Origin of the sequence: Modestobacter sp. VKM Ac-2982 (genome assembly GCF_026967935.1) — a bacterium.
Taxonomy (GTDB): domain Bacteria; phylum Actinomycetota; class Actinomycetes; order Mycobacteriales; family Geodermatophilaceae; genus Modestobacter.
In genome coordinates, this window is sequence record NZ_JAPVBL010000003.1 from 569686 (window position 1) to 626762 (window position 57077).

At 74.8% G+C, this 57077-nt stretch carries 52 protein-coding genes (2 of these 52 only partly in view); 27 read left to right on the forward strand and 25 right to left on the reverse strand.

Features of this window, described 5'->3' with window-relative positions; all coding sequences use genetic code 11:
- Positions 1–508, forward strand: the 3' portion of a protein-coding gene (locus O2W20_RS13335; RefSeq protein WP_269172144.1) for a DUF72 domain-containing protein. 338 nt of this gene lie to the left of the window's left edge; 508 of the gene's 846 nt are visible here — the last part of the coding sequence; the start codon falls outside the window, past its left edge; the stop codon is at positions 506–508.
- On the opposite strand, the gene O2W20_RS13340 is transcribed toward O2W20_RS13335, so the two are convergent.
- The gene (locus O2W20_RS13340) at positions 466–1461 is read right to left on the reverse strand and encodes a Gfo/Idh/MocA family protein (RefSeq protein ID WP_269172143.1); all 996 of its coding nucleotides are present in this window, start codon (positions 1459–1461) and stop codon (positions 466–468) included. The genes O2W20_RS13335 and O2W20_RS13340 overlap by 43 nt on opposite strands.
- A gap of 31 nt (positions 1462–1492) precedes the next feature.
- Here O2W20_RS13340 and O2W20_RS13345 point away from each other — a divergent pair, with 31 nt between their 5' ends.
- On the forward strand, positions 1493–1768 hold the full coding sequence (locus O2W20_RS13345) for a DUF4031 domain-containing protein (protein ID WP_269159821.1): 276 nt from the start codon (positions 1493–1495) through the stop codon (positions 1766–1768).
- On the opposite strand, the gene O2W20_RS13350 is transcribed toward O2W20_RS13345, so the two are convergent.
- Positions 1740–2366, reverse strand: coding sequence for an HD domain-containing protein (locus O2W20_RS13350; protein WP_269172142.1), 627 nt, complete (start codon positions 2364–2366; stop codon positions 1740–1742). The genes O2W20_RS13345 and O2W20_RS13350 overlap by 29 nt on opposite strands.
- A gap of 393 nt (positions 2367–2759) precedes the next feature.
- Positions 2760–4181: a glucose-6-phosphate dehydrogenase gene (locus O2W20_RS13355; protein ID WP_269172141.1), complete on the reverse strand. Its 1422-nt coding sequence runs from the start codon at positions 4179–4181 to the stop codon at positions 2760–2762.
- 133 nt (positions 4182–4314) lie between these two features.
- Between O2W20_RS13355 and O2W20_RS13360 the strand changes: the two genes are divergently transcribed.
- From O2W20_RS13360 to O2W20_RS13375, 4 genes are all read left to right on the forward strand, one after another.
- The gene (locus O2W20_RS13360) at positions 4315–4821 is read left to right on the forward strand and encodes a DUF7282 domain-containing protein (RefSeq protein WP_269172140.1); all 507 of its coding nucleotides are present in this window, start codon (positions 4315–4317) and stop codon (positions 4819–4821) included.
- Positions 4822–4871: 50 nt separating this feature from the next.
- Positions 4872–5378, forward strand: a complete 507-nt coding sequence (locus tag O2W20_RS13365) for a DUF7282 domain-containing protein (protein WP_269172139.1) — start codon at positions 4872–4874, stop codon at positions 5376–5378.
- 144 nt (positions 5379–5522) lie between these two features.
- On the forward strand, positions 5523–5654 hold the full coding sequence (locus tag O2W20_RS13370) for a hypothetical protein (protein ID WP_269172138.1): 132 nt from the start codon (positions 5523–5525) through the stop codon (positions 5652–5654).
- Between the two features lie 44 nt (positions 5655–5698).
- A complete protein-coding gene (locus tag O2W20_RS13375) occupies positions 5699–8671 on the forward strand; it encodes a helix-turn-helix transcriptional regulator (RefSeq protein WP_269172137.1) in 2973 nt (990 codons plus the stop codon).
- A gap of 18 nt (positions 8672–8689) precedes the next feature.
- Here the strand turns inward: O2W20_RS13375 and O2W20_RS13380 are convergent, their stop codons facing one another.
- Both O2W20_RS13380 and O2W20_RS13385 read right to left on the reverse strand, forming a co-directional pair.
- On the reverse strand, positions 8690–9046 hold the full coding sequence (locus O2W20_RS13380; RefSeq protein ID WP_269172136.1) for a PspC domain-containing protein: 357 nt from the start codon (positions 9044–9046) through the stop codon (positions 8690–8692).
- Between the two features lie 182 nt (positions 9047–9228).
- A complete protein-coding gene (locus O2W20_RS13385; protein WP_269172135.1) occupies positions 9229–11004 on the reverse strand; it encodes a DEAD/DEAH box helicase in 1776 nt (591 codons plus the stop codon).
- A gap of 365 nt (positions 11005–11369) precedes the next feature.
- On the opposite strand from O2W20_RS13385, the gene O2W20_RS13390 reads away from it, so the two are divergent.
- Entirely contained in the window at positions 11370–12575 is a 1206-nt protein-coding gene (locus O2W20_RS13390; protein ID WP_269172134.1) for an aminotransferase-like domain-containing protein, read from the forward strand.
- A gap of 136 nt (positions 12576–12711) precedes the next feature.
- Here O2W20_RS13390 and O2W20_RS13395 read toward each other — a convergent pair whose 3' ends face one another.
- The 3 genes from O2W20_RS13395 to O2W20_RS13405 all read right to left on the reverse strand — a co-directional run bounded on the left by O2W20_RS13395 (position 12712) and on the right by O2W20_RS13405 (position 18387).
- Complete coding sequence (locus tag O2W20_RS13395; protein WP_269172133.1) at positions 12712–14397, reverse strand: DNA repair helicase XPB; 1686 nt, start codon at positions 14395–14397, stop codon at positions 12712–12714.
- A 306-nt stretch (positions 14398–14703) separates the two neighbouring features.
- A complete protein-coding gene (locus tag O2W20_RS13400) occupies positions 14704–15987 on the reverse strand; it encodes an SAM-dependent methyltransferase (RefSeq protein WP_269172132.1) in 1284 nt (427 codons plus the stop codon).
- Between the two features lie 141 nt (positions 15988–16128).
- A complete protein-coding gene (locus tag O2W20_RS13405; RefSeq protein WP_269172131.1) occupies positions 16129–18387 on the reverse strand; it encodes a helicase C-terminal domain-containing protein in 2259 nt (752 codons plus the stop codon).
- Between the two features lie 66 nt (positions 18388–18453).
- On the opposite strand from O2W20_RS13405, the gene O2W20_RS13410 reads away from it, so the two are divergent.
- The 4 genes from O2W20_RS13410 to O2W20_RS22805 all read left to right on the forward strand — a co-directional run bounded on the left by O2W20_RS13410 (position 18454) and on the right by O2W20_RS22805 (position 21479).
- Positions 18454–18972 carry a hypothetical protein gene (locus O2W20_RS13410; protein WP_269172130.1) on the forward strand — a complete coding sequence of 173 codons (519 nt, stop codon included), beginning with the start codon at positions 18454–18456 and terminating at the stop codon, positions 18970–18972.
- Positions 18973–19088: 116 nt separating this feature from the next.
- A complete protein-coding gene (locus O2W20_RS13415) occupies positions 19089–19310 on the forward strand; it encodes a hypothetical protein (RefSeq protein ID WP_036334673.1) in 222 nt (73 codons plus the stop codon).
- Positions 19307–20962: an AMP-binding protein gene (locus tag O2W20_RS13420; RefSeq protein WP_269172129.1), complete on the forward strand. Its 1656-nt coding sequence runs from the start codon at positions 19307–19309 to the stop codon at positions 20960–20962. Before O2W20_RS13415 ends, O2W20_RS13420 begins: the two co-directional genes overlap by 4 nt.
- A 133-nt stretch (positions 20963–21095) precedes the next feature.
- On the forward strand, positions 21096–21479 hold the full coding sequence (locus tag O2W20_RS22805; RefSeq protein WP_269172128.1) for a cold-shock protein: 384 nt from the start codon (positions 21096–21098) through the stop codon (positions 21477–21479).
- Positions 21480–21510: 31 nt separating this feature from the next.
- On the opposite strand, the gene O2W20_RS13430 is transcribed toward O2W20_RS22805, so the two are convergent.
- A complete protein-coding gene (locus O2W20_RS13430) occupies positions 21511–22020 on the reverse strand; it encodes a DUF2771 family protein (RefSeq protein WP_269172127.1) in 510 nt (169 codons plus the stop codon).
- A gap of 205 nt (positions 22021–22225) precedes the next feature.
- Between O2W20_RS13430 and O2W20_RS13435 the strand changes: the two genes are divergently transcribed.
- Positions 22226–23050: a DUF3027 domain-containing protein gene (locus O2W20_RS13435; RefSeq protein ID WP_269172126.1), complete on the forward strand. Its 825-nt coding sequence runs from the start codon at positions 22226–22228 to the stop codon at positions 23048–23050.
- A 96-nt stretch (positions 23051–23146) separates the two neighbouring features.
- On the opposite strand, the gene O2W20_RS13440 is transcribed toward O2W20_RS13435, so the two are convergent.
- A complete protein-coding gene (locus tag O2W20_RS13440) occupies positions 23147–23356 on the reverse strand; it encodes a DUF2530 domain-containing protein (RefSeq protein WP_269172125.1) in 210 nt (69 codons plus the stop codon).
- 163 nt (positions 23357–23519) lie between these two features.
- Between O2W20_RS13440 and O2W20_RS13445 the strand changes: the two genes are divergently transcribed.
- From O2W20_RS13445 to O2W20_RS13470, 6 genes are all read left to right on the forward strand, one after another.
- Positions 23520–25067: an NCS2 family permease gene (locus O2W20_RS13445; RefSeq protein ID WP_269172124.1), complete on the forward strand. Its 1548-nt coding sequence runs from the start codon at positions 23520–23522 to the stop codon at positions 25065–25067.
- Positions 25068–25124: 57 nt separating this feature from the next.
- Complete coding sequence (locus tag O2W20_RS13450) at positions 25125–25559, forward strand: MarR family winged helix-turn-helix transcriptional regulator (protein WP_269172123.1); 435 nt, start codon at positions 25125–25127, stop codon at positions 25557–25559.
- The gene (locus O2W20_RS13455) at positions 25556–26935 is read left to right on the forward strand and encodes an MFS transporter (RefSeq protein WP_269172122.1); all 1380 of its coding nucleotides are present in this window, start codon (positions 25556–25558) and stop codon (positions 26933–26935) included. Before O2W20_RS13450 ends, O2W20_RS13455 begins: the two co-directional genes overlap by 4 nt.
- 102 nt (positions 26936–27037) lie before the next feature.
- On the forward strand, positions 27038–27586 hold the full coding sequence (locus tag O2W20_RS13460) for a hypothetical protein (RefSeq protein ID WP_269172121.1): 549 nt from the start codon (positions 27038–27040) through the stop codon (positions 27584–27586).
- A complete protein-coding gene (gene thpR, locus O2W20_RS13465) occupies positions 27583–28164 on the forward strand; it encodes an RNA 2',3'-cyclic phosphodiesterase (RefSeq protein ID WP_269172638.1) in 582 nt (193 codons plus the stop codon). The genes O2W20_RS13460 and thpR overlap by 4 nt, the downstream gene beginning before the upstream one ends.
- Before the next feature lie 55 nt (positions 28165–28219).
- Positions 28220–29041 (forward strand): acyl-CoA thioesterase, encoded by an 822-nt coding sequence (locus tag O2W20_RS13470; protein WP_269172120.1) that lies wholly within the window; start codon positions 28220–28222, stop codon positions 29039–29041.
- Between the two features lie 113 nt (positions 29042–29154).
- Here O2W20_RS13470 and O2W20_RS13475 read toward each other — a convergent pair whose 3' ends face one another.
- The 8 genes from O2W20_RS13475 to O2W20_RS13510 all read right to left on the reverse strand — a co-directional run bounded on the left by O2W20_RS13475 (position 29155) and on the right by O2W20_RS13510 (position 38024).
- Positions 29155–31842 carry an FtsX-like permease family protein gene (locus tag O2W20_RS13475; protein ID WP_269172119.1) on the reverse strand — a complete coding sequence of 896 codons (2688 nt, stop codon included), beginning with the start codon at positions 31840–31842 and terminating at the stop codon, positions 29155–29157.
- Positions 31839–32525, reverse strand: a complete 687-nt coding sequence (locus tag O2W20_RS13480) for an ABC transporter ATP-binding protein (protein WP_269172118.1) — start codon at positions 32523–32525, stop codon at positions 31839–31841. Before O2W20_RS13480 ends, O2W20_RS13475 begins: the two co-directional genes overlap by 4 nt.
- Positions 32522–33253 (reverse strand): ABC transporter ATP-binding protein, encoded by a 732-nt coding sequence (locus tag O2W20_RS13485; protein WP_269172117.1) that lies wholly within the window; start codon positions 33251–33253, stop codon positions 32522–32524. Before O2W20_RS13485 ends, O2W20_RS13480 begins: the two co-directional genes overlap by 4 nt.
- A gap of 12 nt (positions 33254–33265) precedes the next feature.
- The gene (locus O2W20_RS13490) at positions 33266–33835 is read right to left on the reverse strand and encodes a TetR/AcrR family transcriptional regulator (RefSeq protein ID WP_269172116.1); all 570 of its coding nucleotides are present in this window, start codon (positions 33833–33835) and stop codon (positions 33266–33268) included.
- Positions 33836–33909: 74 nt separating this feature from the next.
- Positions 33910–34677, reverse strand: coding sequence for an ABC transporter permease (locus O2W20_RS13495; protein ID WP_269172115.1), 768 nt, complete (start codon positions 34675–34677; stop codon positions 33910–33912).
- Complete coding sequence (locus tag O2W20_RS13500) at positions 34674–35393, reverse strand: ABC transporter ATP-binding protein (RefSeq protein WP_269172114.1); 720 nt, start codon at positions 35391–35393, stop codon at positions 34674–34676. Before O2W20_RS13500 ends, O2W20_RS13495 begins: the two co-directional genes overlap by 4 nt.
- Before the next feature lie 89 nt (positions 35394–35482).
- Positions 35483–36736, reverse strand: a complete 1254-nt coding sequence (locus O2W20_RS13505) for a sensor domain-containing diguanylate cyclase (RefSeq protein WP_269172113.1) — start codon at positions 36734–36736, stop codon at positions 35483–35485.
- A 322-nt stretch (positions 36737–37058) separates the two neighbouring features.
- Positions 37059–38024, reverse strand: coding sequence for an NAD(P)/FAD-dependent oxidoreductase (locus O2W20_RS13510; RefSeq protein ID WP_269172112.1), 966 nt, complete (start codon positions 38022–38024; stop codon positions 37059–37061).
- Between the two features lie 65 nt (positions 38025–38089).
- Here O2W20_RS13510 and O2W20_RS13515 point away from each other — a divergent pair, with 65 nt between their 5' ends.
- Complete coding sequence (locus O2W20_RS13515) at positions 38090–38899, forward strand: TrmH family RNA methyltransferase (protein ID WP_269172111.1); 810 nt, start codon at positions 38090–38092, stop codon at positions 38897–38899.
- Between the two features lie 53 nt (positions 38900–38952).
- A complete protein-coding gene (locus tag O2W20_RS13520; RefSeq protein ID WP_269172110.1) occupies positions 38953–39150 on the forward strand; it encodes a hypothetical protein in 198 nt (65 codons plus the stop codon).
- Positions 39151–39172: 22 nt separating this feature from the next.
- Here the strand turns inward: O2W20_RS13520 and O2W20_RS13525 are convergent, their stop codons facing one another.
- From O2W20_RS13525 to sepH, 4 genes are all read right to left on the reverse strand, one after another.
- Positions 39173–39646, reverse strand: coding sequence for a general stress protein (locus O2W20_RS13525; protein WP_269161514.1), 474 nt, complete (start codon positions 39644–39646; stop codon positions 39173–39175).
- A 230-nt stretch (positions 39647–39876) separates the two neighbouring features.
- On the reverse strand, positions 39877–41745 hold the full coding sequence (locus O2W20_RS13530) for an ABC transporter ATP-binding protein (protein ID WP_269172109.1): 1869 nt from the start codon (positions 41743–41745) through the stop codon (positions 39877–39879).
- Positions 41742–43565, reverse strand: a complete 1824-nt coding sequence (locus O2W20_RS13535) for an ABC transporter ATP-binding protein (RefSeq protein WP_269172108.1) — start codon at positions 43563–43565, stop codon at positions 41742–41744. The genes O2W20_RS13530 and O2W20_RS13535 overlap by 4 nt, the downstream gene beginning before the upstream one ends.
- 69 nt (positions 43566–43634) lie before the next feature.
- Positions 43635–44612, reverse strand: a complete 978-nt coding sequence (gene sepH, locus O2W20_RS13540; protein WP_269172107.1) for a septation protein SepH — start codon at positions 44610–44612, stop codon at positions 43635–43637.
- A gap of 287 nt (positions 44613–44899) precedes the next feature.
- Here sepH and O2W20_RS13545 point away from each other — a divergent pair, with 287 nt between their 5' ends.
- The 3 genes from O2W20_RS13545 (at position 44900) to O2W20_RS13555 (ending at position 50163) form a co-directional block, all read left to right on the forward strand.
- Entirely contained in the window at positions 44900–46684 is a 1785-nt protein-coding gene (locus O2W20_RS13545; RefSeq protein WP_269172106.1) for an N-acetylglutaminylglutamine amidotransferase, read from the forward strand.
- A 139-nt stretch (positions 46685–46823) separates the two neighbouring features.
- Positions 46824–48680 (forward strand): S9 family peptidase, encoded by a 1857-nt coding sequence (locus O2W20_RS13550; protein WP_269172105.1) that lies wholly within the window; start codon positions 46824–46826, stop codon positions 48678–48680.
- A gap of 7 nt (positions 48681–48687) precedes the next feature.
- Positions 48688–50163, forward strand: a complete 1476-nt coding sequence (locus tag O2W20_RS13555; protein ID WP_269172104.1) for a circularly permuted type 2 ATP-grasp protein — start codon at positions 48688–48690, stop codon at positions 50161–50163.
- A 54-nt stretch (positions 50164–50217) separates the two neighbouring features.
- Here O2W20_RS13555 and serC read toward each other — a convergent pair whose 3' ends face one another.
- Together serC and O2W20_RS13565 are read right to left on the reverse strand one after the other, a co-directional pair.
- On the reverse strand, positions 50218–51333 hold the full coding sequence (gene serC / locus O2W20_RS13560; RefSeq protein WP_269172103.1) for a phosphoserine transaminase: 1116 nt from the start codon (positions 51331–51333) through the stop codon (positions 50218–50220).
- 29 nt (positions 51334–51362) lie between these two features.
- Entirely contained in the window at positions 51363–52493 is a 1131-nt protein-coding gene (locus O2W20_RS13565) for a citrate synthase 2 (protein ID WP_269172102.1), read from the reverse strand.
- Positions 52494–52636: 143 nt separating this feature from the next.
- Here O2W20_RS13565 and pdxH point away from each other — a divergent pair, with 143 nt between their 5' ends.
- From pdxH to O2W20_RS13580, 3 genes are all read left to right on the forward strand, one after another.
- Positions 52637–53284, forward strand: coding sequence for a pyridoxamine 5'-phosphate oxidase (gene pdxH, locus O2W20_RS13570; RefSeq protein ID WP_269172101.1), 648 nt, complete (start codon positions 52637–52639; stop codon positions 53282–53284).
- 125 nt (positions 53285–53409) lie between these two features.
- Positions 53410–54717, forward strand: coding sequence for an MFS transporter (locus tag O2W20_RS13575; protein ID WP_269185506.1), 1308 nt, complete (start codon positions 53410–53412; stop codon positions 54715–54717).
- Positions 54718–54828: 111 nt separating this feature from the next.
- Positions 54829–56010 carry a glucose-1-phosphate adenylyltransferase family protein gene (locus O2W20_RS13580; protein ID WP_269172099.1) on the forward strand — a complete coding sequence of 394 codons (1182 nt, stop codon included), beginning with the start codon at positions 54829–54831 and terminating at the stop codon, positions 56008–56010.
- A gap of 44 nt (positions 56011–56054) precedes the next feature.
- Here the strand turns inward: O2W20_RS13580 and O2W20_RS13585 are convergent, their stop codons facing one another.
- On the reverse strand, positions 56055–56738 hold the full coding sequence (locus tag O2W20_RS13585) for a UdgX family uracil-DNA binding protein (protein WP_269172098.1): 684 nt from the start codon (positions 56736–56738) through the stop codon (positions 56055–56057).
- A gap of 139 nt (positions 56739–56877) precedes the next feature.
- On the opposite strand from O2W20_RS13585, the gene O2W20_RS13590 reads away from it, so the two are divergent.
- A protein-coding gene (locus tag O2W20_RS13590; RefSeq protein ID WP_269172097.1) for an ABC transporter ATP-binding protein crosses the window boundary here: on the forward strand, positions 56878–57077 show its 5' portion. Its footprint extends 709 nt past the window's final position; the window shows 200 of its 909 coding nt (coding positions 1–200); the start codon lies at positions 56878–56880; the stop codon falls past the right edge of the window.

Genomic DNA, 57077 nt, shown 5'->3' on the forward strand with positions numbered 1-57077 from the left:
CCTGCAGGCCGACGTCGACCTGCTCAGCGAGTGCCTGGGCCAGTTCCCGGCCGGCACCCGGGTCGCGGTGGAGCCGCGGCACGAGAGCTGGTGGACCGACGAGGTGCGCGGCCTGCTCGAGCGGTACCAGGCGGCGCTGTGCTGGGCCGACCGCGCCGAGCAGCCGATCGCACCGCTGTGGCGGACCGCCGAGTGGGGCTACCTGCGGCTGCACACCGGCGCCGACGGCTGGGACTACCGCCCGGAGACGCTGCAGCTGTGGGCCGAGCGGATCCGGGACACCTACGGCGACGACGACGTCCTGACGTACTTCAACAACGACCCCGGCGGCGCCGCCACCCGCGACGCGGTCACCTTCGCCGACGCCGTCCGGAGCGCCGGCGGCACGCACACCCGGGTGCCCACGGCGGCCCAGGCCAGCGGCGCGGCCTGGCCGCCGAAGCCGCCACCCAGGACGCCGGCCCGTCAGAGGGCGGCGGGGTCCTCGACGAACGTCACGCCCAGCTGACCGGCGGCCTGCTCGAGCACCGACTGCACGGCCAGGGTGTCGGCCAGCGGCATCACCGCGCTCTCGGTCCGCCCGGCCCGCAGGCACTCGGTGACCTCGATGAGCTCGTGGGAGTAGCCGCCGCCGAGCTGGGGGAGGGTGATCTCCTCCGCGTCCGCCCCGGTCCGGTGCAGCACGATCGTCTGCGGGTGGTGGAAGCGCGGGAGGACGTCGATCCAGCCCGCCGTCCCGAAGACCCGCGCCTGCCCGGGCAGGGCGTTGCGCAGCGAGGTCATCAGGGTCGCCGACCGGCCGTCGGCGTACCCGAGCAGCAGCGAGGCCTCGGCGTCCACGCCGGTCTCGAACAGCGAGCCGGTGGCGGTCACGGTGTCCGGGTCACCGAGCAGCATCTGGGCGAAGGAGACGACGTAGACGCCGAGGTCCAGCAGCGCGCCGCCCCCGAGCTCCTTGGCGAACAGCCGGTCGGTGGGGTCGAAGGCACGGGACACGCCCAGGTCGGCCTGCACGGAGCGCACCTCACCGATGGCGCCCTCGGCGATCAGCTCCCGCGCCCGGACGACGGCCGGCTGGAACCGTGTCCACATCGCCTCCATCGCGAAGACGCCGGACGCGCGTGCTGCGTCGACCACCTCGGTGGCCCCGGCGACGGTCGCGGTGAACGACTTCTCCACCAGCAGTGCCTTGCCGGCCTTGAGGGCGCCGAGGCAGACGGCGTGGTGCTGCGGGTGCGGGGTGGCGATGTACAGGACGTCGACGTCCGGGTCGGCCAGGACCTCGGCGTAGGACCCGTGCGCCCGGTCGATGCCGTGCCGGCCGGCGAAGGCCTGCGCGCGGTCGAGCGAGCGGGAGGCGACGGCGACCGCCCGCGCGCCCTCCACGTGGGCGAAGTCCTTCACCACCTGCTCGGCGATGCGGCCCGGCCCGACGACTCCCCAGCGGATCTCCTCAGTCACGCACTGACCGTAGCCGGGGCACACTGTCCGGGTGGCACTGCTGATCGACACCCCCGTCTGGCCGTGGCGGGGACGGCGGTGGTCGCACCTGGTCAGCGACACCGGATACGACGAGCTGCACGCCTTCGTGGCCGAGCACCTGGGCATCCCGCGCCGGGCGTTCCAGGGCGACCACTACGACGTCCCCGAGGAGCTGTACGCCGAGGCCGTCGCCGCGGGCGCCGAACCGGTCGGCTCCCGCGAGCTGCTGCAGCGGCTGCTCGCCGCCGGCCTGCGGATCAGGAAGAACGCGCGCGCAGCAGGGTGAGCTCGGCGGTGAGGTTCGCCCGCGCGCGGGCGGTCCACCGCTCGGCCGCCACCGGCACCCGGAACAGCTCCGGCAGCGCGAGCAGCTGCTCGAGCACGGCGATCCGTCCGGCGGTGAAGTCGGCGTCGGAGAGGTGGCCGTACTCGGCGCGCACCGCCGACGCGTAGCCGGCGTAGGCCGCCGGGGGGCTGGCCAGCACCGCGAGGTCGGCGTCGCAGAGCACGGCACCGTTGGTGTCGTCCGGCTCGGGGCCGTGGCCGACGGTCAGCAGCACCAGCCGCTCGACCTCGGTGACCGTGTCGTCGTCCACCAGCCCGAGCAGGCCGATCCGCGCCCGCGCGGCGCTGACCTCCTCGTTGTCGCTGCGCTGCGGGTCGTAGGCGACGTCGTGGTACCAGGCGGCCAGCCGGACGGCGACCGGGTCGGCGGCGTGCTCGGCCAGCTCGTCGACGATGCCGAGCACCGCCGCCAGGTGGGCGAGGTCGTGGTAGCTGCGGTGCGGCTCGGCCCAGGCGCCGACGACGGCGGCCCACTCGGTGCGCGAGGTGGGGGTGTCACCGGCCAGCGCCGTCCACGCGTCGAAGTCCACCCCGCTCATGCGCCGGATTCTGGCACGCGGTGCGGCCGGTCTGGCCGGGCGTTCGGACTGAGGTCCTCGCCACGTGTGTCGGGCCGGACTGCACGGGTACGGTGGACGACGTCCGGGCCGGGCGACCTGTGTCCCCGGGCTCCACTAGATAACTGCCGCCGTGGACTACCGCCCCGACCTCGGTCGGGGGCTGGAGCCGCGGATGTGCAAACCGCCGCGAGGCGACCAGCGTCCGGTCCGGACCTCAACGCAGAACGGCCCCTCTCCGCAGGAGAGGGGCCGTTCTGCGCTCAGGCCCCCGTGCAGGGGCCCGCCGCGAGCCTGCGAGCGGTGGGGTCAGGCCCCGTCCCGAGGCTCGCCCCGAGCGTGCGAGGGGTGAGGAGGACGGGGTCCTTCGACCTTCTACTCGGTCTCGCCCAGCAGCCAGCCGTGCTCGCCGGCCAGCGCGTTGGCCGCCGCCGGACCCCAGGAACCCGGGGCGTAGGGGTGCACCTCGGGGCGGTGGTCCAGCACCGGCTGCAGCGCCCGCCAGGTCTGGGCCAGACCCTCGCTGGTGGTGAACAGCGACCGGTCACCGACCAGCACGTCATGGATCAGGGAGACGTAGGGCGCCAGTGGGCGGCCCCCGGGCACCTTCGACAGGTCCAGCGACACCCGCGCCGGGGCCATCGCCAGGTCCGGGCCGGGGCGCTTGGCCATGATGTCCACGTCGAGCTGACCGGCACCGGCCAGGGACAGCGAGATGACGTTCCCGTTCGGCGGCACGTCGTGCACCGGGCCCTTCGGGCGGTGCAGCACCAGGCTCACCCGCTGCTGCTTGTCCGCCAGCCGCTTGCCGGTGCGCAGCAGGAACGGCACGCCGCGCCACCGGCCGGAGTCGATGAACAACCGGGCCGCCACGAACGTGTCGGTCTCGCTGTCGTCGGGCACACCGTCCAGCTCCCGGTAGCCGTCGAACTGGCCCAGGACGACGTCCTCCGGCGCGAGCGGGCGGAAGTGCTTCAGCACCGACTCGCGCGCGGAGAGGATGTCGTCGGCGGAGAAGCTGACCGGCGGCTCCATGGCCACCTCGGCGGCGACCTGGAACAGGTGGGTGACCAGCATGTCCAGGGTCGCGCCGGTGGCGTCGTAGAAGTCGGCGCGGTCGGCCACGTCGAGGTCCTCGGGGACGTCGATCTGCACCTGGGCCACGTGCTCGCGGCTCCAGATGTGCTCGAACAGCCCGTTGGCGAACCGCGCCACGTGCAGGTCCTGGGTGCCCTCCTTGCCCAGGAAGTGGTCGATCCGGAAGACCTGCTCCTCGTCGAACACCGAGTGGACGACGGCGTCCAGCTCACGGAAGCCCTCGGGGGAGTCCCCGAAGGGCTTCTCGTAGACGACGCGGGAGCCCTCGGCCAGCCCGTGTGCGCCGACGGCGTGGGTGTAGTCGGTGAAGGCCTTGGGCGGCAGGGAGAGGTAGTGCACCAGCTGGGCGTCCTCGCCGAGCTCCTTGCGGGCGTCGGCGACCGCGTCGACCAGCTCCCCGGGGTCGTCGGCGGTGAAGCCGCCACCGGCGAACCGCAGCCGGCCGCAGAACTCCTCCCACGGACCCTGGTCCGGGTCCGGCCCGAACTCCTCGAGGGCGCCGCGGACGTGCTCGACGAACTCCTCGTCGGAGCGCTCGCCGCGGCCGCTGCCGATCAGCCGCCAGTCGTCGGGCAGCAGCCCGTGCTGGGCGAGCTCGAAGAAGGCCGGCAGCACCATCCGGCGGGCCAGGTCGCCGGTCGCGCCGTAGAGCACGAACACGGTCGGGGTCAGGTCGTTCGTCGTCCCGTCGTCGGGCACGGGGGCTCCTCTCGGGCACGGGCCGGGCCACGCGGTGGTCCGGTCCTCGTCGGCCCGTGCGCCGGTGCACGGTCTCCTGGTGATGTGCCCACGGTGCGTGTACGTGCACCTGCACCGTGGGCATGTGTCCTGCATGAGACCACGCGCAGCGCTGCTTTGTTCCGCTGGTGCGGCCGCCCTCGTGCTGACCGGCTGTGGCCAGGAGGAGGCCGAGCCCATCCCCGCGGTCGGGACCACGTTCGCCGAGACCCCGGTCGACCCCGGAGACGAGGAGACGACGAGCCCGGCGATCACCAGCGAGGTGGCCGAGGTGGAGTTCGAGGACCAGTCCGGTGCCGGTGACGTGGTCACCGTCGCCCGGGTGGTGGCGCCGGTCGACGGGTTCGTGGCGGTGACCGTGGACGACGGCGACGACGACGAGGACGCCCCGTTGCTCGGGTACACCGCGGTCCCGGCCGGTGAGGCCACCGACGTGTCGGTGGTGCTGTCCCCGCCGCTGGCCCAGGACACCGAGCTCGAGGCCACCCTCTACGGCGACACCGATGAGGACGGCCTCCTGGACCGGTCGCTGGACCAGCGCACCCCGGACTCGGACGGCGACGACTTCGTCTCCGAGGACGCCGAGTACGTCGTGCAGTGAACCGGCGCACGCCGCGTGTCGTCCGGCGTGCTGCGGGGCAGGACGCCAGCATGACCACGTCCCGCCGGGCCCTGTGGGCCCTCCCCGCCGCCCTCGTCCTGTCCGCCTGTGCCGGCGGCGAGGGTGCGCCCGCCGGTGACGCGCCGCCGTCGTCGCCGGCCACCTCGGGGGCGACGACGATCGCGCCGGGCGGGGAGTCGGGCAGCGGCACCATGGCCGGTCTGGAGTTCCTGGACCAGACCGGCCCGGGGGACAACGTGGTCGTCTCGACGGTCAACGCACCCGGCGGCGGGTTCGTCGTCATCAGCGCCGAGGACGAGGTGCTCGGCGCCGCGCAGCTGCAGGTGGGCACGACCCCGGACGTCGCGGTGGAGCTGGACCCGGCGCTGACCGAGGACACCGAGCTGACCGCCACCCTCTACGCGGACACCGACGCCGACGGCGAGTTCGACCCGGCCGTCGACGAGCCGGTGCCCGCACCGGTGGACGCCACCGACGACGAGGTCGAGGAGCCGGGCGACGTCGTCGAGGAGGACGCCACCTACACCGTGGGCTGACCCGAGGCCCAGGCGCGGGCTGAGGGGCCTCAGACGCCGGCCGGCCTCGGACCGCCCCAGGACTGCGTGGTCGCCCGATGTGCCCGGCACCCCCTCAGGACGACCGTTCTCCTCGTTCGACCAGGACGACACGAGGAGACGGTCATGGCGCTGCACTACCCGAACCCGGCACTGGAAGCAGAGCTCGCCTACCGGCAGGAGCTGGTCCGGGCGGCGGCCCGGCGGGACGGGAGTCGCCGCGGCTCCTGGCTCGGCACCCGGCGGCGGCCCCGCTGACCGGCCCGGCGCCGCTGTCGGTGGGCTCTGCCACCATCGGCGCCGTGCCGCGCTGGGAGGACCCCCCGCTCATCGGCCGGGCCGCGGAACTGGCCCGGCTGATGACGCACGTCGACCAGGCGGTCGAGGGGCGCCCGTCCGCCGTCCTGGTGGCCGGTGACGCCGGGGTCGGCAAGACCCGGCTGCTGGACGAGCTGAGCCGCCAGGCCACCGGGCGCGGTGCACGGGTGCTCACCGGGCACTGCGTGGACCTCGGCGACGTCGGCCTGCCGTACCTGCCCTTCGTCGACCTGCTGCGGCCGGTCGTCGCCGACCCGGAGCTGGCGCCGGTGCTGGCCCGGCACCCGGTGCTGGCCGGCCCGCTAACCGGTGGCCCGGGTGCCGTGGCACCCGACAGCGCCGCGGCCGAGCTGGGCCGGTCCCTGCCCCCGTCGGTGCTCCGCCCGCCGGACGACGACGGCCGGCTCCAGCTGTTCGAGTCGGTGGCCGCCCTGCTCGGTGAGCTGGCCACCCAGCAGCCACTGCTCGTGGTGCTGGAGGACCTGCACTGGGCCGACCGGTCCAGCCGTGACCTGTTGCGCTACCTGCTGGCCCGGCTGGTCGACCGGCAGGTCGGCGAGCCGGTCACCGTCGTCGCCTCCTACCGTGCCGACGACCTGCACCGCCGGCACCCGCTGCGTCCGCTGCTCGCCGAGCTGGTCCGGCTCCCCGGCGTCGAGCGGCTGCAGCTCGACCCGCTGCCGGATCCCGACGTGGAGCAGCTGGTCCGCCGGCTGGCCGCCGACTCCGGGGGGACGTCCGCGGCGACGGTCGAGGACGTCGTCGCCCGGGCCGAGGGCAACGCCTTCTACGCCGAGGAGCTGGTCGCCGCGGGGCGGACCGGTGAGGTCCTCCCGGGTGGGCTGTCCGACGTCCTGCTGGCCCGGGTCGAGCAGGTGAGCCCGGCCGCTCAGCAGGTGCTGCGGGTGGCCGCCGTCGCCGGTCGCCAGGTGCGGCACGAGCTGGTCGCCGCCGTCTCCTGGAAGAGCCCGGAGGAGACGGAGCAGGCGCTGACCGAGGCGGTGCACCACCACCTGCTGGTGGTCTCCGACGACGGCCGTTACCGGTTCCGGCACGCCCTGCTGCGGGAGGCGGTGCTGGCCGACCTGCTGCCCGGGGAGCGGGTGCGGCTGCACGCCGCCGTCGCTGCGCACCTGGCCACCCAGCCGGAGGCGGGGACGGCCGCCGAACGGGCCCACCACCTGCGGGAGAGCAACGACCTCCCCGGTGCGCTCGGCGCGTCCCTGGAGGCGGCGGACGCCGCCCGCCGGGTGGGCGCACCGGCCGAGCAGCTGCAGCACCTGGAGGCGGTGCTCGCGCTGTGGACGGCGGTGCCCGAGGCGGCCGAGCGCGCCGGGCGCCCGCAGTGGGCGGTGCTGCTGGACACCGCGGCGGCGGCCCGCGCGGTCGGGGACCTCCACCGGGCCGTGGCGCTGCTGCGCTCGGCCCAGGAGCTGTTGGGCACCGACGGCGACCCCGAGGCGCGGGCCCGGGTGCACTACACCCTGGCCCAGGTGCTGGGCCGGATCGAGGAGGCGACGGACGCCCACCGGGAGAGCAGTGCGGCGATGCGGCTGGTGCCGGTCCAACCGCCCTCGGTGGTGCGCACCTGGGCGGCGGCGACCCATGCCCGCACCAGCTACAGCCTGGGGCTGGTGGCCGAGGCGGACGCGGCCGCGGAGGAGGCGCTGGCCGCGGCCGACGCCCTCGGCCTGGACAGCGCGTGGGCCGACACCGCCGTCTCGCTGGCCCGGGGGTCGGGCACCGGTGACCGGGCCGCGGTGCGGGCCCGGTTCGCGGAGGCCCGGGCGCGGGCGCAGCGGTCCGGCGACGCCGACGTCGAGATGCGGGTGTGGTTCAGCCAGGCGATCACCGCGCACGACGCCGGGGAGGTCGGGGAGGCGCTGCAGCTCGCCACCGCCGGGCTGGCCCGGGCCCGGGCGCTGGGCGTCGAGTGGTCGTTCTACGGCGCCGAGCTGCGGCACCTGGAGGTGCTGGCCCGGTACGTCCTCGGTGACTGGGACGGCAGCCTGGCCGCCGCCGACGCGCTGGCCCGGGTGCCCGACATGGCCGCCCACGTGCGCGCCGACGGGCTCCTCGTGCTGGTCGGGCGGGGTGACCCGCGGGCCGGAGAGCGGCTGGGCTGGGCGCAGGGTCCGGCCGCCCGCTGGGACAACCACGTGCTGCTGATGCTGGCCACGGTCGCGGCGGAGATCGAGCTGGCCGGCCAGGCCGGGGACGCGGCGACGGCGGGGGAGCGCGCCCGCTGGGCCGATCGCCGGCTGCGGGAGCTGTGGGGGGAGGAGCGGCTCGCCTCGGTGCGGCTGGTGGCCACCGCACTGGCCGCGGTCGCCGACGCGGCCACCTCGGCCCGCCGGGCCGGGGACGAGGCGTCCGTGGCCCGCTGGGGAGCGGAGGCGTCGGAGCTCGCCGAGCTCGGCCGGTCGGCGGCCGGGGTGCCGTACCCGACCGGGATCGAGGCGCGCGCCTGGGGCACGCGGCTGGCGGCCGAACTGGCCCGGGTGCGCGGCGACACCGCGGTGGAGCTCTGGCGGCAGGCGGTCGGGGAGTTCGGCTACGGGCACGTGTACGAGCAAGCCCGCTCCCGGTTCCGGCTGGCCGAGGCACTGCTCGCCCTCGATGACCGGCCTGCCGCGGCGGCCGAGCTGGCGGCCGCGCACGAGGTGGCCGTCCAGCTGGCGGCGGTGCCGTTGCGGACGGCGATCGAGGCGCTGGCCCGCCGGGGGCGGCTGGAGCTCCCCGGGGTGCCGACGGCGGCGACCACCGTCTTCACCCCGCGTGAGACGGAGGTGCTGGCGCTGGTCGCGCGGGGCCGCACCAACCGGCAGATCGGCGCGGAGCTCTTCATCAGCGAGAAGACCGCCAGCGTGCACGTCAGCAACATCCTGGCCAAGCTCGGCGCCTCCGGCCGCACCGAGGCGGTCGCCCTCGCCGCCGCCCGCGGCCTGCTCACCTGACCGGGGCGGCCGTGTCGCTCAGCGAGGCACTGCCGCCGAGGACGTCGTCCTGCCGGTGAAGCGGGCGCGGAGCCGCTCGACCCACTCGTCGAGCACGTTCGTGCGGTCGGCGGGACCCGCGGGCGCGGCCGGCATCAGCAGCCAGAGCACCAGGTAGAGCGCCACCCCCGAGCCACCGGCCAGCGTGAGCGCGGCGAAGCCCGCCCGCCACAGCAGCACGTCGATCCCGGTGTGCCGGGCCAGCCCGCCGGAGACGCCGCCGAGCCAGAGGTCGGTGCGGCTGCGCCGCAACGGCGGGCGGACGGTCTCGGTCCGCGGGGTCTCGGTGTGCGGGGTCTCGGTCTGGACGGTCTCGGTGTGCACGGTCTCGGTCATGACACGAGCCTGCGCCCAGCGGCGTCCCGGCGGCATCGGGGAAGACCCGGATCCGTCCCTGGTCTTGCGCTGAGCCGTCAGTCGGGGTGCCGGCCGGTTGAGTGTGCAGTTGTGGTCGTCGACACGGGTCGACACGCCGGGCCGAGCGACCACAACTGCTCAGTCGAGCGGGGGAGCGCCCCTCAGAGCATGGTGCGGAGGCGCTCGCGGCGGGCGCGGAGGACGTCGACCGACGCCGAGGCCGAGGGCGGGCCGGGCACCGACTGGCGCAGCTGGGTGTGCACCACGGCCTGCGGCTGCGACGTCTTCGCGGCGATGCGGTTGACCAGCCGGTTGATCTCCCGGCGCAGCTCGGCCACGTCGCGCCAGGAGCGGCCGACCTCCTCCTCCTCGGGGTGGTCCTCGACGACCATGAAGTCGTCGTCCCCCCGGGCGTGCGAGGCGGCGATCCGGATCCGCAGCTCGTCGTCCCGCTTGGCCAGCAGCTCGGCGGTCTGGGCGGGGGTCAGCAGCCCGGGGATGCCCAGGAAGTCCTCCGCGTCGGCCTCCAGCGGCACCACCGCGGGGGAGCCCTCGCCGGTGTGCGCCGTCCCGCTGGACAGCAGGTGCGCGAACCGGGCGTCGGCCTCCAGCGCCTCCCACTGCTTCATCTCGCCCTCGCGAGGCTCCCGCGGCGGCAGGTCGAGCGCCTCCAGCTCCTCGTCGGGCTGGCTCTTCGGCGGCGGCATGACGTGGTTGCGCTGCTCCTCCATCGACGCGGCCAGCGACAGCAGTGGGCGCACGGCGGGGAGGAAGACGGTCGCCGACTCGTGCGGCGCCCGGGCGCGCACGACGCGGCCGACGGCCTGGGCGAAGAACAGCGGCGTCCGGTAGGAGGTCATCCAGGCCAGGACGGCGGCGCGCGGGACGTCGACGCCCTCGGAGACCATCCGCACACAGACCGCGATCCGGGCGCCGCCCTTGTTGAACTTCTCGATCTTCTTCGACGCCTTGGGGTCGTCGGAGAGGATGAGCTCCGGCGCCTTGCCGGTCACCCGGCGGACGATCTTGGCGTACTCGCGGGCGTCGTCCTGGTCGCTGGCCAGCACCAGCCCGGCGGCGTCGGGCATGCCGCCCTCCTCGCGGAGGTGGGTGATCCGGTCGTCCATCGCGGCGATCACGTGCGGCACCCACTGGCCCTTGGGGTCCAGCGCGGTGCGCCACGCCTGCATCTCCACCGAGCGGGTGCCGGCCTCGCTCAGCGACGCGGCGACGACCTCGCCGGCGGAGTTCCGCCACCTGGACGTGCCCGTGTAGGCGGCGAAGACGACGGGGCGGACGACGCTGTCGGCCAGCGCCTCCTTGTAGCCGTAGGTGAAGTCGGCCGTCGACATCAGGCCGCCCTGGCCCTCGAACCCGTCCTCCACGTACTTCACGAAGGGGATGCGCTCATCGGCCTTGGTGCGGAACGGCGTCCCGGTCAGGCACAGCCGGCGGGCCGCGCGGCCGTAGGCCTCCTCGACCGCCTCGCCCCAGGACAGGCCGTCACCGGCGTGGTGCACCTCGTCCAGGATCACCAGCGTCTTGACCGTGGTGGCCCGCGCCGCGTGCAGCATCGGCTTGCCGGCCACCTGGGCGTAGGTGGTCACGTAGCCCTGCGTGCCGGCGCGCACCGGGCCGACGGCGTTGGTCAGGTTCGGGTCGAGGGCGATGCCCATCGCGTCGGCGGCGTCGGCCCACTGCATGCGCAGGTGGTCGGTCGGGCAGACCACGATCACCCGGGCGACCTCGCGCTTGGCGAGCAGCCGGGCGGCCAGGGTCAGCGCGAAGGTGGTCTTCCCGGCACCCGGGGTCGCGGTGACCAGGAAGTCCTTCGGGGACTCCTCCTCGTACTTGCCGAGGGCCGCCTGCTGCCAGGCCCGGAGCGGTCGGCTGTTCGTCTGCGGGGCCCGGGCCGCCGCCTGTGTCGCAGTCGCCATGTCGGGGTCCATTCTGGTCGGCGGGGGAGCAACACGCCCAACCGGGTGCCTCCAGCGCGCCCCTTCCGGCAGGGCGTATGGGGCCGGGTCGTCACGCCGCTGAGCTGGCCGTTCGCCGTCCGGCCGCGCTGACTGTGGGCCTCGTCATGCTCGGGTCGGACCGGCCCGTCACGCCCCACCGGTCCCGCCGCTCCCCACCGTCCCGGCGGGCGCTGGCGGGCGCCGGCAGTGACGTCGGCGCGCGGGGCGTCGTAAGGTGGAGGTGGCCCCTTGACCAGGAGGCCCCTCGGCGCGGACCCGGGCGGGACACCCCCCGCCCCCCAGCGCCGCCTTCCGCTCACTGCGCCGTGCCTCCTGGAGCCCTCGTGTCTGCTGCCGTCCTCGCCCCGCCCACCCCCGCGCTCGCCCAGCGGCTGACCGGGGTCGCCAGTTCCCCGGTCCGCGAGCTGCTGGCCCTGCTCGACCGCCCGCAGGTCATCTCCTTCGCCGGTGGTCTGCCCGCCCCCGAGCTGTTCGACCTGGACGGCGTCCGCGCCGCCTACGACGCCGTGCTCTGGAGCCCGAACGCCCGCCGCGCCCTGCAGTACGCCCCGACCGAGGGCGACCGCGGCCTGCGGGCCCGGGTCGCCGGCCGGCTGACCGCGCGCGGCATGTTCAGCTCCGTCGACGACCTGCTGGTCACCTCGGGCTCGCAGCAGGCCCTCACCCTGTTGGCGACCGCACTGGTCGACCCGGGGGCGGTCGTGCTGGTCGAGGACCCGACGTACCTGGCCGCCCTGCAGTGCTTCCAGCTGGCCGGCGCCCGCGTCGTCCCGGTGGCCACCGACGGGGACGGCATGGACCCGGAGGCGCTGGAGGAAGCGATCCGGCGGGAACGGCCGGCGCTGGTCTACCTGGTCCCGACGTTCGCCAACCCGACCGGCCGGACCATGCCCGCCGACCGTCGCGCCGAGGTCGTGGCGCTCACTGAGCGCCACGGGGTCTGGCTGGTCGAGGACGACCCCTACGGGGACCTGCGGTACCGGGGCGCCGACGTCGCGCCGCTGGCCGCCCAGCCGGGTGCCGACGGCCACGTCGTCCATGTCGGGAGCTTCTCCAAGATCGCCGCCCCCGGGCTGCGGCTGGGCTGGCTGCGTGCGCCGTCCCGGCTGCTGCCGGCGCTGACCGTCGCCAAGCAGGCGGCCGACCTGCACACCTCGACGATCGACCAGGCGGCCGCGGCGGCGTGGTTCGGCGCGGCCGACGTCGAGACCCACCTCGCCCGGCTTCGGACGGCCTACCGGCGGCGGCGGGACGCGATGGTCGACGCGCTGCCGGCGGCCCTGCCGGCCGGCAGCACCTGGACCGAGCCGGACGGCGGCATGTTCGTCTGGGTCCGGCTGCCCCGTGGCGTGGACACCGCCGAGCTGCTGCCCCGGGCGCTCGCCGCCGACGTCGCGTTCGTGCCGGGGGCCGCGTTCTACGCCGGCGTCCCCGACCGAGCCACGCTGCGGCTGTCGTTCACCACGCACACCCCCGAGCGGATCGCCGAGGGCATGACCCGGCTGGGCACCGTCCTGCGCGGCTGCTGAGGCTCGCGGCCAACGAGGAACGCCCCGTTGCTGGGTCCCGTGGCGGGGTCCCGGCAACGGGGCGTTCCTCGATGCGGCCCCCTCGCAAGGGCCCGGTCCGAGCGGAGCGAGGGCTGGGGGGCGAGGGGGTCCTTCCTCAGTCGGCGGGCTCGTCGACCCAGTCGGGGCCGTTGACCTCGCCCGGGCCGGCCAGGTCGGCGGCGTCCACGATCGTGTACGCGTAGCCCTGCTCGGCCAGGAAGCGCTGCCGGTGGGCGGCGTACTCGCTGTCCAGGGTGTCCCGGCTGACCACGGTGTAGAAGTGCGCCTGCCGGCCGTCGGCCTTGGGACGCAGCACCCGGCCGAGCCGCTGGGCCTCCTCCTGCCGGGAGCCGAACGTCCCCGACACCTGCACCGCGACCGCGGCCTCGGGCAGGTCGATGGAGAAGTTCGCCACCTTGGAGACGACGAGGGTGCGGATCTCGCCGGTGCGGAAGGCCTGGAACAGCCGCTCCCGCTCCTTGTTCGTCGTCGACCCCTGGATCACCGGGGCGTCGAGGGCAGCGCCCAGCTCCTCCAGCTGGTCCAGGTAGGCGCCGATCACCAGGGACGGCTCGTCGGGGTGTCGCTCCAGCACCCGGCGGATCACCGGCAGCTTCGACTGGGCGGTCGCCGCGATCCGGTAGCGCTCCTCCGGCTCGGCGACCGCGTAGGTCATCCGCTCCTCGTCGTCCAGGCTGACCCGCACCTCGACGCACTCGGCCGGCGCGATGTGCCCCTGCGCCTCGATGTCCCGCCACGGGGCGTCGTAGCGCTTCGGCCCGATCAGGGAGAAGACGTCGTCCTCCCGCCCGTCCTCGCGCACCAGCGTCGCGGTGAGCCCCAGCCGGCGACGCGACTGCAGGTCGGCGGTGAGCCGGAAGATCGGCGCCGGGAGCAGGTGCACCTCGTCGTAGATGATCAGGCCCCAGTCCTGGGCGTCGAAGAGGTCAAGGTGCCGGTACTCGCCCTTCCGGCGGGTGGTGATCACCTGGTAGGTCGCGATGGTGACCGGCCGGATCTCCTTGCGCTCCCCGGAGTACTCGCCGATCTCCTCCTCGGTCAGCGTGGTGCGGGCGATGAGCTCGCGCTTCCACTGCCGCCCGGAGACGGTGTTGGTGACCAGGATCAGCGTGGTCGCCTTGGCCTCGGCCATCGCCGCGGCGCCGACCAGCGTCTTCCCGGCACCACAGGGCAGCACGACGACACCCGAGCCGCCGGCCCAGAAGCCGTCCACGGCCTGCTGCTGGTAGTCGCGCAGGTGCCAGTCGGACTGGTCGAGCTCGATCGGGTGGGCCTGCCCGTCGACGTAGCCGGCGAGGTCCTCGGCCGGCCAGCCGATCTTCAGCAGCGCCTGCTTGAGCCGACCGCGCTCGGAGGGGTGGACGACGACCGAGTCGGCGTCGATGCGCGCGCCGAGCATCGGGGCCACCCGCTTGCTGCGGACGACCTCCTCCAGCACGGCCTTGTCGGTGGTGGTCAGCGTCAGCCCGTGCACCGGGTGGTTGGCCAGGGTCAGCCGGCCGTAGCGGTCCATCGTGTCGGCGATGTCGACCAGCAGGGCGTGCGGCACCGGGTAGCGCGAGTACCGGACGAGCGCGTCGACGACCTGCTCGGCGTCGTGGCCGGCGGCGCGCGCGTTCCACAGCGCCAGCGGGGTGACCCGGTAGGTGTGCACGTGCTCGGGGGAGCGCTCCAGCTCGGCGAACGGGGCGATCGCGGCCCGGCACTCCTTGGACGACGGGTGGTCGACCTCGAGCAGCAGGGTCTTGTCCGACTGGACGATCAGGGGGCCGTCACTCACTTGAGCTCCTCGCTGGCGCTCGTCGTCCGCGTTCGCGGCACTGCTGTGCTTGTCGCTGAGCTCGCGAGCTCGCTCACGGGTGCGCATCCTCTGTTCGGGGCTCCGGCGCAGACGGGCGCGCCGGACTGTCCACGGTAACGCCGCAGGACGACGTCCCCTTCCGGACGGCGGTGTGCAGCCGACCTCAGGGCGTCGGCAGCGGGGCCGCGAGCCGGAGGTTGAGCCGCCGGCCCGACCGTCGAGCCGCGGCTCGGCGTGGCTCAACGGTCGGTGGCGCGGCTCAACCGCCGGCAAGGAGGAGCCGGGTCAGGTCCAGGCGGTGCGGCGAAGCGGCGGCTGCTCGCCGCCGGTCTTCTGCAGCAGCACCTGGTTGACGCCCATGTCGCCGGCCTCGAAGGCGAGCGCGCAGGCGGCCATGTAGAGCCGCCACACCCGCGCTCGGCCCTCGCTGGAGGCGGCGACGGCGGCGTGCCAGTTCTGCTCCAGCAGCTGCACCCAGGCGCGGAGGGTGAGCGCGTAGTGCTGGCGCAGCGCCTCGACGTCGAGCACCTCGAGGTCGGCGGACTCCAGCAGGCCGACCGTCTCGCCCAGCCCCAGCAGCTCCCCGTCGGGGAAGACGTACCGGGAGATGAAGCTGTCCGGGTCCGTGGTGGCGGTGCCGTCGTTCCAGTTGATCGCGTGGTTGAGCAGCCGGCCGCCGGGGCGCAGCAGGGCGCGCAGCTGGGCGGCGTACTCGGGCATCTGCGCCCGGCCCACGTGCTCGGCCATGCCGATCGAGCTGATCGCGTCGAACGGCTCGTCGTCCACGGCCCGGTAGTCCTGCACCCGGATGTCGATCCGGTCGGTCAGGCCGGCCTCGGCGACCCGCTTGCGGGCCATCCGGGCCTGTTCCTCCGACAGCGTGATCCCCACGACCTCGGCGCCGTACCGCTGGGCGGCGTGGATGGCCATCGAGCCCCAGCCGCAGCCGATGTCCAGCAGGCGTGCGCCCTCGGTGAGGCCCAGCTTGCGGCAGACCAGGTCGAGCTTGGCCTCCTGAGCGGCGTCCAGGCCGGTCTCCGGGGTCTCCCAGACGGCGCAGGAGTAGACCATCGAGGGGCCCAGGACGAGGGAGTAGAAGTCGTTGCCCACGTCGTAGTGGTGGGAGATCGCCGCCGCGTCGCGGGACCGGGAGTGCCGCCGGCCGGCCCGACCAAGGTCGATCTCCTCGGCCGGCGGGGCCGGCTCGGGGCCGATGGCCCCCAACTGTAGCGCGGTGCCGAGCAGTCCGAGCCGCTCGCGCCAGGTGGGCGGGGCCATCGGACCGGTCTCGGCCAGCCGGCCGGCCGAGCGCAGGGCGGCGAAGGTGGCGAAGACGTCGCCCTCGATGTCGATGTCCCCGGCGACGTAGCCACGCGCCAGGCCCAGCTGGCCGGGCGACCAGACCAGCCGGCGCAGCGCCCGCCGGGAGCGGATCGCCAGCACCGGTGCGCCGGGCGGCCCGGCCAGGGAACCGTCCCAGCCGCGCAGGCGCAGGGGCGGCTGCGCCGTCCCCAGCACCGCCCCCAGTGCCGCTGCCAGCCGATCGGCCACCGTTCGCTGCCTCGTCATCTCCACGCTCCTCGACCCTGGCGGCAACCAGCGGAGGTCCGGGATCTGCTGCCCGGCCGCTGGTTGCACACGCCAACCGATCCGCGCAACGCCGGGCGGATGCTTGATCATCCCGGACTCACCCGATCAAGGGAACAGAGATCAGGACGGCGCGGCGGCGTCCTCGGCATCGGCCAGGGCGACCGAGGTGATCCGGTGGACGGCGAAGGTGCGGCTCTCCCCGCGCCCCTCGTCGAACCCCTGCAGGAAGCCACCGGCCAGCGAGACCGGCTGGACGATCCGCTGGCTGCCGCTGCCCTGGGCGTCGACGTAGCCGAGCCAGACCGGCACGCCCTGGCGCACCGCCCGGCTCAGCAGCTCCAGCGTGCTCGCGGTCGTCACCCCGGGCACCTGACGCGCCGGATCGGTGCGGCGGGCGGCGAGGGCGCTGTCCCCGGCCCGGATCTCCCGCACGGTCGCCGCGACGTCGTCGGGTGCGAGCGGGCGGGGGGCGATCGCCGCAGCCGCACCGGGACGGCGACCGGCCGCCCGCGGTGGGGCCTTCGGCCGGGTCAGCACCGCGCCACCGGAGGACTCCCCGGCCGGCGCGTACCCCGCCGTCCGCAGCACGGTGAGCACCTCGTCGGCCCCGAGCCCGCTGACCAGCACCCCCGGGGCCAGCCGGCGCAGCTCCGCACCCGCCGTCCGCCGGTCGCTGAGCACCTGGGAGACCAGGCCGTGGTCGTCGGAGCGGACGTAGCACTCGATCGCGCCCACCCGCAGCCGGCCGTGCTGGCGGGCCACGTCGTCGATCAGGAACTCCAGCGCCTGCGGCACCGGCGTGCGGGAGGCCCGGGTGAAGAAGTCGTGCAGCTCGCCGGCCGACCAGCCGGCGTCCAGCGCCCGCCGGATGCTCCCGTCGGAGACGCGGTAGACCGTGGCCCCGCCCGAGGACTCGACGTCGGCGACGACGGCGAGCGTGCCGGCCAGGTCGGCCACCAGTGGCCCGGGGGCGATCAGCGACAGGTCGGGCTGGGCGAGCACGTGGTCGACCGGGGCCGGCAGCAGGCCGCGCATCGCGTCCGCGGCGTCGTCCTCCCCGCCGGTCAGCAGGCCGCGCCCGCCACTGCTCAGCACGCCGCCGACCAGCACCCCCAGCCGCTCGGCCTCGGCGAGCAGGTCGGGGACCGGGGCCAGTCGGTCGGCCCGCCGCGGGGTGCGCCAGCGCAGCAGCGCCACCAGCTCCGGTGAGGTGAGGCCCTGCCCGGGCGGGAACTCGGCCAACACGCGCAGCGCCGAGCGCCGCAGCGTGGGTGCGGTCTGCCGGACGACGTCGGGGGAGAGCACGTTGACCGCCTTGCCGGCCGCGTCGCGCTGGCCCACCAGCGAGATCAGCCGGACGCTGGTCAGCCAGCCGGCGGCCAGCAGCGCCCACCGGTCGGCGAGGTCCTGCTCCCGCCACGCGTCGTACCCGCGGGTGGGAAGCCACTCGTCGCGCTGCGCGCCACCGACGTCCAGCAGACCGGCGGCGTGCGCGACCTCGACCAGGAAGGCGAGGTCGGCCTCCCCGATGCGCAGCTCCTTGGCCAGCCGCTTCTGGTCCCGCACGCCCAGCCCGCCGCTGCGCAGCAGCCCGGCCGGCTCCTCCTCCAGCGCGGTGAGCACGTCGTTCACCCGGCTGAGCACCTCGAGCGCGGCACCCGCGGCCTGCCGGTCGGCGATCGCCGGGTCGCGCTCGCTGACCTCCGGCTCGGGCCGCAGCCGCGGCGGGCCGAGCGGGCGGTCGCCGCGCAGCGCCAGGCCGATCTCGCGGGGCAGCTCCACGTTCACCGCGTCGATGCGGGCGAGCAGCCCGGCCTGCAGCAGCCGGCGGGCCGGGCTCAGCGACCCGGCGGTGGTGTCGGGGAGGTGGCCGACCGGGCGGTCGCCGGCCAGCCGATCGAGCACCGTGCGCTCGTCGGCGGCCAGGTCGGCCAGCGTGCCGGGCAGGTCGCGGGGGAGGGGGACCCGGAGGTCGGTGGCCCGGCGGCCGAGCCCGGCGGGGTAGCGGACCGCCCGGCGCACCGGCTCGGGCGCGTGCAGGTCGTCGTCGCCCCAGAGCAGCGCCCGGGTGGTCAGCGTCTCGACCGCGGCGTCGACCACCTCGGCCGGGACGCCGGGCAGCAGCCCGGGCAGCTCGGTGCGCGGGACGCCGTCGGTGGGGGAGAGCAGCACCGCGTCCAGCACCTGCAGGGTCGCCGCGTCCAGCTCGTCGAGCGCACGGTCGACCGAGACGGGCACCGCGAGCCGGGTCGCCAGCCCGACCACGTCGGAGGGCGCCGGGCGTGCGACGTCGGGCCGGGCCACCAGGAGGGCGCCCAGCTGCTCGTCGGTGCGGGTGCGCAGCCAGGCGGCGAGCGTGGCGGGCTGGTCCGGGGGCATCCGTTCCACGCTACGTCGAGGGCCGGCGTGCCTGCTCGGGCGGCCGGGCTCTGTCACCATCCCGGGGTGCCCGCCCTCGACGACCCGCAGACCCGCACCGACCTGGCCGCGCTCCGGGCCGGCGCACTGCGCTGGCTGGTCGGCGGCCTGGTCGCCGTCGTCCTGGGGTGGCTGCTGGGGGCCGCCGTCGTCCGGATCACCGCCGACGGCGGTGCTCGGCCACCGTTCGCCGGCCTGATGGCCGTGCTGCTCGTCGTGGGCGGGGTCGTCGTGGCCGTCATCGGGCTGGGCGCCTGGCTGCGCGCCCGCCGCTGGACCGCCGCCCTGGCCCGCGAGCCGTGGCAGCACGGGCGGTTGCGGATCGCCGGTCCGGCGCTGCTGCAGGTCGAGCCGGCCGGGTACGACGAGCTGACCGACGAGCCGCTGCGGCTGCAGCTGGTGTCCACGGCCGTCTGGCGCACCCGTGCGGTGCAGCGGCTGGACGGCGCCGAGGTGCGCTACGCCGAGGCCTCCCCGCGGGAGTGGCTGTTGACCGCGGACGGCGCCGGCACGGTCTACGGCGCCCGGCGGGCCGACCGGCGGTGACCCCTCCCAGCGACACGGTGACCCCGTGGCGTGCGTGAGTCGGGTGTCACACGGGAAGATGGCGGACGAGACACCCGGGCAGCACTCCCTGGCCCGGCAGAGCAACTGGAGGCGTCATGTCCAAGCGCAAGGCGAAGCACGCTCACCTGGTCGAGCCCACCTGGGGGCAGTCGAGCGGCGACGGTCCGCCGGTGACCGAGCTGGTCAGCGAGATGGCCGGTGGCCTCTCGCCGTTCGGTGAGGACCACGCCTTCCCGCTCCCGCCGGAGCGGCTGCGCTACGCCCACCCGGTCGACAAGCCCAACCGGGCCGGCCTGATGGCGGGCGAGGGCAGGTGACGGCGCCCGCGCTGCCGTCCTACAGCAGCGGCACCTCCACGGTGCCCCTGCTGGGCGACACGATCGGGGGCGACCTCGACCGGACGGCAGCGCGGGTGGGCGACCACGAGGCGCTCGTCGAGTGCGCCACGGGCCGCCGCTGGACCTATCCCGAGCTGGTCGCCGACGTCGACGCCTGCGCGCTCGGCCTGGACGCCCTCGGCGTGCAGAAGGGCGACCGGGTCGGCATCTGGGCGCCGAACTGCGCCGAGTGGGTCTTCGTGCAGTACGGGACGGCGAAGCTCGGCGCCGTCCTGGTCAACATCAACCCCGCCTACCGCACCCACGAGCTGTCCTACGTGCTGCGCCAGTCGGGCATCTCGGTCCTGGTGGCCGCGCCGGAGTTCAAGGGCAGCGACTACCGCGCGATGGTCGACGAGGTCCGCGTGGACTGCCCCGCGCTGCGCGAGGTCGTCTTCCTCGGTGACCCGCAGTGGCAGCAGCTGCTGGACACCGGACGGGCGGGCGACCGCGCCCGGCTCGTCGAGCGGGCGGCGCAGCTCTCACCGGACGACCCGATCAACATCCAGTACACCTCCGGGACGACGGGCTTCCCCAAGGGCGCCACGCTCACCCACCACAACCTGCTCAACAACGGGTTCTTCGTGGGCGAGGGCTGCGGCTACACCGAGGCCGACCGGGTCTGCATCCCGGTGCCCTACTACCACTGCTTCGGCATGGGGATGGGCAACCTCGGCTGCACCTCGCACGGGGCGACGATGGTCATCCCGGCACCCGGGTTCGACCCCGCGGCGACCCTGCGCGCGGTGCAGGAGGAGCGGTGCACGTCGCTCTACGGCGTCCCCACCATGTTCATCGCCGAGCTGGCGCTGCCGGACTTCGCCTCCTACGACCTGTCCAGCCTGCGCACCGGGATCATGGCCGGCTCGCCGTGCCCGGTGGAGGTGATGAAGCGGGTGGTCGACGAGATGGGGATGGCCGAGGTGACCATCTGCTACGGCATGACCGAGACCTCGCCGGTGTCCACCCAGACCGGCGCCGCGGACGACCTCGACCGGCGGACGTCGACCGTCGGGCGGGTGCACCCGCACCTGGAGGTCAAGGTGGTCGACCCCCGGACCGGGCTGACCGTCCCGCGCGGGGAGACCGGCGAGTTCTGCACCCGCGGCTACTCGGTGATGCTGGGCTACTGGGGCGAGCCGGAGAAGACCGCCGAGGTGCTGGACGCCGCCCGGTGGATGCACACCGGCGACCTCGCCGTGATGGACGACGCCGGCTATCTCAACATCGTCGGCCGGATCAAGGACATGGTCATCCGCGGCGGGGAGAACGTGTACCCGCGCGAGATCGAGGAGTTCCTCTTCACCCACCCCGACGTCGTCGAGGCCCAGGTGATCGGCGTCCCGGACGCGCGGTTCGGCGAGGAGCTGATGGCCTGGGTGCGGCTGCGCCCCGGGGCGGAGCCGCTCACCGCGGAGGGGCTGCGGGCCTTCTGCGCCGGCAAGCTGGCCCACTACAAGGTGCCCCGGTACGTGAAGGTCGTCGACGCGTTCCCGATGACGGTGACCGGCAAGGTGCGCAAGGTCGAGATGCGCGAGGTGTCGATCGAGGATCTGGGCCTGCAGGCGGAAGCCGCGCACCGCTTCGCGTGAACCGCTGGCCGGCCCGGAGAGCAGTGGCTGCGGGGTGGCCGACCGTGGCTAACCTGGGAGACGTGCAGCCCACCGTGGCTGACGCCACCGGCCGCGACGGCCGGGACCCGGAACGACTGACTGAGGGATCGACGTGCCCAGCGGCAAGGTGAAGTGGTTCAACCCGGAGAAGGGCTTCGGCTTCCTCGCACACGACGGCGGGCCCGACGTGTTCGTGCACAAGGACGCGCTCCCCGCCGGCACCACCGAGCTCAAGCCCGGCCAGCGCGTGGAGTTCGGCATCGTCCAGGGCCGCCGGGGTGACCAGGCGCTGCAGGTCCAGGTGCTCGACCCGCTGCCGTCCGCGGTCGCCGGCACCCGCAAGAAGCCCGACGACATGGTGCCGATCCTCGAGGACCTGATCAAGCTGCTGGACGACGTCTCGGAGGGCATGCGGCACGGGCGTCACCCCGACAAGCCGACGGCCCACAAGGTCGCCGCGGTGCTCCGCGCGGTCGCCGCCGACCTGGACGCCTGACGAGGGACCCCCGCCACTCGCAGCGGGGCCGTCAGCCGGCCGGGCTGGTGGTCGTCCCGGCGACACCGTCGGCGCGGATGAACCCCACCGGCCAGGCACCGGACAGCCCCGAGCAGGCGTCGGGGTCGGAGTCCTCCACGACCACCAGGTAGTAGGTCGGGGGCACGACGTCGGAGGTGCTGATCTCGTCGAACACGGTGGTGCCCGCGGGCACGTCGATCTCGCCGATCCGCTCCTCGAGCTGCTGGTCGAACACCTGGACGCTCCAGCCGGCGTCGGCCACCACGTCGGGCACCTGCAGCACGATCTCGGTGTCCGGCGCGACCTCCACGTACGTGGGCTCGGTCCGGTAGCGCTGGCCCTCCCCGTCCAGGCAGTACTGGGTCGGGTCGACGGTGATCTCCTCCCCTCCGGCCTGCACGGTGATCGAGGGGACGGGTTCGCCACCGCCGGCGGCGGTTCCGCCGGAGTCCCCGCACCCGGCGAGCAGCAGCACCCCGCTCAGCAGTGCCGTCCCCGATGCTCGTCCTGCGCCGTTCACGTCGTTGCCTCCTGATCGGCGGTGCGGATGACCCGGCGGTGCGCTCTCGACCCGGTGTCCCCGGCCGCCTCGTGCCGACCGCAGCCGCCGTCGGGCGTGCGGGGCGGGGGAGTCGGGCACGCGCCCATGGTGCCGCAGCCGCCTGTGCGCCCGGCGGGGCGGAAGGACCTCCCTGGCCGGGACGGCCTTGCCGTCATCGGCGACAATGGGGGACGTGTCCGACTCAGTTCCCACCGCCGCGTCCCCTGGCCCCTCTCCCGACGAGGTGCTGGCCGCTGCGGTCGAGCAGGCGCGGGCCGCTGCGGTCGAGGTGGCCGGTGACCCGGCGGCGGTCGGTGAGCACCTGGGGGTGACCCCGGAGGCGCTGGCCGAGGAGGCCGACCCGGCCGCGCTCGGCGTCGTCGGCACGCACTCCTTCGCCGCCACCCTCCCCGGCTACGCGGGGTGGCACTGGGCCGTGACGCTGGCCGCGGTGCCCGGCGCTGAGGAGGTCACCCTCGACGAGGTCGTGCTGCTCCCGGGCGACTCGGCGCTGCTCGCACCGGCCTGGGTGCCGTGGCACGAGCGGCTGCGCCCCGGGGACCTGTCGGTGGGCGACGTGCTGCCCTCCACCGAGGACGACGCCCGACTGGTGCCCGCGTACCTGGCCGACGACGACTCCGCCGAGGACCCGGCCGGCCGCATCGTCGCCGAGGAGCTGGGCATCGGCCGGGAGCGGGTGCTCTCTCCGGAGGGGCGCATCGAGGCCGCGCAGCGCTGGCGCGACGGGGACTTCGGGCCGCGCTCGTCGATGGCCCGGCACGCACCCGGTCCGTGCGCGACCTGTGGCTTCTACCTGCCGCTGGCCGGCTCGCTCCGCCTGTCGCTCGGCGCGTGCAGCAACGCCTACTCCCCGGCCGACGGGCACGTCGTCACCGCCGACCACGGCTGCGGTGCGCACAGCCAGGCCAGCCTGGAGCGCACCGACGGCGAGCCGGTCGAGTTCATCCCCACGGCCCGCTACGACACCGCGGACTTCGACGTCATCTGAGCGCGGCGCGTTGCACGCTCTTCGTGCGCTGTGCACGCGCTGCGGCGCGTGCACAGCGTCCACTCGGCGTGCACAGCGGAGAGCAGCGCCGCGGTGTCAGCGCTGGCCCTGCCAGCGCATGATCAACAGGCCGAGGCCGGGCAGCACGACACCGGCCACGCAGGTCCAGGTCCAGACCGGGTCCACCCGGTCGCCGAGCAGGAGCAGCACCACCAGGGCGATCGCCCACAGGGCGGTACCGGCCAGGACCACCCGCACCGTGTCGACCTGCAGGGGCGGGGGCGAGGGCCGGGTCGGAGCGGGCACGCCCCGACCCTAGGCCGCTGCGCCGCAGGTCGGGACGGTGGTCCGCCCGACGCGCCCGAGCGGTGTGGCACGCTGTCGCCGCTCGATGCCACCGCACCGGGCGGCCTGCGGGGACGTCGACCCCGCCGGAGCCGTGCCGGTCGCCGTCCCCGGGGGTCCACCCATGCCCGACAAGTCACGCAACCGTGCCCGCAAGGTCGTCGGCGGCACCGGTGCGACCGCGTTCGGCGGGGCGCCGGCCGGGACGCCCGCCGAGGTCGTGACCGGCCCGCGGCGCAGCCCCGGGCCGAAGGTGCGCCCCAAGAACGGGCTGGACCGGTACTTCTCGATCACCGAGCGCCGGTCCACGGTCGGCCGTGAGGTGCGCGGTGGGTTCACGACGTTCTTCGCGATGGCGTACATCGTCGTCCTGAACCCGATCATCCTGTCCGGCGCGGACGTGAACGGGAACACCCTGCCGTTCGCCTCGGTCGCCGCCGTCACCGCCTTCGTCGCCGGTGTGCTGACCATCGCGATGGGCATCGTCGGCCGCTACCCGTTCGCGCTGGCCACCGGCCTGGGCATCAACGCGATCGTCGCCGTCTACGCGGCCACCCAGCTCACCTGGCCCGAGGTGATGGGGCTGGTCGTGCTCGAGGGCCTGCTCATCACCGTGCTGGTGCTCACCGGCTTGCGGAAGGCGGTGTTCGAGGCGATCCCGCCCCAGCTGAAGATCGCCATCGCGGTCGGCATCGGCTTCTTCCTGACCATCATCGGGCTGTCCGACGCCGGGATCATCCGGCCCGGGGCGCCACTGATCAGCTTCGGTGTCGGTGGCCAGCTGGCGGGGTGGCCGATGCTCACCTTCGTCGTCGGCCTGCTGCTCACCAGCGTGCTGGTCGTCCGCAAGGTCCGGGGCGGCCTGCTCCTGGGCATCGTGATCACGACGGTGTTCGCAATCGTCGTCGAGGCGATCGCCGACGTCGGACCGCGCGTGGGCCCGGACGGCAACGAGCTGGACCCGCGTGGCTGGGCGCTGCAGGTGCCGTCGTGGCCCGATGACTGGTTCGGCCTGCCCGACCTGTCGCTGATCGGCAACTTCTCGCTGTTCGGCGGCTTCGAGCGGATCGGCGTCCTCGCCGCCCTCCTCATCGTCTTCTCGATCATGATCGCGGACTTCTTCGACACCGTCGGCACCGTGACGGCGGTGGGTGCCGAGGGTGACCTGCTGGACGAGAACCGCAACCTGCCCCGCTCCCAGCCGGTCCTGCTGGTCGACTCGCTGGCCGCTGCCGCCGGCGGTGCCTCCAGCATCTCCTCGAACACCACCTACATCGAGAGCGCCGCCGGCGTCGGGGACGGCGCCCGCACCGGCCTGGCCAGCGTCGTCACCGGTGTCGTCTTCCTGGTGGCCGCGTTCTTCACCCCGCTGGTGCAGGTGGTGCCCTCCGAGGCGGCGGCGCCGGTGCTGGTGATCGTGGGCGCCATGCTGATCAGCCAGATCCGCGACCTCTCCTGGGACGACATGTCGCTGGTCATCCCGGCGTTCCTGACGATCGCGCTGATGCCGTTCACCTACTCGATCACCAACGGCATCGGCGCCGGGGTGGTCAGCTTCGTGCTCCTGCGGCTGGCGGTCGGCCGCCGCCGTGACGTGCACCCGCTCATGTGGGTGGTGGCCGCCGTCTTCGTCGTCTACTTCGCGCTCGACCCGATCCAGCAGCTGCTCTGAGGGGGGTCCCGTCGTACTTCCTTAGGCAGGCTTTCTACTCCGGTTAAGGTGGAAGACGTGGCTCGGACGACGCTGGACACCGCAGCGCTCGCCCACGACCTGCGGCTGGCGGTCATGCGGTTCTCCCGGCGGCTGCGGAACCAGCGGGTGGACACCTCGGTGACGCTGACCCACCTCGCCGCCCTGTCGACCCTCAAGCGGCACGGCGCGATGAGCCCGGGCGAGCTGGCGGCGCACGAGCGGGTGCAGCCGCCGTCGATGACCCGGGTGGTCGTCGCGCTGGAGTCCCGGGGCCTGGTCACCCGCACCCCGCACCCCACCGACGGCCGGCAGGTGGTCATCGACCTGACCGCAGCGGCCGAGGAGCTGCTGAACGAGGAGGTCCGGGCCCGCGAGGCGTGGCTGGCCGGTCGGCTCCAGGAGCTGTCGGCCGAGGACCGCGACGTGCTGCGCGAGGCTGCGGTGATCATGGAGAAGCTCGCCAGTGGGTGACCTCGACGGCTCCTGATCCCGCCCCCCGCGCCGGGATGTTCCGGGCGTTGCGCGTCCGCAACTTCCGGCTCTACGTCTCGGCCAACCTGGTCAGCCAGACCGGGACCTGGATGCAGCGCATCGGCCAGGACTGGCTGGTGCTGCAGCTGTCCGGGGACAGCGGTGTCGCGCTGGGCATCACCACCGCCCTGCAGTTCGGGCCGACGCTCTTCTTCAGCTTCTACGGCGGGGTGCTGGCGGACCGGTACGACAAGCGTCGGGTGCTGATGCTCACCCAGGCGGTCATGGGCGTGCTCGCCCTGGGGCTGGGCCTGCTGGTCGCCACCGACTCGATCGCGCTGTGGCACGTCTACCTGCTGGCCCTGGGGCTGGGCGTGGTCTCCTCCCTCGACGTCCCGGTGCGCCAGTCGTTCGTCTCGGAGATGGTCGGCTCGGACCTGCTGGCCAACGCGGTCAGCCTCAACTCCACGGTGTTCAACGGTGCCCGGCTGGTGGGGCCCGCGGTGGCCGGGGCGCTGATCGCGGTCTCGGGCGGGGACACCGCCCCGGCGTTCCTGGTCAACGCCGCCACGTTCGCCTGCACCATCGCCTCGCTGGCCGCGATGCGGGTCGGGGAGCTGAGCCGCAGCACCCCGGTCGCCCGCTCGCGCGGGCAGCTGCGGGAGACGCTGGTCTACACCCGGCAGCACCCGGACCTGCAGCTGGCGATGCTGTTGGCCTTCGTCGTGGGCACCTTCGGCTTCAACTCCCAGATCACCATCGCGCTGATGGCCCGCGAGGTCTTCGACCTGGGCGCCGGCGCGTTCGGGCTGCTCTCCACCACCTTCGCCGTCGGCTCCCTGTCCGGTGCGCTGCTGTCGACCCGGCGCAGCACCCGGCCGCTGCAGCGGTTCCTCATCGTCTCCGCGGTCGCCTTCGGGCTGTTGCTGATCGTGAGCGGGCTGATGGGCAACTACTACGCCTTCGCCGTCGCCCTCGTCCCGACCGGTGCTGCGGCGCTGGTCTTCAGCGTGGCCTGCAACAGCTTCGTGCAGCTGGGGGTGGAGCCGCAGATGCGCGGCCGGGTGCTGGCGCTCTACTTCATGTGCTTCATGGGCGGGACGCCGGTCGGTGCGCCGCTGATCGGCTGGATCTCCGAGCGCTTCGGCGCGCCCTGGGGCTTCATCGGCGGCGGCCTGGTCGTCGTGGTGGTGGCGGCTGCGGCCGGTGCGGTGCTCTCCCGGGGCCGCCAGGTGCGGCTGGAGCTGCACGTCCGGCCGCCGAGCATGCAGCTGCACGTCGCGGCCGCCACGACGCCGACCCGCGCCGCCGGGCTGGCCGCACTGGCCGACGAGCAGGTGCCGGGGGGACCGGCCGCGCGCGATCAGCCGCACTGAGGACCTCACGCTGTGCTCATGGCGCATGAGCACTCAGTGCGCGACGCGGTTGCGCACAGCGTTCGCATTGTCACAGCGGGATGTGCGACGTACCGTCGGCCCGTGCCCGAGGGAGGGTCTGTCTCCGCGGAAGTAGGGGCGTCGTTGCTGCAGTTGGGTGGCACCGTCGCCCTCTTGGTCGTGGGCGTGGCCCTGCTCGTCCTGCTGCTCCGCTGGGCGACGGGCCAGCTGCAGGCCGACCTCGCGGCCCGCCGCCGTGCCCGGACCGTCACCGAGTCCGTCGATCGCCCACCGGCCCCCCTCCCGTCTGCGCTCCCGCCCCGCCGCCGCCCCACCGGTTCCCATCCCGCCGGACGTCGCGTGCCGCGCGACACGACCGCGACCGGGTCGGTCGACCGGCCGCGCCGGCCGCTGGAACGGGTCGCGGCCGACCTGCGCCGGCTCGCCCGCGAACTCGCCATGGTCCCGGGGGGCATGCCGATGGAGCGGCGCCGTGGCCTGCTGGCCGCCTACGACGACCTGCTCGTGGAAGCCGCCGTGCTGCTCGAGGTGCCCCAGCAGCTGACCACCGTGCCCCCGGAGGTCCGTGAGCTCGAGCGGATCCGGCTGCTCGGGGACCTGGAGGCCGCCGGGCTGGTGGTGACCGGCTGACCGAGTCGGCACCCCGGCCCTCCTCGGCCGGCCGGCTCTTCCTCGCCGTCGACCCGCCGGCTGCGGCCACGGCTGATCTGGACCGGGCGCTCCGGCCACTGCGGTTCGCCCCCGGCGCGCCCCGCTGGACGCCGACCTCCCGGTGGCACCTGACCCTGGTGTTCCTCGGCGAGGTGCCGGCCCCGCTGCTGGCGCCCCTGCGCGTGGCGGTCACCCCGGCGGTCGCCGGCACGCCGCCGCTGTCCCTGCAGCTGGCCGGTGCCGGCCGGTTCGGGTCACGCCGTCGTCCTGCGGTGTGCTGGGCCGGGCTGGCCGGCGACGTGCCGGAGCTGACCGCGCTCGCCGGACGGCTGGCCGCCGCTGCTCGCAGCGTCGGTCTGACCGTCGAGGACCGGCCGTTCCGGGCCCACCTGACCGTGGGGCGGTGGCGACCCGGGCAGCCGGCCGACGGCGACCTGCCCGAACGGCTCGCCGGGTACCGGGGACCGATCTGGCCGGTGCCCGAGGTGGTGCTGTGGCGCAGCCGCCTCGGGCCCGAGCCGCGCTACGAGCGGGTGGCCGCCTGGCCCGTCGGCTGAGCCGACGGTGGACAGACGTCCCGCTCCCGGTGGGACGGCTGGCAGGCTGTCCGTCGTGCCGCAGACCGATCACCGCTCCGCCTTCGACACCGCGACCGCCGTCGCCCGGACCGAGGGGGGCGGCCTGACCGCCGAGCTGGACCCGGGGTGGGACGTCGGTGGCGGGATCCTGAACGGCGGGTACCTGCTCGCCGTCGCCGCGCGGGCGGCGGTGCTCGAGTCGCCGCACGCCCACCCGGTCGCCCTGTCGGCCAGCTACCTGCACGCCGCCGCGGCCGGACCGGCGGCGCTGACCGTCACCCCGGGCCCGGCCGGGCGGACGCTGGCCCACTCGGCCGTGGTGCTGGCCGACGCCGCCGGGCCCGCGGTGACCGTCCAGGCGACGACGGCGACGCTCACGGCCGACGCCGCGACCTTCTCCTCGCCGATGCCGGCCGCGACCCCCGTGCAGGACTGCGTCTCCATCGCCGAGAACGCGCACCTGGCGCCGTCATCGGTGTCGGTGCCGGGGCTCACCCAGCGGGTCGACGTCCGGCTGGACCCGCTGACCGCCGGCTGGGCGCTGGGGCAGCCGGCCGAGGAGCCGATGATGCGGGCCTGGCTGCGCTTCGCCGACGGCCGCGAGCCGGACCCGCTGGCGCTGGTGACCTTCGCCGACGCGCTGCCGCCGACCTCCTGGGCGATGGGGGTGTTCGGCTGGGCGCCCACGGTGCAGCTGCAGGTGCTCGTCCGCGCGCTCCCGGCACCGGGCTGGTGCCTGGTCGAGGCGCGGGCGAACGAGATCGCCGGCGGCTGGCTGGACGAGGACTACCGGATCTGGGACTCCACCGGCCGGCTGGTCGCGCAGAGCCGCCAGCTCGCCCGCGCGCCGCGCTGACGTTGATCAGGTGACCTGATCCAACGCTGTCCCCCCGCAGCAATGCTGGTGCGGGGGGACAGTCGGTGATCAGGTGACCTGATCACTGCTGGGCGGGTGGGGGTGGACGGGGCTCACGCGTCCTCGCGGAGCACGCTCGCCGGGTCGGCCCGGTCGGCGGCCCGCTGGGCGTACAGCGCCGCGAGCCCGGCGACGACGACGGTGGCCACCGCCGTCCCGGCGATCGCCGACCAGGGGACGTCCAGCAGCGGCGTGGGCGGGCGCACCAGGTCGACGTCCAGCCGGCGGTACACCAGCGCCACCGCCCCGGCGGCCAGCAGCGTCCCGAGCAGCAACCCGGCGACCGCGACCCCGACCAGCTCGACGAGCAGCGAGCGCAGGTGCGCGCCTCGGGAGAGCCCCAGCCGGCGGGCCATCACGTAGCCGGAGACGCGGCTGCGCGAACGGGCCTCCAGGTACAGCAACAACCCGCCGACGGCGATCACCCCGACGAAGACGGCGAGCGCGGAGAGGTAGCCGAAGGTCCAGGTGATGCCCAGGAAGTTCGCGCTCTCCTGCACCCCGCCGGGGGTCAGCACCCGGATGTTCTGCCCGCCGGCGTCGGTCAGGGCGTCGATCCCGGCACCGAGGTCGCCGTTGGTCCACAGCTCGGCGGCGGGCGCGGCGCCGGCGTTGCGGGAGATCTCCGGCAGCCGGTCGGCCGCGACGAGCACGACCGGGTCGCCGCTGCGGCGTCCGGGGAGGACCCGGGCCGTGGCGGTCACCTCGGCCGGCACCGCGGTGGTGCCCAGCCGGAGGTCGGGGTCGCCGGCAGGGAGCCCGGCGGCGACCACCGGCAGCCGCCCGTCGACCTCCGGGCCGGTCAGCGCGGTCAGCAGCTCGGCGAGCGGGCGGTCGGCGAAGGAGTCGTCCCAGAAGGCGGTGTCGGCGAAGTCGTCGGGGTCGACGGCCAGCACCTGGACGTCCGTCCGCCCGTCGTCGCCGGCCACGGCGCTGCCGTCGTAGCGGACGACGTAGGTGCCGGCCGCCTCGAGCGCCGGGGTCACCTCGAACCGGGTGACCGTGGTGGCCGCCGCGGCGGCGCCGATCTGCACCCCGACCTTGGCGTCCAGGGTGGTCTGCGAGCTGGCGGTCAGCGTCGCGGTGTAGCCCAGCACGGCGACCGGGAGGGTGACCGCGACCAGCAGAGTGGCGGTGGCCAGCCGGGCCGCGGAGAGCCGGTTGAGTGCGAGGAAGACGGCGGGTGGGCGCCGGCCGGCCCAGCGGCGCAACCGGGGCAGCGACGCGGTGACTCCCCGGCCGAGCAGGACGGCGGCGCCGGCGATCGCCAGCAGCGGGAAGGCGACCAGCAGCCCGTTGACCTGGGCCACGTAGGCCACGCTGACCACCGCGTCGCGCGACTGCAGCAGCAGCCAGCACCACGCGGCGCCGAGGAGCAGGGCCAGCTCCCACGGCACCCGGGCCGGCCACCGCGGCGCAGCCCCGAGCGGTCGCTCCGCGGTGCCGCGGGCCCGCAGCCCGGCCACGGCCGAGGCGGCGCCCAGGCCGACCACGAAGGCGGCGACCCCGGCCCAGGCGGCGGCGGAGGTGGCCGAGGGGTCGAGGTCGTCGGAGGGGCCGAGGCCGGTGATCAGCACCCGGGACGCCGCCCAGCCCAAGGCCGCCCCGGCCAGCGCGGGCAGGCCCAGCTCCAGCGCCGCCTTGCCGGCCAGCGGCACCGGGCCGACCCCGCGGGCGGCGAGCAGCCGCACCTCGGTGGCCCGCCGGTCGGCCCAGAAGCTGCCGGCAGAGGCGACCAGCACGAGGGCGAGCAGAGCCCCGGCCACGGCAACCGGGACGACCGGACCGCGCAGCCCGGACTCGATCAGCCCGGCACGTTCCAGCACGTCGGGCAGCCGGTCGTTGGGCACGGCGATCGCGCGGACACCCGGCGCGAACTCCGACGCCAGGCCACTGGCTGCGACGATCCGTTCCTGGGTCTCCCGCTGATCGCGTACGTCGCTGACCGACAGCGAGGAGGCGTCCACCGGTACCTGCTGGAGCCGGGTCGCCCCGCCGGCCGCGGCAGTGGCGAGCCGGTAGAAGGTGCTCTCGTCGGTGACCAGGAGCATCGCCGGCGGGGCGCGGTTCGCGGAGGCCTCGTTGGAGAACAGCAGCCGGTAGTCGCACCAGTAGGGGTCGTCGGGGTTGGCGACGGCCAGGTCCTGGTAGATCCCGGCGACCGGTGCCTGCTGGGTGCCGAAGGCGAGCTGGTCCCCGATCGCGAGGCCGTCCTGCTCGGCGACGCTCGCCGGCACCCAGACCCCTGATCCGTTGCCGGCCTCGACCACCTCGACGTTGTCCAGCGCGGCCGGCCGGTGGAAGAGGGTGACCGGCTGCGACAGGGCAGCGCCGTCCGGTCCGCGGACCAGGGCCCCCGGGGAACCCGGGGACGACGAGCCGATGGCAGCGGTGGCCAGCACCGGTTCGGCCTCGAGCCCGGCGTCCGCCCAGGCCTGCAGCAGCGACTCGTCGAGCTCCGGCCGGCTGCTGCCGTCCCCGCCGTCCAGCGGCTGGAGCTGCTCGTCCACGAGAGCCGACTGGACGCCGGTCTGCGGGCGGGCCACCTCGTCGCAGCGCTGGGAGAGCTGCTGCTGCAGCGCCGCGGAGCGGGCGGAGGAGAGGAACAGCGGGGCGGAGGCGACCGCGCAGGCCAGGATCGCCGAGGTCACCAGCACGGCGATGACCGCGGCCGGCTGCCGCAGCCCGAGCCAGGGCGCCCGGGTCCACGGTGTCAGGCGCCACAGCGGTGGCCGGCTCACGACGGGAGCCCCTCGGTGACCACGCCGTCGCGCATGGACAGCACCCGGTCGGCGCGGGCCCAGGCGATCTCGTCGTGGGTGGCGATGAGCACCGCCGACCCCTCGCGGGCCGCGTCGGTGACGGCGTCGAGCAGCCGGTCGGCGTGGCCGCGGTCCTGGTGCGCGGTGGGCTCGTCGGCCAGCAGCACCGCCGGGCGCAGTAGCAGCGCGCGGGCGACGGCGACCCGCTGCTGCTCGCCCAGGGAGGCCTGGTGCGGGTAGCGGTCGGCGAGGTGCTCGACCCCGAAGGCGGTCAGCAGCGACCTGGCGCGGGCCTCCTCGGCGGCGAGGGTGCCGCTCAGCCGGGCGGGCAGCAGGACGTTGTCGGCCAGGCTGAGGTCGGCGACCAGCCCGAGCGCCTGGGGCACCAGCGCCAGGTCCCGCCAGCCGAAGCCCTCGGGACGGCGTCCGGCGAGCGGGCCGAGGTACGCGAGCTCGCCCTCGTCGGCGGTCTCCCAGCCGCACAGCAGCGCGAGCAGGGTGCTCTTCCCGGACCCGGAGGGGCCGACCAGGGCGACGAACTCCCCGGAGCCGACCTCCAGGCCGACCCCAGCCAGCGCCGACACGGTCTCCGCGCCACGCCGGAACCGCTTGACCAGCCCCGTGCCGGTGAACCCACCGGCCGGCTGCAGCCGCGCGTTCACGAGGCGACCAGCCGGCCGTGGTCCAGCCGGACGAAGCCGTCGGCGATCGCCATCACCCGCGGGTCGTGCGAGGAGATGACGAACCCGACCCCGGCCGCGGCGAGGTCCTCCATCGCCACGAGGACCCGCTCGGCGGCTGCGGTGTCCAGCTCGGCCGTGGGCTCGTCGGCGACGACCAGCGCCGGGTCCCCGACGACGCCGCAGGCCACCGCCAGGCGCTGCTGCTCCCCGCCGGACAGCTGCGCGGGGTGGTGGTCGCCGCGTCCGCCCAGCCCCAGCCGGTCGAGCAGGGCACGAGCCTCGGCCGCGGTGACCGGGGCTCCGCGCAGCGATGCGGCCAGCCGGATCTGGGCCACCGCGTCCAGGTAGGGCAGCAGGTTCTCCCCGGGGCGCTGGAAGAGGTAGGCGACCTGTCGCTGCCGCAGCGCCCGGCGGGCCCGGGCACCCAGCCGGTCGACCCGCTGGCCGGCGATGAGCACCTCCCCGGCGTCGGGGGAGTCGATGCAGGCCAGCAGCCGCAGCAGCGAGGACTTGCCCGAACCCGAGGGGCCGACGACCACGGTCACCTGCGCGCGGGGGATGTCCACGGTGACGTCGTCCAGCGCGGTCACCGACTCCGTCGCCGTCCGGTAGGTCTTCCGGACCCGCCGGCAGAGGGCGGCCGGTGGCGCGTCCGGCGCGGTGGAGAGCCGGTCCGAGCCGGCGGAGGAACCGTCGTCGCTGTTCATCGACGCGAGAGCCTAGGTGGTGGGTGCAACGACCCCGGGGAGGTCGACGTCACCGGTCAGGTACCGCTGGACCGTGGGCCCGACGGCGGCCACCAGCTCCTCCGCCGACGCCGACGCCAGCGGCTCGACCCGCAGCACGTAGCGCGCCATCACCACCCCGATCAGCTGGGAGGCGACCAGGGAGCCCCGCGCCTCGCCCTCGGCGCGGGGCAGTCCCAGCGTGCCGACCACCCGGCGCAGCACCTGGGAGACCAGGAACTCCCGGAGCAGGCGCGCGGTCCACTCGTTGGTGACCGCGGACCGCACCAGGGCGAGCCCCGCCGCCCGGCCGGGGCCGTCCCACACCTGCAGCAGCAGCCGGACGACGCTGGCGCCGAGGTCCGCCGGCCCGCCGGCCAGCAGCTCGGGCAGCAGCTCCTCGGGGTCGGCCGGGGCCTCGATGGCGGCGAGGAAGAGCTTGTCCTTGCTGCCGAAGTAGTGGTGCACCAGCGCCGGGTCGACCCCCGCCGCCGTGGCGATCACCCGGATCGAGGCGCCGTCGAACCCGCGCTCGGCGAAGGCGGCCCGGGCTGCGGCGAGCACCGCCTCCCGGGTGTCGGGGTTGCCCGGACGACGTCCGGTCGGGCGGGTGCGCCGTGGTCGTGCTGCCGGGTCGCTCAGCTGGTCCTCCTCCGCAGGGTGGCCGCGGCCAGCCCCAGGGCCAGCAGCGTCGCGCCGGCCACCACACCGACGTCGACCCACATGGTGCCCGTCGCCTCCGGGGAGGCGCCCACCTCCTGGAGGGCCGCCACGGCGTAGCTCAGCGGCAGGACGTCGCTGACCGCCTGCAGCCAGCCGGCCAGCTGGTCCCGCGGCACCAGCAGCCCGCAGAGGAAGAACTGGGGGAGGACGACGACCGGCATGAGCTGCACGGCCTGGAACTCGCTGCGGGCGAACGCGCTGGCCAGCAGCCCGAGCGCCACGCCCAGGGCGGCGTCGACGACGGCGATGAGCACGACCAGGGACAGAGACCCGGTGACGTCCAGGTCGTAGACCGTGGTCGCGATCGTCACGGTGACCACCGCCTGCGCGGCGGCGGCCAGACCGAAGGCCAGGCCGTAGCCGAGCAGCAGGTCCAGCCGGGAGAGCGGGGTGGTGAGCAGCCGCTCCAGCGTGCCGGAGGTGCGCTCCCGCAGCATCGCGATGCTCGTGACCAGGAACATGACCACGAACGGGAAGACCCCGAGCATGGTGAGCCCGACCCGGTCGAAGGTGTCCGGCTGCCCGGGCGCGGTGGGCACGTCGGCCCACAGCAGGTACAGCAGCCCGAGCAGGGCACTGGGCAGCACCAGCAGCATCGCCACCGTCCGGTGGTCGTGCCGGAGCTGGCGGAGCACCCGGCCGGCGGTGGCGGAGGTGAGCCGGGGAGAGACCGCGGTGGTCATGCCGTCGCCTCCTCGGTGGCGCGGACCAGGGAGAGGAAGGCCTGCTCCAGGTCGTCGGTGCCGGTCCGGGCGCGCAGCTCGGCCGGGGTGGAGTCGCTGAGCAGCCGCCCGTCGCGCAGCAGGAGCAACCGGTCGCAGCGACCGGCCTCGTCCATCACGTGGCTGGAGACGACCAACGTCGTGCCGGCCGCGGCCAGGGCGTGGAACCGGCTCCACAGCTCGACCCGCAGCACCGGGTCCAGCCCGACCGTGGGCTCGTCGAGCACCAGCAGCTCCGGCTCGCCGACCAGGGCGCAGGCCAGCGACGCCCGGCCCCGCTGGCCGCCGGAGAGGTCACCGACCAGCTGGCCGGCCGCCTCGGCCAGCCCGACGTCGGCGATCGCCGCATCGGCGGCCGCTGCACCTCTGCCGTACAGCGCAGCGAAGTGGCGGGCGTTCTCCCGCACGGTGAGGTCGCCGTAGACGCTGGGCGCCTGGGTGACGTACCCGACCCGGGAGCGCAGCGCGGCCGAGCCGGCCGGGTGGCCGAGCACGGTCACGGTGCCCGACCGGATCCGCTGGGCCCCGACCAGGGCGCGCAGCAGGGTGCTCTTGCCGCTCCCGCTGGGCCCGAGCAGACCGGTGACCTGCCCGGAGGGGACCGAGCACCCCACCTCGTGCAGGACCGGCCGGGCACCGCGGTGCACGACGAGATCGGTGACGGTGACGGCGTCCACGACGGCCTCCGAACAACTCAACGAGTGATGAACTCAACGCTAGATGAGTTGTCCGCCGAGGACAAGACCGGGACCGGCGGCAGAGGGGGTCAGGTGTGGCCGAGCTCGGTGAGCAGCCGGCGCCTGCGGTCGTGCTGGTCGGTGGAGAGGTCGTACAGCTCGACGCCGCTCCGACGCGCTTTGGCCACGTACATGGCGACGTCGGCCTGGCGGAGCAGGGCGCCGATCTCCGTCGGGGCGTCGCCGGAGACGGCCACGCCGATGCTGGCGCCGACGTCCAGTTCGAGCTCGTCGACCGGGAACGGCGTGCAGAGGGCGTCGCGCAGCCGGCGCGCCGCACCGCACGCGTCCTGATCCGTCGCCCCCGGCAGGAGCACGGCGAACTCGTCCCCGCCGAGCCGGGCGAGCAGGTCGACGTCCCTCAGGAGGGGCTGCAGTCGCGCTCCGACCTGGGCGAGCAGGCGGTCACCGGAGCTGTGCCCGAGGGTGTCGTTGACCTCCTTGAACCGGTCCAGGTCGATCAGCAGCACGGCGAGCGGGGTCAGGTCGGCCAGCAACTCGGCCCCGCGGGCGAGCAGTGCCGCCCGGTTCGGCAGGCCGGTCAGCCCGTCGTGCGTGGCCTGGAACGCGAGCCGGCGCTGGAGTTCCAGCCGTTCGGTCACGTCCCGCGCGGTCAGCAGCAGCCCGCCGATGACGGGGTCGTCGCGCCGGTCCGAGGAGCTGACCTCCAGGTGCCGCCAGCCGCCGTCCCGGTGCAGGGCCTGGACGAGGAAGACCTGGGACGGGGCCGCGGCGTTGGTGATCGGCGCACCGTCGGCGGTGAAGAGGTCGGCGTCCTCCAGGTGCACCAGTTCGTGCACCTGCCGGCCCAGCAGCTCCTCGCGTGACCAGCCCAGCACGTCGGAGACCGAGTCGGAGACGAAGGAGATGGAGCCGCTCGGGGTGAGCAGCGCCAGGACGTCGTTGGTGGCCTGCACCACGGAGCGGAAGCGGCGCTCCCGGTCCAGGGCTGCCAGCAGGGAGTTGAAGGCCGCCGCGGTGGTGCCCAGGTCGTCCGTCGAGCCCACCGGGAGAGCCAGCGCGGCTGCCGGCAGGGCCGGGCCCTGGGCAGTGCCCACCGGGTTGCCGACCGCGTCGGCGACGTCGGCGATCCGGTCGGCCAGCAGTCGCAGCCGGCTGCCGATGACCTGCCGGGCCAGCAGCCAGTTGGCCGCGCCGAGCACCAGCCCGGCGGCGAGGCACGCGGCGCGGAACGTCGAGTCGGCGGCATACCGGGCAGGCACGCCCAGCAGCTCGGCGAACAGCGGGAAGACGGCGCCGACGGCGATCCCCAGGAGGGCCATCCCGGCAGCGAGGCGGCCGAACGCCGACCACCGGGCAAGGGTGTCCCCCCGACCTGTCGTCCGCTGCGGCGCCATGCCACCAGGTCGGCAGCGGAGAGCGGCGGCTGCACCCCCGGGGGGGCGTCCTCCCTCGGGTGGGGGAGGGGCGGGCTCAGGCACCGACGTCCAGCACGGCGATCAGCAGCAGCGGCACGATCGACCACGATGCCAGCACCCGCAAGCCCCTGGCGGCGACGATGCGCCTGCGCGAGACCTCCGCCGTCACCGCGCGAGCGGGTGCAGGTCCGCCACCCGCATGCCCGGGGGAGGGTCGGCGGGCCGGTCAGGCGGTCGCGTCGGCCAGGGCGTGGCCGAGGGCGTCCCCGGAACGCCAGGCGCTCTCCACCTTCGACGGTGCCGCCCACCCGTCGCCGCACAGCCCGACGCCGTCGACCAGGGCGAACGGCGCCTCCCGCGGGGCGGTCGGCTTCGCGAACGTCCAGCGGTGGACGTGCGTCCACTCCGGCTCGCCCGACAGGCCGAGCAGGGCGCGGACCGCGGCGAGGACCGCGGGGGCGGCCCGCTCGGGTTCGGCCAGGTGCTCGGCGGCGAAGGCGGGCGTCGTGTGGGCGACCAGCACGGGAGCGCCGTCCCCGCGCCGGTCGCCGTCGTCGGCGACCCAGTCCAGGACCGGGGAGTCGTGCACGAAGGCCCCGTGCAGGTCGGCCGGCCAGCTCCGCTCGGGGAAGCCGATGGCCACCGCGAGCGTGGGCTGCCACTCGGCGTCCTGCAGGCTCCCGGCGATCGCCGCCCCCGGGTCCAGCAGCCGGGCCGCCTGCGGGTCGGGCATCGCGAGCACGACGGCGGCGGCCGGGTCCCCGTCCACCGTCGGGCCCCCGCCGACGCCGACGCGGGCGACCGCTCGATCCAGCTGCACGTCCAGGCCCTCGGCGAGGTCGACGACCAGGCCGCGGAGGCCACCCGCGGTGCCGTACCGCAGCGGGCCGGACGTCGTCCGCTCGATGCCGTCCGGTCCGGCGACCGCGAACGTGTCGGTCCACGGCCGGGCCAGGCCGCGGTCCACCCACCCGGCGACGACCCGCGCGAACCCGTCGTCCTCGCCCACGGTGAAGTAGGAGGCGCCCAGGTCGACGGCGCGGCCGTGCAGGGTGCGGCCGCCCATCCGGCCACCGAGCCGGCGGCCCCGGTCCAGGACCTGCACCGGCAGCCCCCGGTCGGCCAGGCCCCGGGCGCAGGCGATCCCGGCGATGCCGCCGCCGACGACGGTCGTGGTGTCCGCGGTGTTCACCCGGTCGATCCTGCTGGCCCCCACCGGATCGTGCGCGTCGGGGGTCGCCGGGGATGATCGTCGGCGTGCCCGTCCCCCCTGTGCTGATCACCGACCCGGCCGACGAGCGGGTGGCCGACTTCCGCGACCTGGTCGCCGGCGACCGCAAGCCCGGCACCGAACGCGGCACCGGACCGGTGATCGTGGAGGGGGTGCCGGCGGTCCAGCGGCTGCTCGCCTCGGACTACCCGGTGCGCAGCGTCTTCGGCATCCCCGGCCGGGTGGCCGACCTGCAGCTCCCCGACGACGTGCCGGCCTACGAGGCCGACCGGTGGGTGCTCTCCGACGTCATCGGCTTCCGGCTGACCCGCGGGGTGCTCGCCTCCGCCGACCGGCTGCCGCCCGCCGACTTGGACGCCCTGCTGGCCGGCCCCGATCCGGCCGCACCGCGCCGGCTGGCGGTGCTGGAGGGGCTGAACGACCACGAGAACATCGGGTCGATCGCCCGGTCGGCGATGGCCCTCGGGGTCGACGGCCTGCTGCTGGACCCCACCTGCGCCGACCCGCTCTACCGGCGGTGCGTGCGGGTGTCGATGGGGCACGTGCTGTCGTTGCCGATCGCGGTCCTGGGCGACTGGCCCACCGACCTGGACCGGCTGCACGCCGCCGGCTACCTCACGGTGGCGTTGACCCCGGCGCCCAACGCCGTCGACCTGGGCGACGTCGACCTCGCCGCCCACCCGCGCACCGCCGTCCTGCTCGGCGCCGAGGGCCCCGGGCTCACCGACGCGGCGAAGGCGGCCGCCCGGGTACGCGCCCGGATCCCGATGCGCGCCGGGGTGGACTCCCTCGGGGTGGCCGCCGCCGCGGCGGTCGCCTTCGCCACGCTGCGCTGACCTCGCGCGGCGGGGCGCTCGCGCTGCGGCGTTCCGGCCCCTACCGTTCCGCCATGACGTTCTGGATCGTGACCGGGGCCCTGCTGGTGGCGCTGCTCGCCGCGATGGCCCTGATGGACCGCCGGGCGAAGGCCCGCGGTGCCCGGTTGTCCGGCGACATCACGGGCGGGCTGCGCGGCGCCTCCGTGCACGGGAACGTCGACGCCTACCGCGGTGCGGACGGCCAGGGGCAGCGCACCGGCGGCATGTGAAGCCGACGGTGCGCCCGCTGCCTCAGCCGCGCAGGGAGAGCTTGGCGAGCTCGGCGCGGGCCTGCTCGGCGTGCTGCGGCGCGCACATCACGTCATAGCGGCTGGCCACCACCTTGCTGGTGCTGGTGAAGTCACGCTGACCGCGGCTGGTCGAGTAGCCGACCGCCCCGAAGACCGCGCCGAAGACCAGCCCGATCAGCAGGCCGGTGAGCACCGAGCCGATCCAGCCGCCGCCGTCCGCGGCGAAGATGCCCAGCAGCAGACCCACGAAGAGCCCGAACCACGCGCCGCTGGCCGCGCCGGCGGCGATCGCCCGGCCCCAGCTGAGCCGGCCGGTGACCCGCTCGACCATCCGCAGGTCGGTGCCGATGATCGTCACGTTCTCGACGGGGAACTTCTCGTCGGAGAGGAAGTCCACCGCCCGCTGGGCCTCCTGGTAGTCGTCGTAGGACCCGACCTGGACGCCGCCGAGCGGCATGGACACCGAAGCTGACATGTCTGTCTCCGTTCCGCGCCGGCCTGCTGGCGGAGGCCGGACGTTCCGGCCACCCCTCGCACCCCTCAGGACGACGACCGGCTCACTACCCGGAACGATCACCCGCGACGCCCTGTTCCTCCGGCCCTCTCCGGGTCCCGCCGCGAGCTTGCTCGTGGTGGGTCAGGCCCTGTCCAGAGGCTCGCCCCGAGCGTGCGAGGGGTGAGGAGGACGGGGTCCTTCCCCCTTCATCAGACGAGGCTGTCGGCCCAGGCGCGGTGCAGGTCGGCGAACCGGCCGGCACTGCCCACGAGCTCGGCGGGGGAGCCGTCCTCGACGACCCGGCCGGCCTCCATCACCAGCACCCGGTCGGCGATCTCCACCGTGGACAGCCGGTGGGCGATGATCAGCGCCGTCCGGTCGGCCAGCAGCGTCTGCAGCGCACGCTGCACCAGCACCTCGCTGGGCACGTCGAGGGAACTGGTGGCCTCGTCGAGCACCAGCACCGCGGGGTCGGCGAGGAACGCCCGGGCGAAGCTGACCAGCTGGCGCTGACCGGCCGACAGTCGGCCGCCCCGCTTGGCGACCTCGGTGTCGTAGCCCTCCGGCAGCGCCCGGATGAAGGCGTCGGCCCCGATCGCCCGGGCCGCCGCCTCGATCTCGGCCCGGGTGGCGTCCGGCTTGCCGAAGGAGATGTTGTCGGCGATCGACCCGGAGAACAGGAAGCTCTCCTGGGTCACCATCACCACCGCCCGGCGCAGGTCGGTATCGGCGAGCCGGTCCAGCGGGACGCCGTCCAGCCGCACCTGCCCGGCGCCCGGGTCGTAGAACCGGGCGGCCAGCCGGGCCAGGGTGGACTTGCCCGCGCCGGTCGCCCCCACGAGCGCGACGGTCTGTCCGGCCGGGATCGCCAGGTCCAGCTGCGGGAGCACGGTCGCGCCGCCGTAGCCGAACCGGACGCCGTCGAAGGTGACCTCCCCGGCGGTGGGCGAGGGCAGCGGCAGCGGATCGGTGGGCTCCGGCACGCTGGAGCGCTCCTCCAGGACGCCGGACAGCTTCTCCAGCGCCGCACTCGCCGACTGGTAGCTGTTGTAGAACATCGCGATGTCCTGCAGCGGGTCGAAGAAGCGGCGCAGGTAGACCAGGAACGACAGCAGGAAGCCGACCTCCAGGTCGCCGTCCATCACCCGCAGCGCGCCGTAGCCGAGCACCGCGACGGTGACCAGGTTGCCGATCAGGGTCACCGTCGGCACGAAGACGGCGATCAACCAGAAGGCACGGTGGTGGGCCTCCCGGTTGGCCTCGTTCAGCTCGGCGTGCAGGCCGTCGTTGCGCGGCTCCCGGCGGAACGCCTGGACCGCCCGGATGCCGCCGAAGGTCTCGGTGAACTGCACGATCAGCGCGGCGATGGTCTGCCGGGTGCGCCGGTAGGCGACCGTGGAGCTGCGCTGGAACCAGCGGCCGACGAGGTAGAGCGCCGGGAGGCCGAGCAGTGCGACCAGGCCCAGGGGCAGGTCGAGCACCAGCATCAGGACGCCGATGGACACCACGCTGAACAGGGCGGTGAGCAGGCCGTCCAGCCCCTCGTCCAGCAGCTCGGCGAGCGCCTCGACGTCGCTGGTGAGCCGGCTGATCGTCTTGCCCGAGGTGTACCGCTCGTGGAAGGACAGCGGCAGGCCCTGGACATGGGTGAACACCCGCCGCCGCAGGGTGAGCAGCACCGCCTGGCCGACCCGCCCGGAGCCGATGAGGAACCGGTAGCGCAGTGCGGCGTCCAGCACGGCTGCGGCGACCATGGCCGCCGTCGTCCAGACCAGCGGCCACGGATCGCCGTCCAGCAGCGCCGGGACGGCGACGTCGATGCCGATCCCGATCAGCAGCGGGCCGGCCAGCCAGGCCAGGTTCTGCACGACGATCACGGCCAGCAGCTGCCACAGCGTCCGCCGGTGCGGACGCAGCAGCTCGCCGAGCAGCCGCCGGGAGCGGCCGCGGAGGAACGAGCTGGCCGAGGTGTCCAGGTCGTCGGCGTCCTCGCCGGCCACGCCCCGCCAGTCGGCGTGCGCATCGGCCGGTGCGCCGGTGGTGGTGGTCACGGCTGCGCCGGTGCCCGGGGTGGTCATGGGCAGCCCACCCCGCTCAGGTCCGTGCGGCTCCGGTCGGCGTCGATCGCCCCCGCCAGCTCCGACTCCGAGGAGAGCAGCGCCCGGTAGGCGGGCACCTGCGCGAGCAGGTCGGTGTGCCGCCCGACGGCGGTGATCCGGCCCTCCTCCAGCAGGGCCACCCGGTCGGCGAGCAGCACCGTGGAGGCCCGGTGGGCGACCACCAGCGCCGTCGTCTCAGCGAGGACCTCCCGCAGCGCACGCTCGACGAGGGCCTCGGTGTGGACGTCGAGGGCGGACAGCGGGTCGTCGAGCACCAGCACCGAGGGCCGGCCGAGCACCGCCCGGGCCAGCGCCAGCCGCTGCCGTTGCCCGCCGGACAGCGACAGGCCCTGCTCGCCGATCCGGGTGTCCAGGCCCCAAGGCAGCTCGTGCACGAAGTCGGCCTGGGCCACCCGCAGCGCCTCGGCCACGTCCGCGTCCCCGGCGTCCGGCCGGCCCAGCGTGACGTTCTCCCGGACGCTCATCGAGAACAGCGTCGCCTCCTCGAACGCCGTGGCCACCACCGTGCGCAGCTGGGCCAGCGGGAGGTCGCGGACGTCGTGGCCGTCGAGGGTGACCCGCCCGCCGGTGACGTCGTAGAGCCGGGCGACCAGCGCGGTCATCGTCGTCTTGCCCGACCCGGTGGCGCCGACCAGCGCGATCGTCTCGCCGGGTTCGACCTCGAGGTCGACGTCGGTCAGCACCGGGTCGCCGGCGCCTGGGAAGCGGAAGCCGACGTGCTCGAAGCGCAACCGGGCCGGTGTGCCCACCGCCGCCGGCCGGGCGCCGGGGGAGTCGGTGACGGTCAGCGGGGCGTCGAGCAGCTCGCCGATCCGGTCGCAGGCGCTGGCCGTCTCCTGGGCCTGGGCGAGCAGGAAGCCCAGGGAGAGGATCGGCCACAGCAGCACGGTGAACAGCGCGACGAAGCCGATCAGCCCGCCGACGGTCAGGGCACCGCTGCTGACCGCCAGCGAGCCGCCCACCAGGATCACCGCCAGCGTGATCTGCGGCTGGAACTCGAACAGGCACCAGATCAACGCCAGGGTGCGGACCTTGCCCAGCTCCATGTCGCGCAGCCGCAGGGCCTTGCGGTCGTAGCGGCCGAAGACCATCCCGCTGCGGCCGAGTGACTTGACCACCCGGATGCCCTGGACGGCCTCCTCCACGTCGGTGGCCAGCTCGCCCTGCTCGTCCTGCACCAGCCGGGACTCGGCGTTGTACCGCTTCTCCAGTCGCAGTCCGAAGAAGACCAGCGGCAGGGTCGTGGCCAGCACCGCGACGCCCAGCGGCCAGTAGGTGACCACCAGCAGCACGCCGACGACGACGCAGGTGAGCAGGTTGACGATCAGGAAGACGGCGCCGAAGCCGACGAAGCGCCGGATGGTGGAGACGTCGGAGGTCGCCCGGGACAGCAGCTGACCGGAGGACCAGTGGTCGTGGAAGGCGACCGGCAGCCGCTGCAGCCGCTGGTACAGGGTGTCGCGGAGGTCGCGCTCGATCTGCAGGCTGCTGATGTTCATCGCCCAGCGGCGCAGGAAGAACAGGGCAGCCTCGGCGACGCCGAAGAGCAGCGCCAGGGCGAGCAGCGGGACCAGTGCGGACCGGTCGCCGCGGGCGATCGGCCCCTCGACGATGGCCGGCGTCAGCAGGGGGACGGCCAGCTGGGCGAGGGTGCCGAGCAGGGCGCCGGTGAAGGTGAGCGCGATGAGCCCGCGGTAGGGGCGGGCGAAGGGCAGCAGCCGGGTGAGCGCGGAGAGCCGGCCCCGGGTGTCGTCGGCGGCGGCGGCGGTCTCGGTCATGGCCGGGTCAGGCTATGCCGGGGCACCGACGGGGACGAACGGATTACGGACCGGGTCGGGCCGCTGGGCTCAGCGGTTCCGGCGGACCCCGAAGACGATGTCCTCCCAGGCGGGGATGCGGGCGCGCGGGTCCTCGGTCTCGCCGTCGAGCAAGCTGCCCAGCACCGCGGTGTCCTGGTTGTCGGGGTCGACGGCGTCGTAGGCGCTCCGACGCGGCGGCCCGTCGGCCGGGCGCTCCTCGCCGGGGAGGGCGACGTCGTCGTCGGGCACCTCGTCGACGGGGAGCGGGTCCGCGGTGACCGCCGCCTGCGCCTCGTCGTCGTGCTCCCCGGCGCCGTCCTCGGCCGCCCCGGCGTCGGCGTGTGCCTCGACCTCGCCGTCCTCCTCGTCATGCAGCACCGAGATCCCCCGGCGGGTGACCGGCGCGGCGGGCAGGCCGGCCGGCACGTCGGGGACCACCCGGACCAGGCGGGTGCCCTCGGCGAAGTCCATCGTCGTGGCGTCGACCGGGGTCACGGTGCGGGCGGGCAGGTCGTAGCTCCAGCGGGTGCTGCCGGACTTGGCGCCGGCCTCCCAGTCCGCCTGCACCTGCCAGGTGCCGTCCTCCGCGCGGTGGGCGTCCCAGCGGACGGCCTCCAGGTCGGCGCCGAGCAGCCGCAGCCGCTCCGACATGAACTGCTCCAGGGGCACGCTGGGGGTGCCCTCGGACAGCCGCACCCGGGCGCCGCGGGCCTGCTCGGCGACCCGGGCGCGCTCCTGCAGCACCGGGTGGGCGAAGCGCATGATCCGCTCGACCCGGGTGCCGGAGGCGTGCGCCACCTGCTCGGGGGTCTCGCCGGCCCGGATCCGGGCCTGGATGACCCGCGGGGGCAGGTCGTGGGCCACCTCGGCCGGCGCCTGGGGCGCAGCGCCGGCACGCAGCAGCTGCCGCAGCCGGTCGTCCACGGGGAGCTCGAAGTGCTCGCCGTCGGTGGAGTCGGGCGCGTCCGCGGCGAGCACCAGGTGCGCGCCGTCCTCGGAGAGCGCCACGAGGCGCAGTGAGCGCATGGGAGCGACCTCCAGGAGGGTTCGGCGCGGTTCGCAGACCGACGCAACGCTAACGGCGCACCCGCGGGCCCGCGCCGCCGACACGCCCGGTACGGCGCGTCGGCTCGACAGCGGCGCCCGAGACCTCCTCGCGTTCACCGGGAGGCCCGGTCGCCGGGCCTCGCCGCAACGACCAGAATGGACGCTCCGGCAGCCGGCGGACCTGCTCGGCCACGTGCCGAGCGGACGGCGGGACAGCGAACCGGCGCAGCGCGGCGCCGCACCACAGGAACAGGGGAGGGGCGCACGTGTGCGGCATCTCGGGTGAGGTCCGGTTCGACGGAGACGTCGCCGACATGGCGGCGGTCAGCGCCATGTGCGACCAGCTCCAGCGACGGGGGCCGGACGGCTCCGGCGGCTGGCAGGCCGGGCCGGTGGCGCTCGGGCACCGGCGGCTGAAGATCATCGACCTCACCGACGCCGGCGCCCAGCCGATGGTCGACGCGGAGCTCGGGCTGACGATGGTCTTCAACGGGATCATCTACAACTACAAGGAGCTGCGCGCCGAGCTGCAGGGCGCCGGCTACCGCTTCTTCTCCACCTCCGACACCGAGGTGGTGCTCAAGGCCTACCACCGGTGGGGTGCGGCCTGCGTCGAGCGGTTCCTGGGGATGTTCGCCTTCGCCGTCGTCGAGCGGGACTCCGGCCGGGTGGTCCTGGCCCGCGACCGCTTCGGGATCAAGCCGCTGTACCTCAGCCGCGGGCCGGGCCGGGTGCGGTTCGCCTCCTCGCTGCCCGCGCTGGTGCGCGCCGGGGGCGTGGACACCAGCATCGACCCGGTCGCGCTGCACCACTACATGTCCTTCCACGCCGTCGTCCCGGCGCCACGGACGATCCTGGCCGGGGTGGGCAAGCTGCCGCCGGCCACGGTGCGCACCTACGAGGCCGACGGCCGCGAGTCCGACTGGGAGTACTGGCGCCCGGTGCACGAGCGGCGGGCCGAGTTCGCCGGCCTGGACGCGGTCGAGTGGCAGGAGCGGGTGCTGGAGCAGCTGCGCGTGGCCGTGCGCCGGCGGATGGTCGCCGACGTCCCGGTGGGCGTGCTGCTGTCCGGGGGCATCGACTCGAGCCTCGTCGTCGGGTTGCTGGCCGAGGAGGGGCAGAAGGGGCTGGCCACGTTCTCCATCGGCTTCGAGGCCGTGGGGGAGCGGTCCGGTGACGAGTTCGCGTACTCCGACGTCGTCGCGGAGACCTTCGGCACCGACCACCACCGGCTGATGGTGCCCAGCGCCGACGTGCACGCCGGTCTCGACGGCGCGGTCGCGGCGATGAGCGAGCCGCAGGTCAGCCACGACGCGGTCGCCTTCTACCTGCTCTCCCAGCAGGTCAGCCAGCACGTCAAGGTGGTGCAGAGCGGGCAGGGCGCCGACGAGGTGCTGGCCGGCTACGACTGGTACCCGCCGCTGGAGGGCGTCCCAGCAGAGGAGGCCGTCGACGCCTACGCGCGGGTCTTCGTCGACCGGTCGCACGCCGAGCTGGCCACCCAGCTCAGTGACCGCTGGGTGGTGACCGACGACGTCAGCCGGGCGCTGATCGCCGAGCACTTCGCCCGGCCGGGGGCGGAGACCACGCTGGACAAGGCGCTGCGGCTGGACTCGACGATCATGCTGGTCGACGACCCGGTCAAGCGGGTCGACAACATGACGATGGCCTGGGGCCTGGAGGCCCGCGTGCCGTTCCTGGACCACGAGTTCGTGGAACTGGCCGCCGCCGTCCCGCCGGAGCTCAAGCTGGCCCACGGTGGGAAGGGCGTGCTCAAGGACGCCGCCCGTGCGGTCATCCCCGCCGACGTGATCGACCGGCCCAAGGGCTACTTCCCGGTGCCGGCGATCACCGACCTGCACGGTGACTACCTGGAGACGGTGCGCGCGGCGCTGCGCGCACCGGAGGCACGCGAACGCGGCCTGTTCCGCACCGACTACGTGGAACGGCTGCTCGCGGACCCGAACGGCCACCGCACCACGCTGGGTGCCAACCAGCTGTGGCAGGTCGGGCTGCTGGAGCTGTGGCTGCAGCGGCACGGCATCCGCTGACCTGAGGTGGCCGCGCTCACGGCGCGGCGTGGAACAGCGCCACGGGGGCATCTGCTGCACTCGGGGGGCGACGGACGGCGTGGTCCACGCGATCTCATCCCGTCGCGCCGACCCACCGATCCCCGACCGAGGAGGTGCCATGACCGACGTGCTGCGCGAGGCCGGCCTCCCCACCGAGGTGCGCCTCGCCGTCGCCGAGATCGCCGGAGCACCGGGCGCCTGGTGCCCCAGCCTGGCGCCGACCGGGGACCGCGTGGCCTACGTCAGCGACCGCTCCGGCGTCCCCCGGCTGGAGGTCGCGGCGCTGGACCAGCAGACCCCGCCCGCGGTGCTGTCCGGTGTCGAGGAGGAGGTCGTCTCGGTCGCGTGGTCGCCGGACGGCGAGTGGCTGGCCTACCTGGTGAGCCCCGGCGGCTCCATCTGCGCGCAGCTGTGGGCCGTGCGGCCCGACGGCACCGACCGGCACCTGGTGGCCGGGCAGGACCCACGCGCCACCGTCTTCGCCGGCGGGTGGACCGCAGGGGGCCACTACGTCTGCTCGATCGCGCCCGGGGACGGCCCGGGCGCCGACGTCGTCCTGGTCGACGTGGTCAGCGGCGCGCACCGCACCCTGGCCACCGACGGCTTCCTCGCCGTCACCGCGGTCTCCGCGGACGAGCGCACAGTGCTGGCCCGGCGGGGTCCGCGCGGGCACCGGCACATCGTGCTGGTCGACGTCGCCACCGGCGTCCAACGGCGGGTCATCCCGCTCACCGCCCCCGGGGGCGGCGCCTCCGAGGACGGCCGGTCCGCCCCGGACGGCTCGGCCGTCTTCCTCCGCGCCGCCCTCCCGGCGCGGCCCGGTCTCCCGCGCAGCGACCGCACGGGCCTGTTCCGCGTCCCGCTGGACGCCGATCGGCAGCCGGGCCCGGCACAGGTGCTCATCGCCCGCCCCGACGCCGACCTGGACTCCTACGCCGTGCGCGCCGACGGCACGGTGCTGTGCGTCTGGAACGCCGACGGGGTCACCGAACTGGAGCTGCGGGACCTCACCGACGGCGGTCTGCTGCGTGCCGTGGCGCTGCCGCACCCGGTCATGCCCGGCTGGTCGCTGTCGGCCGACGGCGGGACGTTGCTCGCCGAGCTGACCGGCCCCACCTCCCCCCGGTCGCTGTGGTCGGTCCCGCTGACCGTCGACGGGGAGCCGGTGCCGCTGCCCAGCACGCCCCGCCACCCCGACCCGCGCCTGCTGGTCACGCCGGTCCGGCTGCGCTACGCGGCCGCCGACGGCACCGAGCTGGACGGCTGGCTCTACACCCCGCCGGGGCCGGCCGGCCCCAACCGCACGGTGGTGAGCTTCCACGGCGGCCCGGAGGGGCAGGAACGCCCGGACTACCACCCGGTGGCACAGTCGCTGGTCGCGGTGGGGCTGACCGTCTTCGCGCCGAACGTGCGGGGTTCGGGAGGGCACGGCCGGGCGTTCATGGCCGCCGACGACCTGGCCGCCCGGGAGGAGTCGTTCACCGACGTCGTCGCCACCGTCGAGCACCTGGTGGCCGAGGGGATCGCGCTGCCGGGCAGGGTCGGTTCGCACGGCTGGTCCTACGGCGGCTACCTGACGCTGGTGGCGCTCACCCGCTGGCCGGACCTGTTCGCCGCCGGCGCGACGCTGGCCGGGATGAGCGACCTGCGCACCTTCTTCGCGGGCACCGAGCCGTGGATGGCGGCGGCCTCGGTTACCGAGTACGGCGACCCGGTGACCGACCGGGACATGTTGGCCGCGATCTCCCCGATGACCGTGCTGGACCGGCTCCGGTCCCCGGTGCTGCTCACCCACGGCGACCGGGACACCAACGTGCCGGTGCTGGAGTCGATCCAGGCGCACCAGGAGCTGACCGCCCTCGGCGCCCCGGTCGAGCTGCTCCTCCTGCGGGGTGAGGGTCACACGATCGTGGGACGGGAGAACCTGCTGCACCTGTCGGAGCGGGTCGCGGAGTGGTTCGATCGCTGGCTGTGAGCCCGCGATGACCGACGCCTCCGGCGTCTTCGCGCCCTACCCCGGCTCGGCACGGGACGAGGCGGTGGGCGCGGCAGGGTCGCTCCGGCCGGCCTACCGGCCCGTGCTGCAGGTGCTCGACGAGCTCGGCCCCGGCGGGATCGGCGCGCTCGTCGACGCGGTGGCCGGGGAACGCCGGGACCGCGGGGTGGTGGTCGGCGGCCACGTCGACGGCCGGCTGCAGGAGCGGCCGCTCCCGCTGTGCCCGGTGCCCCGCCTGCTCTCCGCCGCCGACTGGTCCTCCGTCGCCCGCGGCGCCGAGCAGCGGCACCGGGCGCTGAACGCCTTCCTCGCCGACGTCTACCGCCCGGCCGGGCGGCGGCGCACCGACGCCGACCGGCATGCCGAGGTGGTCCGCGCCGGCGTCGTGCCGGCGTGGGTGGTCGCCGCCAGCCCGGGGCTCCGTGCCTCGGCGGCCGGCCTGGCCGTGCCCGGCCAGCCGCGGGTCGCCGTCTCCGGCCTGGACCTGCGGCACGGCCCCGCGGGGTGGGTGGCGGTCGCGGACGACCTGTCGACGCCCTCGGGCCTCGGGCACGCGATCAGCGACCGGGTCAGCAGCCGGGCCGCGCTGCCGGAGCTGCACGCCGCGGCGGAGGCCGCGGGGCTCACCGACCCGGGCGAGGCGGTGCCGCTGCTGCGCGCGGCGCTGGCCGAGGCCGCCCCGCCGGCGTGCACCGGCTCCCCCCAGCTGGCGGTGCTCTCCGAGGGGCCGCACAGCAGCAGCTGGTTCGAGCACCGGTTGCTGGCCGCGGCGATGGACGTCCCGATCGCCACGCCGGACACCCTCTGGCCGGCTCGCGGTGGCGGCGTGGCGGTGCAGGTGGACGGGCAGCGGCTGCGGGTCGACGTGCTCCACCGACAGCTGGACGAGGCCGGGCTGGCCGCGCACCTGACGCCGAGCGGGGCGGCACTGGACGTGCTGCTCGGTGCCGCGGTGCGGGCCGGGGAGCTGGCGCTGGCCAACGTGCCGGGCAACGGCGTGGCCGACGGCGAGGCCACCTACCGGTACGTGCCGGAGCTGATCCGGTTCTACCTCGGTGAGGAGCCGGTGCTGGACACCGTGCGCACCTGGCTGCTGGCCGACGAGGCCGACCTCGCCGAGGTGCGCGACCGGCTGCACGAGCTGGTCGTGCGGCCGGTCGACGGGTACGGCGGTTCCGGGGTGGTGGTCGGGCCCCGCTGCTCGGCGGCCGAGCTGGCCGAGCTGCAGGCGGAGGTGGCGGCCACGCCGCACCGCTTCATCGCCCAGGAACCGGTCGACGGTTCCACGGTGCCCACCGTCGTCGGCGGCGCGCTGGTGCCGCGGGCCGCCGGGCTGCGGGTGTTCACCGTCGCCGGTGCCACCACCACCCGGGCACTGCCCGCGCCGTGGACCCGGATGGCCCTGGCCGACGGATCAGCCGTGCTGGACGGCAGCAGCAAGGACACCTGGCTGCTGCCCTGAAGCGCCCCCGTCCTCCGCACCCCTGGTGAGCCGGGGGCGCGGAGGACGGGACCGTCAGAGCTCGCCGACCACGTGGTCGATGCAGGCGGTCAGCGCGCTGACGTCGTCCGGGTCGACCGCCGGGAACATGCCCACCCGCAGCTGGTTGCGGCCCAGCTTGCGGTACGGCTCGACGTCCACGACGCCGTGCGCGCGCAGCGTCGCAGCGACCAGCGCGGCGTCGACCGACTCGTCGAAGTCGACCGTGCCGACGACGAAGGAGCGCTGCTCCGGGTCGGCGACGAACGGCGAGGTGTAGGAGGTCTTCTCCGCCCACCCGTAGAGCCGGCTCGAGGACTCCTCGCTCCGCGCCACGGCACCGGAGAGCCCACCCAGGCTGAGCATCCACTCGATCTGGTCGGCCAGCAGGAACAGCGTGGCGACCGCCGGGGTGTTGTAGGTCTGGTCCTTGCCGGAGTTGTCCACGGCGATCGACAGGTCCAGGAAACCCGGGATCCAGCGGCCCGAGGCCTTGATCTCGGCCACCCGCTCCAGGGCCGCGGCCGACATCAGCGCGATCCACAGGCCGCCGTCGCTGGCGAAGGACTTCTGCGGGGCGAAGTAGTAGACGTCGGTCTGCGCGACGTCGACCGGCAGCCCGCCGGCACCGGACGTCGCGTCGATGAGCACGAGGGCGTCGGCGTCGATCCCCGCCGGGCGGGAGACCGGCGCCATGACCCCCGTCGAGGTCTCGTTGTGCGCCCATGCGTAGGCGTCGACCCCGGCCTCGGCCTCGGGGAGCGCCAGCGAGCCGGGCGCGGCCTTGGTGATCACCGGCGCGTCCAGGAACGGCGCCTCGGCGACCCCGGAGGCGAACTTCGCCGAGAACTCGCCGTAGCTCCCGTGCGCGCTGCGCTGCCGGATCAGGCCGATGGTGGCGGCGTCCCAGAACGCCGTCGTCCCGCCGTTGCCGAGCACCACCTCGTAGCCGTCGGGCAGGTCGAAGAGCTGGGACAGGCCCTCCCGGACCCGCCGGACCAGGCCCTTCACCGGCGCTTGCCGGTGCGAGGTGCCCATCAGGCCGACCCCGGAGGTCGCCAGGGACTGCAGCGCCTCGGGGCGGACCTTGGAGGGGCCGCACCCGAAGCGGCCGTCCCGGGGGAGCAGGTCGGTGGGGATCGTGATGCTCATCTGCGGTGTGCCTCTCAGGTCGTCCTGCGTCAGGCGGGGGCGGGCTCGCTGATCGTCTTGGTCTGGATGGTGTCCCAGCCCTTGACGGCCTCGGGCTTGCGCGGATCGGGCCCGACGTAGCGCGCCGACGGGCGCACCAGCCGGCCGGTGTTCTTCTGCTCCAGGATGTGCGCGCACCAGCCGGCCGTGCGGGCGCAGCTGAACATCGAGGTGAACATGTGGCTGGGCACCTCGGCGAAGTCCAGCACGATCGCCGCCCAGAACTCGACGTTGGTCTCGATCGGCCGGTCGGGACGACGCTCGCGCAGCTCCTGCAGCGCCGCCTGCTCCAGGGCCAGGGCGGCCTCGAAGCGGGGTGCGCCGAGCTCCTCGGCGGCGCGGCGCAGCACCCGGGCGCGGGGGTCCTCGGCGCGGTAGACGCGGTGCCCGAAGCCCATCAGCCGGTCGCCCTTGTCGAGCAGGTCCTTGACGAACCGCGTCGCGTCACCGGAGGCCTCCACGCCGTCCAACATGTGCAGCACCCGGGAGGGGGCGCCGCCGTGCAGCGGGCCGGACATCGCCCCGATCGCCCCGGACAGCGAGGCGGCGACGTCGGCGCCGGTGGAGGCGATGACCCGGGCGGTGAACGTGGAGGCGTTCATGCCGTGCTCGGCGGCCGAGGTCCAGTAGGCGTCGACGGCGGCGACGTGCCGCGGGTCGGGCTCTCCGCGCCAGCGCACCATGAACCGCTCGACGATGCTGGAGGCCTCGTCGATCCGCTTCTGCGGCACGGCCGGGATCCCGATGCCCCGCGCCGACTGGGCCACGTAGGACAGCGCCATGACCGCGGCGCGGGCCAGCTCGTCGCGCGCCTCCTCGGCGGAGATGTCCAGCAGCGGGCGGTAGCCCCAGATCGGGGTCAGCATCGCCAGCGCGGCCTGCACGTCGACCCGGACGTCGCCGGTGTGCACCGGGATCGGGAACGGCTCGGCCGGGGGCAGACCGGGGCCGAACTCCCCGTCGACCAGCAGCGCCCAGACGTTGCCGAAGGTGACCTTGCCGACCAGGTCCTCGATGTCGACGCCGCGGTAGCGCAGCGCCCCACCGTCCTTGTCCGGCTCCGCGATGGTGGTCTCGAAGGCGATGACGCCCTCCAGGCCCGGTACGAAGTCGTCGGCCATCTCGCATGCTCCTCTGCGCGCGGGTGGGGACGGACGCTGGTCAGCGCACGACGAGCCTCAACTTAGGGGCTGGCCGGCCCCGGGGTGCACCCCGGCTCCCGGCCAGCGGGCGGTGCGCGCTGCAACGGTGACAGCATGAGCCGGTGGCCGACCTGATCCGCATGCGCAGGGACTACGACGACGGTGCCTTCGGCGAGGAGGGCCTCGCGGCCACCTGGGTGGAGCAGTTCGACCGTTGGTTCGGCGACGCCGTCGCCGCCGAGCTCCCCGAGCCCAACGCCATGGTGGTGGCCACCGCGGACGCCGACGGCATGCCCGATGCCCGCGTCGTGCTGATGAAGGGCTACGACGTCGACGGGTTCGTCTTCGGCACCAACTACGCCTCGGCCAAGGCCGCCCAGCTGGCCGTCAACCCCCGGGCGGCGCTGGTCTTCCCCTGGCACGCCCAGCAGCGGCAGGTCCGGGTGGCCGGTGCCGTCGAGCGGGTCGGGCCGACCGCCTCGGACCTGCTGTGGGACCCGCGGCCCCGCGGCTCGCAGCTGGCCGCCGCCGCCTCGATCCAGTCGACGGTGGTGGAGTCCCGCGAACTGCTGCGCACCCGGGTGGCCGAGCTGGACGCCCAGACCCCGCCCGGGCAGCTGCCCCGGCCGGAGAACTGGGGCGGCTACCGGGTGCTGCCCGAGCGGGTGGAGTTCTGGCAGGGCGGCCATGACCGCCTGCACGACCGGCTGGTGTTCGTGCGCGATGACGAGGAAGGCGGCGGCTGGGTCGTGCAGCGCCTCGCCCCGTGAGGCCCGGCAACCAAAGGGGCCAAGATCGCGACTTTGGCCCCGACGAACCACTCGACCCGGACCACCAAGATGGCCATCTTGGTGGTGGCGTCGGCCCGGTCGATCCGGTCGAGGGCGGGCTGCCGGTGGAGCAGCCGCAGCCGGTGACCCGCCGGCGCGGCTGGGCGCTGGACACCACGCCGCTGCGCAACCGCGCCTACCGCCGGGTCTTCGGTGGTGTCGCGGTGACGATGCTCGGCCAGCAGATGACGCTGGTCGCCGTCCCCTACCAGGTCTACGAGCTGACCGGCTCCTCGCTGATGGTCGGGCTCACCTCGGTGGTCGCGCTGGTGCCGCTGGTCGTCTTCGGCCTGCTCGGCGGTGCGATCGCCGACGCCATGGACCGCCGCGTGCTGATGCTGATCAGCTCCACGGGTGCCGCGGTCACCAGTGCGCTGCTGGCTGTGCAGGCCCTGCTGCCCGGGGACGGGCACGTCAGCGTGCTGTGGCTGCTGGCCGCCGCCGTCTCGGGGTTCGCCGCGGTCAACCAGCCGGCGCGCAGCGCGGTGATCCCGGCGCTGGTCGGGCCGGAGCAGGTCGCGGCGGCGAACGCGCTGGCGATGACGGTGCGCCAGGCGGGCGTGATCGTCGGGCCGCTGCTGGCCGGTCTGCTGATCGGCCTGGGCGACCTCTCGATCGTCTACACGATCGACGCGCTGGGCTTCGTCGCCGCCGTCCTGCTGCTGCGCGGGCTGCCGCCGCTGCCGCCGGAGGGCGTCTCCGGCCCGCTGCGGCTCGGCGCGGCGGTGCGCGGGGTGGGGGAGGGGTTCGCCTTCCTGCGCACCCAGCCGGTGCTGCTGATGACGTTCGTCGTCGACCTCATCGCGATGCTGTTCGCCTGGCCGCAGGCTGTCTTCCCCGAGCTGTCCCAGACGGCCTACCGCGGCGACGCGAACAGCCTGGGATGGCTGTTCGCCGGGGTGTCGATCGGCTCGCTGCTGATGGGGCTGACCTCCGGGTGGGTGAGCCGGGTCGACCGGCAGGGCGCCGTCGTGCTGGGCGCCATCGCCGTGTGGGGCGTGGCGATCATCGGCTTCGGGCTCGCCTCGACGCTCTGGCTGGCGGTGCTCTGCCTCGCCGTCGCGGGGGCCGGCGACATGGTCAGCGCGGTGCTGCGCTCGGCGATGCTGCAGACGGCGGCGCCGGACGAGATGCGCGGCCGGATGCAGGGCGTGTTCATCGTGGTCGTGGCCGGTGGGCCGCGGCTGGGCGACCTGCGCGCCGGGCTGATGGCCAGCAGCGTCGGGGTCACCGCCGCGATGGTCTCCGGCGGCGTGGTGATCGTGGTCGCCATGGCGGTCGTGGCCGTCGCGGTCCCGTCGTTCTGGCTGTTCCGGGCGTCACGGGCCGACGAGGTGGCCCGGGACGCCCGCCGCCGCCTGGCGGCCGACTGACCCTCCGCCATCGGTCATGAGCCGCTGCCTCAGCCGTGGCGAGGCAGGGCTGGGTGGCCAACGGCGTGTGTGTGGGGCGTGAGCCGGGCTCCGGCGGGTAGCTGTGCGGGCATGGCGCTCCCGCGGGTCCTCGTCCTCGTCCTCGCCGGTGGCAAGGGCAGCCGCCTGGAACTGCTGACCGAGACCCGGGCCAAGCCCGCCGTCCCGTTCGCCGGGGTCTACCGGCTCATCGACTTCCCGCTGTCCAACTGTGAGCACTCCCAGATCCCCGACGTGTGGGTGTCCGAGCAGTACCAGCCGCAGTCGGTGAACGAGCACCTGGCCGGCGGCCGCCCGTGGGACCTGGACCGCAGCACCGGCGGACTGATGATGCTTCCGCCCTTCCAGGGCAGCGAGCGGGGCGGCTTCACCATGGGCACCGCCGACGGGCTGTGGCGGCAGGCCGAGCTGATCCGGCAGTTCGGCGCCGACGCGCTCGTGGTGGTCAGCTCCGACGTGGTCTACAAGCTCGACTACCGCGCTGTCGTCGACGCCCACCTGGGCTCCGGCGCCGAGGTCACCATGGTGACCACGGAGGTCGACCCGGACGACGCCGCCCGCTACGGCATCGTCCAGACCGCGGGTGACGGGAAGGTCACCGACTACGCCTACAAGCCCGACGAGCCGGCGACGACGACGGCCACCAACGAGGTCTTCGTCTTCTCCCCGACGGAGACCCTCGACCGGCTCGAGGCGATCCAGGACCAGGTCGGTGACGAGGGCCTGGAGGACCTGGGCACCCACCTGCTGCCGGCGCAGACGAAGGACGGCCTGGCCCGGGCGTACCCGCTGGACGGCTACTGGCGGGACGTCGGCACCGTCGAGTCCTACTGGGAGGCGCACCGCGAGTTCCGCTGCGAGGAGCCCCCGATCGACCTGGACGAGAAGAGCTGGCCCATCCACACTCGCGGCGGCCGGCACAGCGCCGCGCGACTGCTGCGCGGGGCGGTGGTCGAGGACACCCTGGTCTCCGGCGGCACCCGCGTGGCCGGGGAGGTCCGCGGCTCGGTGCTGTCGCCGGGCGTGATCGTCGAGCCGGGGGCGACCGTCATCGACTCGGTGCTGCTGCCCGGCGCGCGGGTGCGCGCCGGGGCCACCGTCACCCGCACCGTCCTGGACGACGGGGTGACGGTGGGGGAGCGGGCGACCGTCGGCGGGGACGGCGCGATCACCCTGGTCGGCCGGCGGGCGACGGTGGAGGCCGGCAGCGAGCTCTCCGCCGGGGCCCGCTACCCGGAGCCCGAGAAGGACTGACACCCGTGAGGGGCCGAAATCGCGACTTTGGCCCCTCGCGGGTGTCAGGCGAGGGTGTGGGCGACGACCCGGAGGTCGGTCACGAGCGCGTCGTAGGCGGCGGCCCGGGCGTCGTCCGGCGTCCGGAGCACGGCCGAGGGATGGCTGGTGGCGAGCACCCAGGTCTGGTGCGGGGCGTCCTCGTCCTGGTCGGCGTCGGGGAGCGCCGCCTCCGCAGCGCGGACGCCCGGCGGGGTCCACGGCAGCAGCTGCCCGTGTTCGCGGGTGATCCGGAACGACGGTGAGATCAGCGCCTTGGCCGCCACCGCGCCCAGGCAGACGACCACCTCCGGCTGAAGGACGGCGAACTCCGCCTCCAGCCACGGGCGGCAGGCCAGCAGGTGCTCCGCCCCCGGCGACTGGTGGATCCGGCGCTTGGGGGTGGGCTTGAACCGGAAGTGCTTGACCGCGTTCGTCACGTAGGCGTCGCGCCGGTCGATGCCGGCCTCGGTCAGTGCCCGGTCCAGCAGCTTCCCGGCCGGGCCGACGAACGGCTCGCCGGTGCGGTCCTCCTGGTCGCCCGGCTGCTCGCCGACGAAGACGACCCGCGCCGTCTCCGGACCCTCGCCGAAGACCGTCTGGGTGGCCGGCTCACCGAGCTCGCACGCCCGGCAGCCGGCCGCCGCCTCCCGCAGCCCGGCCAGGCCCACGCCGCTGGGCACCTGGGCGGGGTGGTTGCGTTCGCTCATGGGTCGATGACACCCGACCGGGGGCGCCACCGCAGCCCGAGATCAGCTGTTCACTTGACGATGCGGAAAGTGATGCGACAGGCTCCCAGTCGTTGCGGATGGCAAGGGCTGCTCGCACACGACGGACACCGGAGGAGCAGTGCTCGAGTTCGATGGCCTGTACAAGGCCTACGGCAGCAACCAGGTGCTCGAGGGGGTGAGCTTCGCCGTGGCCCCGGGGCAGATGTTCGGCTTCTGCGGGTCCAACGGGGCGGGGAAGACCACCACGATGCGGATCGCCATGGGGCTCGCGCGCGCCGACGCCGGGGAGGTGCGCTGGTCGGGCCGGCCGGTCGACGA

What these genes read in the sequence shown, in the direction of transcription:
- O2W20_RS13350 (WP_269172142.1), bottom strand. Translation starts at nt 2,366, where the DNA reads ATGAGCGGGGTGGACTTCGACGCGTGGACGGCGCTGGCCGGTGACACC.
- O2W20_RS13495 (WP_269172115.1), bottom strand. Translation starts at nt 34,677, where the DNA reads ATGACCACCGCGGTCTCTCCCCGGCTCACCTCCGCCACCGCCGGCCGG.
- O2W20_RS13445 (WP_269172124.1), top strand. Translation starts at nt 23,520, where the DNA reads ATGCCCGACAAGTCACGCAACCGTGCCCGCAAGGTCGTCGGCGGCACC.
- O2W20_RS13580 (WP_269172099.1), top strand. Translation starts at nt 54,829, where the DNA reads ATGGCGCTCCCGCGGGTCCTCGTCCTCGTCCTCGCCGGTGGCAAGGGC.
- O2W20_RS13550 (WP_269172105.1), top strand. Translation starts at nt 46,824, where the DNA reads ATGACCGACGTGCTGCGCGAGGCCGGCCTCCCCACCGAGGTGCGCCTC.
- O2W20_RS13365 (WP_269172139.1), top strand. Translation starts at nt 4,872, where the DNA reads ATGACCACGTCCCGCCGGGCCCTGTGGGCCCTCCCCGCCGCCCTCGTC.
- O2W20_RS13435 (WP_269172126.1), top strand. Translation starts at nt 22,226, where the DNA reads ATGGGGGACGTGTCCGACTCAGTTCCCACCGCCGCGTCCCCTGGCCCC.
- O2W20_RS13400 (WP_269172132.1), bottom strand. Translation starts at nt 15,987, where the DNA reads ATGACGAGGCAGCGAACGGTGGCCGATCGGCTGGCAGCGGCACTGGGG.
- O2W20_RS13565 (WP_269172102.1), bottom strand. Translation starts at nt 52,493, where the DNA reads ATGGCCGACGACTTCGTACCGGGCCTGGAGGGCGTCATCGCCTTCGAG.
- O2W20_RS13405 (WP_269172131.1), bottom strand. Translation starts at nt 18,387, where the DNA reads ATGCCCCCGGACCAGCCCGCCACGCTCGCCGCCTGGCTGCGCACCCGC.
- O2W20_RS13485 (WP_269172117.1), bottom strand. Translation starts at nt 33,253, where the DNA reads ATGAACAGCGACGACGGTTCCTCCGCCGGCTCGGACCGGCTCTCCACC.
- O2W20_RS13525 (WP_269161514.1), bottom strand. Translation starts at nt 39,646, where the DNA reads ATGTCAGCTTCGGTGTCCATGCCGCTCGGCGGCGTCCAGGTCGGGTCC.
- O2W20_RS13535 (WP_269172108.1), bottom strand. Translation starts at nt 43,565, where the DNA reads ATGACCGAGACCGCCGCCGCCGCCGACGACACCCGGGGCCGGCTCTCC.
- O2W20_RS13555 (WP_269172104.1), top strand. Translation starts at nt 48,688, where the DNA reads ATGACCGACGCCTCCGGCGTCTTCGCGCCCTACCCCGGCTCGGCACGG.
- O2W20_RS13505 (WP_269172113.1), bottom strand. Translation starts at nt 36,736, where the DNA reads ATGGCCCTCCTGGGGATCGCCGTCGGCGCCGTCTTCCCGCTGTTCGCC.
- O2W20_RS13385 (WP_269172135.1), bottom strand. Translation starts at nt 11,004, where the DNA reads ATGGCGACTGCGACACAGGCGGCGGCCCGGGCCCCGCAGACGAACAGC.
- O2W20_RS13520 (WP_269172110.1), top strand. Translation starts at nt 38,953, where the DNA reads ATGACGTTCTGGATCGTGACCGGGGCCCTGCTGGTGGCGCTGCTCGCC.
- O2W20_RS13530 (WP_269172109.1), bottom strand. Translation starts at nt 41,745, where the DNA reads ATGACCACCCCGGGCACCGGCGCAGCCGTGACCACCACCACCGGCGCA.
- O2W20_RS13415 (WP_036334673.1), top strand. Translation starts at nt 19,089, where the DNA reads ATGTCCAAGCGCAAGGCGAAGCACGCTCACCTGGTCGAGCCCACCTGG.
- O2W20_RS13370 (WP_269172138.1), top strand. Translation starts at nt 5,523, where the DNA reads ATGGCGCTGCACTACCCGAACCCGGCACTGGAAGCAGAGCTCGCCTAC.
- sepH (WP_269172107.1), bottom strand. Translation starts at nt 44,612, where the DNA reads ATGCGCTCACTGCGCCTCGTGGCGCTCTCCGAGGACGGCGCGCACCTG.
- O2W20_RS13585 (WP_269172098.1), bottom strand. Translation starts at nt 56,738, where the DNA reads ATGAGCGAACGCAACCACCCCGCCCAGGTGCCCAGCGGCGTGGGCCTG.
- O2W20_RS13380 (WP_269172136.1), bottom strand. Translation starts at nt 9,046, where the DNA reads ATGACCGAGACCGTGCACACCGAGACCGTCCAGACCGAGACCCCGCAC.
- O2W20_RS13360 (WP_269172140.1), top strand. Translation starts at nt 4,315, where the DNA reads ATGAGACCACGCGCAGCGCTGCTTTGTTCCGCTGGTGCGGCCGCCCTC.
- serC (WP_269172103.1), bottom strand. Translation starts at nt 51,333, where the DNA reads ATGAGCATCACGATCCCCACCGACCTGCTCCCCCGGGACGGCCGCTTC.